General features: G+C 52.5%; 43 protein-coding genes (2 of these 43 cut by a window edge). 36 read left to right on the forward strand and 7 right to left on the reverse strand.

The genetic code is table 11. From position 1 onward, the window contains the following. A protein-coding gene (locus tag PV433_RS07200) for a hemoblobin-interacting domain-containing protein (RefSeq protein ID WP_332071503.1) crosses the window boundary here: on the reverse strand, positions 1-1552 show its 5' portion. Its footprint begins 5009 nt before the window's first position; 1552 of the gene's 6561 nt are visible here — the first part of the coding sequence; its start codon is at positions 1550-1552; the stop codon falls past the left edge of the window. 482 nt (positions 1553-2034) lie between these two features. Here PV433_RS07200 and PV433_RS07205 point away from each other — a divergent pair, with 482 nt between their 5' ends. From PV433_RS07205 to PV433_RS07225, 5 genes are all read left to right on the forward strand, one after another. Then, entirely contained in the window at positions 2035-3387 is a 1353-nt protein-coding gene (locus PV433_RS07205; protein WP_332071504.1) for an extracellular solute-binding protein, read from the forward strand. A gap of 452 nt (positions 3388-3839) precedes the next feature. Beyond that, a complete protein-coding gene (locus PV433_RS07210; protein WP_332071505.1) occupies positions 3840-5144 on the forward strand; it encodes an ABC transporter substrate-binding protein in 1305 nt (434 codons plus the stop codon). Positions 5145-5151: 7 nt separating this feature from the next. Beyond that, positions 5152-6165, forward strand: coding sequence for a Gfo/Idh/MocA family protein (locus PV433_RS07215; protein ID WP_332071506.1), 1014 nt, complete (start codon positions 5152-5154; stop codon positions 6163-6165). A gap of 45 nt (positions 6166-6210) precedes the next feature. Next, positions 6211-9849, forward strand: coding sequence for a heparinase II/III domain-containing protein (locus tag PV433_RS07220; RefSeq protein ID WP_332071507.1), 3639 nt, complete (start codon positions 6211-6213; stop codon positions 9847-9849). Between the two features lie 491 nt (positions 9850-10340). After that, the gene (locus PV433_RS07225) at positions 10341-11486 is read left to right on the forward strand and encodes a M20 family metallopeptidase (protein ID WP_332071508.1); all 1146 of its coding nucleotides are present in this window, start codon (positions 10341-10343) and stop codon (positions 11484-11486) included. A 155-nt stretch (positions 11487-11641) separates the two neighbouring features. Here the strand turns inward: PV433_RS07225 and PV433_RS07230 are convergent, their stop codons facing one another. Beyond that, positions 11642-13879, reverse strand: coding sequence for a helix-turn-helix domain-containing protein (locus tag PV433_RS07230; protein ID WP_332071509.1), 2238 nt, complete (start codon positions 13877-13879; stop codon positions 11642-11644). A 297-nt stretch (positions 13880-14176) separates the two neighbouring features. Here PV433_RS07230 and PV433_RS07235 point away from each other — a divergent pair, with 297 nt between their 5' ends. The 13 genes from PV433_RS07235 to PV433_RS07295 all read left to right on the forward strand — a co-directional run bounded on the left by PV433_RS07235 (position 14177) and on the right by PV433_RS07295 (position 28805). After that, positions 14177-15838 (forward strand): extracellular solute-binding protein, encoded by a 1662-nt coding sequence (locus PV433_RS07235; protein ID WP_332071510.1) that lies wholly within the window; start codon positions 14177-14179, stop codon positions 15836-15838. Between the two features lie 42 nt (positions 15839-15880). Then, a complete protein-coding gene (locus tag PV433_RS07240; RefSeq protein ID WP_332071511.1) occupies positions 15881-16834 on the forward strand; it encodes a carbon-nitrogen hydrolase family protein in 954 nt (317 codons plus the stop codon). Positions 16835-16860: 26 nt separating this feature from the next. Further along, a complete protein-coding gene (locus PV433_RS07245; RefSeq protein WP_332071512.1) occupies positions 16861-18165 on the forward strand; it encodes an ABC transporter substrate-binding protein in 1305 nt (434 codons plus the stop codon). A gap of 314 nt (positions 18166-18479) precedes the next feature. Continuing rightward, positions 18480-19970, forward strand: coding sequence for a hypothetical protein (locus tag PV433_RS07250; protein ID WP_332071513.1), 1491 nt, complete (start codon positions 18480-18482; stop codon positions 19968-19970). Positions 19971-20179: 209 nt separating this feature from the next. Continuing rightward, positions 20180-21097: a GNAT family N-acetyltransferase gene (locus tag PV433_RS07255; RefSeq protein WP_332071645.1), complete on the forward strand. Its 918-nt coding sequence runs from the start codon at positions 20180-20182 to the stop codon at positions 21095-21097. Positions 21098-21393: 296 nt separating this feature from the next. After that, on the forward strand, positions 21394-22677 hold the full coding sequence (locus PV433_RS07260; protein WP_332071514.1) for an ABC transporter substrate-binding protein: 1284 nt from the start codon (positions 21394-21396) through the stop codon (positions 22675-22677). A 48-nt stretch (positions 22678-22725) separates the two neighbouring features. Beyond that, positions 22726-23946, forward strand: coding sequence for a Gfo/Idh/MocA family protein (locus tag PV433_RS07265; RefSeq protein ID WP_332071515.1), 1221 nt, complete (start codon positions 22726-22728; stop codon positions 23944-23946). Between the two features lie 55 nt (positions 23947-24001). Further along, positions 24002-24238, forward strand: a complete 237-nt coding sequence (locus tag PV433_RS07270) for a hypothetical protein (RefSeq protein ID WP_332071516.1) — start codon at positions 24002-24004, stop codon at positions 24236-24238. Positions 24239-24557: 319 nt separating this feature from the next. After that, positions 24558-25997: a leucyl aminopeptidase gene (locus tag PV433_RS07275; RefSeq protein WP_332071517.1), complete on the forward strand. Its 1440-nt coding sequence runs from the start codon at positions 24558-24560 to the stop codon at positions 25995-25997. A gap of 189 nt (positions 25998-26186) precedes the next feature. After that, positions 26187-26549 carry a bleomycin resistance protein gene (locus PV433_RS07280; protein WP_332071518.1) on the forward strand — a complete coding sequence of 121 codons (363 nt, stop codon included), beginning with the start codon at positions 26187-26189 and terminating at the stop codon, positions 26547-26549. A gap of 223 nt (positions 26550-26772) precedes the next feature. Further along, positions 26773-27303: a DinB family protein gene (locus tag PV433_RS07285; RefSeq protein WP_332071519.1), complete on the forward strand. Its 531-nt coding sequence runs from the start codon at positions 26773-26775 to the stop codon at positions 27301-27303. A 24-nt stretch (positions 27304-27327) separates the two neighbouring features. Beyond that, on the forward strand, positions 27328-28218 hold the full coding sequence (locus PV433_RS07290; protein WP_332071520.1) for a GNAT family N-acetyltransferase: 891 nt from the start codon (positions 27328-27330) through the stop codon (positions 28216-28218). Positions 28219-28346: 128 nt separating this feature from the next. After that, positions 28347-28805, forward strand: a complete 459-nt coding sequence (locus PV433_RS07295; RefSeq protein WP_332071521.1) for a VOC family protein — start codon at positions 28347-28349, stop codon at positions 28803-28805. A gap of 236 nt (positions 28806-29041) precedes the next feature. Here the strand turns inward: PV433_RS07295 and PV433_RS07300 are convergent, their stop codons facing one another. Further along, entirely contained in the window at positions 29042-29911 is an 870-nt protein-coding gene (locus PV433_RS07300; RefSeq protein ID WP_332071522.1) for an AraC family transcriptional regulator, read from the reverse strand. Between the two features lie 78 nt (positions 29912-29989). On the opposite strand from PV433_RS07300, the gene PV433_RS34040 reads away from it, so the two are divergent. Next, positions 29990-30190: a hypothetical protein gene (locus PV433_RS34040; RefSeq protein ID WP_442951485.1), complete on the forward strand. Its 201-nt coding sequence runs from the start codon at positions 29990-29992 to the stop codon at positions 30188-30190. A 48-nt stretch (positions 30191-30238) separates the two neighbouring features. Here PV433_RS34040 and PV433_RS07310 read toward each other — a convergent pair whose 3' ends face one another. Continuing rightward, on the reverse strand, positions 30239-30982 hold the full coding sequence (locus PV433_RS07310; RefSeq protein WP_332071523.1) for a phytanoyl-CoA dioxygenase family protein: 744 nt from the start codon (positions 30980-30982) through the stop codon (positions 30239-30241). A gap of 220 nt (positions 30983-31202) precedes the next feature. Between PV433_RS07310 and PV433_RS07315 the strand changes: the two genes are divergently transcribed. Further along, positions 31203-31703 (forward strand): VOC family protein, encoded by a 501-nt coding sequence (locus PV433_RS07315; RefSeq protein WP_332071524.1) that lies wholly within the window; start codon positions 31203-31205, stop codon positions 31701-31703. Positions 31704-32229: 526 nt separating this feature from the next. Here the strand turns inward: PV433_RS07315 and PV433_RS07320 are convergent. Beyond that, the gene (locus tag PV433_RS07320; protein WP_332071525.1) at positions 32230-33138 is read right to left on the reverse strand and encodes an AraC family transcriptional regulator; all 909 of its coding nucleotides are present in this window, start codon (positions 33136-33138) and stop codon (positions 32230-32232) included. 174 nt (positions 33139-33312) lie between these two features. On the opposite strand from PV433_RS07320, the gene PV433_RS07325 reads away from it, so the two are divergent. From PV433_RS07325 to PV433_RS07335, 3 genes are all read left to right on the forward strand, one after another. Then, entirely contained in the window at positions 33313-34644 is a 1332-nt protein-coding gene (locus PV433_RS07325) for an ABC transporter substrate-binding protein (RefSeq protein WP_332071526.1), read from the forward strand. A 648-nt stretch (positions 34645-35292) separates the two neighbouring features. Then, positions 35293-36492 (forward strand): winged helix-turn-helix domain-containing protein, encoded by a 1200-nt coding sequence (locus PV433_RS07330; protein ID WP_332071527.1) that lies wholly within the window; start codon positions 35293-35295, stop codon positions 36490-36492. A 147-nt stretch (positions 36493-36639) separates the two neighbouring features. Beyond that, positions 36640-37929, forward strand: a complete 1290-nt coding sequence (locus PV433_RS07335; protein WP_332071528.1) for a hypothetical protein — start codon at positions 36640-36642, stop codon at positions 37927-37929. A gap of 201 nt (positions 37930-38130) precedes the next feature. On the opposite strand, the gene PV433_RS07340 is transcribed toward PV433_RS07335, so the two are convergent. Further along, the gene (locus PV433_RS07340; RefSeq protein ID WP_332071529.1) at positions 38131-39483 is read right to left on the reverse strand and encodes an ABC transporter substrate-binding protein; all 1353 of its coding nucleotides are present in this window, start codon (positions 39481-39483) and stop codon (positions 38131-38133) included. A 470-nt stretch (positions 39484-39953) separates the two neighbouring features. Between PV433_RS07340 and PV433_RS07345 the strand changes: the two genes are divergently transcribed. The 11 genes from PV433_RS07345 to PV433_RS07395 all read left to right on the forward strand — a co-directional run bounded on the left by PV433_RS07345 (position 39954) and on the right by PV433_RS07395 (position 54676). Then, positions 39954-40757 carry a sugar phosphate isomerase/epimerase family protein gene (locus tag PV433_RS07345; protein ID WP_332071530.1) on the forward strand — a complete coding sequence of 268 codons (804 nt, stop codon included), beginning with the start codon at positions 39954-39956 and terminating at the stop codon, positions 40755-40757. 233 nt (positions 40758-40990) lie between these two features. Next, positions 40991-41149: a hypothetical protein gene (locus tag PV433_RS07350; protein ID WP_332071531.1), complete on the forward strand. Its 159-nt coding sequence runs from the start codon at positions 40991-40993 to the stop codon at positions 41147-41149. A gap of 10 nt (positions 41150-41159) precedes the next feature. After that, positions 41160-42947 carry a cache domain-containing sensor histidine kinase gene (locus tag PV433_RS07355; protein WP_332071532.1) on the forward strand — a complete coding sequence of 596 codons (1788 nt, stop codon included), beginning with the start codon at positions 41160-41162 and terminating at the stop codon, positions 42945-42947. Beyond that, complete coding sequence (locus PV433_RS07360) at positions 42940-44556, forward strand: response regulator (protein ID WP_332071533.1); 1617 nt, start codon at positions 42940-42942, stop codon at positions 44554-44556. The genes PV433_RS07355 and PV433_RS07360 overlap by 8 nt, the downstream gene beginning before the upstream one ends. 157 nt (positions 44557-44713) lie before the next feature. Continuing rightward, positions 44714-46102 (forward strand): ABC transporter substrate-binding protein, encoded by a 1389-nt coding sequence (locus PV433_RS07365; RefSeq protein ID WP_332071534.1) that lies wholly within the window; start codon positions 44714-44716, stop codon positions 46100-46102. Between the two features lie 78 nt (positions 46103-46180). Continuing rightward, positions 46181-47080, forward strand: a complete 900-nt coding sequence (locus PV433_RS07370) for a carbohydrate ABC transporter permease (RefSeq protein ID WP_332071535.1) — start codon at positions 46181-46183, stop codon at positions 47078-47080. 144 nt (positions 47081-47224) lie between these two features. Next, on the forward strand, positions 47225-48007 hold the full coding sequence (locus PV433_RS07375; RefSeq protein WP_332071647.1) for a carbohydrate ABC transporter permease: 783 nt from the start codon (positions 47225-47227) through the stop codon (positions 48005-48007). A gap of 300 nt (positions 48008-48307) precedes the next feature. Beyond that, positions 48308-50212 carry a heparinase II/III domain-containing protein gene (locus PV433_RS07380; RefSeq protein ID WP_332071536.1) on the forward strand — a complete coding sequence of 635 codons (1905 nt, stop codon included), beginning with the start codon at positions 48308-48310 and terminating at the stop codon, positions 50210-50212. A 364-nt stretch (positions 50213-50576) separates the two neighbouring features. Next, positions 50577-51806, forward strand: a complete 1230-nt coding sequence (locus PV433_RS07385; protein ID WP_332071537.1) for an NAD(P)/FAD-dependent oxidoreductase — start codon at positions 50577-50579, stop codon at positions 51804-51806. Between the two features lie 201 nt (positions 51807-52007). Beyond that, positions 52008-52670: a response regulator transcription factor gene (locus tag PV433_RS07390; RefSeq protein WP_332071538.1), complete on the forward strand. Its 663-nt coding sequence runs from the start codon at positions 52008-52010 to the stop codon at positions 52668-52670. Continuing rightward, complete coding sequence (locus PV433_RS07395) at positions 52667-54676, forward strand: sensor histidine kinase (RefSeq protein WP_332071539.1); 2010 nt, start codon at positions 52667-52669, stop codon at positions 54674-54676. Before PV433_RS07390 ends, PV433_RS07395 begins: the two co-directional genes overlap by 4 nt. 236 nt (positions 54677-54912) lie before the next feature. Here PV433_RS07395 and PV433_RS07400 read toward each other — a convergent pair whose 3' ends face one another. Next, positions 54913-55725, reverse strand: a complete 813-nt coding sequence (locus PV433_RS07400; RefSeq protein WP_332071540.1) for a helix-turn-helix domain-containing protein — start codon at positions 55723-55725, stop codon at positions 54913-54915. Positions 55726-56061: 336 nt separating this feature from the next. On the opposite strand from PV433_RS07400, the gene PV433_RS07405 reads away from it, so the two are divergent. Then, complete coding sequence (locus PV433_RS07405; protein WP_332071541.1) at positions 56062-57534, forward strand: glycoside hydrolase family 88 protein; 1473 nt, start codon at positions 56062-56064, stop codon at positions 57532-57534. Positions 57535-57627: 93 nt separating this feature from the next. Then, positions 57628-57671, forward strand: partial view of an extracellular solute-binding protein gene (locus tag PV433_RS07410; RefSeq protein WP_332071542.1) — the start only. The gene runs 1303 nt beyond the window's last position; 44 of the gene's 1347 nt are visible here — the first part of the coding sequence; the start codon lies at positions 57628-57630; the stop codon falls past the right edge of the window.

Below are 57671 nucleotides of genomic sequence, written 5' to 3' on the forward strand. Positions count from 1 at the left end.
TCGGGTAGTTTTCCCATATATAGTCGGTCGTCGGCACATATTGATCGAACGCTTGCAGGAGCGCGTTCAGCACGTGCGCGGCGCCCATCGGGTCGGTTTTGGACAGCTGCTGGAGCTGGCCGAGGACGTACGCTTTCTGCAAATACCAGAGGTGAGCCGTTAAGAAGTACCGTTTGCCGCTGCTGTCCTCATAATACGGGTAGGTAACGGTACCGCCGCTGCGGGTGGACACGGTAATCGAACCGGTTTCCGGATAGGAGGGGTTCGGATAGACGGTCGACGTTTTGGTCGAGATCAAGCTTTTTTTATCGGCAGACAAGGTGTATAACGCGTCAGGGTGCAGTTCGGGCATTTCCGGCAATCCGGTAAAGCGGAAGCCGTTGCTCGGCGGGATGAGGTCGATCAAATCGAGCACATGTTGGGAAGGGGGGGCATAGGTGACAGACTGCACCGTCGGTGTCGGATACAAGTCCAGCTGGGCTTGGATGCCGGCGCGAATGATGCTTTCCCGGTCGGTGACGATGTGGGAGAGCTTGCCGCCGCCCGGCTGGCCCGGTTCGTAACGGTGCAGGCGCAACTGGTACTGGCCGAAAGCGTCGGTGTCGGGATGGTCGAATACGAGTGTATCGCGTCCGCCGGCGTAGCTGTGCGAGTCGATCGCCAGCGGCTTCCAGCTTCCGGCCGGGCCCTTCCATTCGAGCTGCAGCTCGCTGAGCGACGAGTCGATGCGGTCGAAAGAAAGACGTTTGCGCGTCGGCGATACATAATCCAGTTGGACGCCGCTTCCTTGCTCCGCTATGCCGGCCGGCACTTGACCGAAGTACAGCGAGCCGAAGCGTCCTTCGTCGACGAGGTTGGCTTTGACTGTTTTCGTGCCGCCCTGGTCGATGAAATTGGACGTCTCGAGCGGCGCCCATGCGGCTAACGGCGACGTTCCGAGGTGGTAGATATGGACGATGTTCAAGCGCCACTCCTCACCGCCGGCCGGCATGGAGGAGGCAAGCGAGCTCCAGGGCACAGCAATCTCGACTACGGTGCGCGTAGCCGTATCGTTAACCGAGGATGTGGCATTGCCAACCGTAAAACGCTGAGGAGTCGTCTTTGACAGCTGGCGTCCCATGTTCCAGTCGGTTACCGTGATGGGGGTGGTCGGTGTAATCGGCACAGGCAGCACATAGTGCGCTTCACCGTCCGAGCCTTTGGCAAGGACAATTTCGAGCCTTTCTGTAATCGCTTTCACAACTTTGTCGAACGATCCCCCGATGTACAGATAGTTAGCGTCATAGGAGACGGCAAACGAGCTGTCCGAGGCCGACGGCTTCTGTTCGAATACGGTGGAAAAATCGTTAATCGGAAACGAGTCCCATTCTCCCGGCGATAATGATCCGTCTATCGCGGGAGCGCCGCCGTACGGCACGACGAGCCATTTGTGCGAATAAGACGAGATGGGCGCAGAGCCGCTGCCGTCTGCGGATGCCGGCGACGGGCTGTACAGGGCAAGCGGCCAGAGCATAAGGAAAGCCAGAGCGATCAAACTGCCTTTGCGTGTCACATGCGTTCCTCCTTCATAAGAGTCTCAGATAAAGCTGCTGTCGATACATCCGGCTGGATCGGCTGCTTCATTTGCGGATTTGCTGTGCGATCACCTCACTTTATACACTCATTTATATAAACTACTAATAAATTACAAAATGTATGCGCTTTTACAAAAAACCGGAACAAGTTCAAACGGTCCGGTTCAAGCGGCATAACATCCGGCCGAAGGCGGCAGCAATTTATTAGGAGCCCATATACCAAGCCGAAGACGGGCGGCAGGGCGGCTTCGCCGGAAGTCCGGCGCGCTGTGGAAAAACGGGTCGATACTGAGAAAGCAGGTTGGGGCGTTAACTAATGTTTAAGTAATTTTTATTTACTTAAAAATAGCAGAAAAAACTAGAGCTGTATAGGTACTAGTTTAGTATTTGATGATATTCCGATGCCGTTATGCTACAATGATGCCCATAGCTAGTGTCATTCGTAATGAGGTGTGGGACGATGCGAGGCAGAACATCCAACGAACAATTCCGCATACAGCTGGAAAATATGGTTCAGACGTTACGAAGCGAAATTACCGGAGGGCACTACCAGGTCGGCGATTTTTTGCCCTCCGAGAAAATGCTCGCTTCGCGGTTTCAGTTTGGCAATATCTCGGTGCGCAAAGGGCTGGAGCTGCTCGTCGAGGAAGGGCTCATCGATAAGATTCCGAAGGTCGGCAATCGCGTAAAGTCGGTTCATTCCCGGCGGGTAACGCTTCGGCTCGCGTGCATTCACGTCACCTGGCGAAATTGCGACCTGCAGCGGCTTCTCGACATGTTCCAGCAGAAATATCCCTGGATCACCGTTGAGGTGACGGAGTATCCCGCAGGCAATGCTCTGCCCAAGACCGATATCTTCGTGATCGGCGAGCTGCATTTCAGACAAATCGTGGAGAGAGAGCTTCTCCGTTATTTGAAGCCGCTGACTCCTAACGAAGACGTGCATCCGCTGCTGACGAAACAATTTGTGCATGAGGATCAGCTCTTTTTCAAGCCGGTCGTTTACTCGCCGATCGTTCTTATGTACAACAAAGCTCATTTTCGCGAATCCGGATTGGCGGAGCCGGATGGAAGCTGGACGTGGGACGATCTTATCCGCGCAGGCGAGAAATTATCCGAGGTGGAAGGCCGATACGGATTTTGCTTTCATGTACCGGACATTAACCGCTGGCCCATGTTTTTGCTGCAAAGCGGAGAACGGTTCGAGTGGGAAGGTACACGGCTCAAATCGATTAAAGGAACCGGGCTGCTTGAAAGCATCAAGCTGATGAAACGGCTTATGCAAAACAAGAAGCTGTTCCCGTCCTTTTTATCCGAAAGCAACCAGGATTTCGTCAAGCCGTTTTTGGAAGGCCGCTTGTCTATGACTTTGGTCAGTTATATGGGCCTGAATTTGTTCGTTCAATCGGATGTTGATCTGGACATCGCTCCCGTTCCTTACATCCATGAGCCGTGTTCACTGATCATCTCGTCGGCGGTCGGCATCAACGCCGCTTCCCCTCATATGGAGGAAGCCGAGCTGTTCGTTGATTTTCTGACGGGGGAGCAGGGGCAGAAGACGATTCAGCAGCACACGACGAGCATACCGGGGCTGCGTTCGCTGTCGCCGACCGATGCGGGCAGCGCGGTGCGGCGTCCGGCCCGGTACGGGTTATACCGGGAGATGATGTTCTCCCTCCGAACGCATATGGATTTGAATTTGACCAGCCGGGAGCTGGCGCTCGTGTTCCGGCAGTTAAAGCAGTACTTCGCCAACATGATCAACGAGGACGAATTATGCGAGGAGATCGCCCGCGTATTGCAGAGAGAATGACGTTTTCTTTTCCCGGACGAGGCTCAATAGAAAGGTGCGGTCAGATTCCGGTATTATACGGATCAAAAGGCTCAACTCCACATAACCGAGTGGGGTTGGGCTTTTTTTTGCTGCGAATTCGTCTTCCATAGCAGGTGCGCATACCATTAGAATCAGATTTTGAAAGAAGCCCTGACCATGCCGGTTTGCCGGGAGCGGCTTTGCGTGGTCTGGTTTTTATTTAAACAAAATAATCGGGTCTGTAGTTTTTTTATAATCGTTGACACAGTCTTAAATCCAGTGATATAACGATCTTGTGTAGTTTTTAAATTAGTGATTATAAAAATTACAACAAAAAAATGATTGCGATTATGGAAACCAGAACGGGGGCGGAGGTTGGAGGTGCAGTTTTGAAAGCGTTTCAATTGGCGGGTATTTTCGAATTGAAAACAAAAAGCGGAGGTCGTGTTCTCATGAACAGGAAATTGCATTTGGCAGTTGCGTCACTTTCGATTGCGGCTATGCTGGCCGGTTGCTCGTCTTCGAATAACCCGGAGCCGAGCGAAGCGGCAAAACCGGTGGAACCGGAACCGAGCGGTCCGGCAGAAATCAACTTGGTCACGCCTGACGCTACGATAACCGCCGAATATTTGGAGGGATTGCGGAAGAAGTTTCCGAACTATACGATCAACCACATCGATCAATCGCAAAAAGGCAAGACGATTGAAGATCTCATCACGACAGGCGTGCCGATCGATATCGTCGGCCGGGCTGGCACCGGTTTCTACAGCGATGTCGTGAATATGAAGCTTGAAGTGGACATGAGCCCTTATATTAAAGAGTACAACATCAACTTGAACGAATTCGAGCCGCAACTGATCCAGTACATCCGGACTATATCGAACGGAGGCATGTACGGAATTCCCGGCGGATCGGCGATCAATCACTTGCTGTTTTACAACAAATCGATATTCGACAAGTTCGGGGTGCCTTACTTGAAGGACGGCATGACATGGACCGAAGTGATGGATGTAGCCGCCAAGCTGACAAGAAGCGAGAGCGGTGTGAACTATTACGGCTTCACCGGCCATCTCGGCGTTATGACGTCATGGAATCAGCTCGGCATCTCGCTCGTCGATCCGAAAACGAATAAACCGACGATCAATACGGATGAACGCTGGAAATCGTACTTCCAGATCGTCTATGGAAACCCGGCGCTGAACGAAGCGTACCGCAGAGACAACCGGGCGTTTTCCGGCAGCACGACCAGACTGACCGAAGGCAAAACGGGGATTTTGCTGTTTAATGCCGGTATCGCCCTCGTCACGAAGGAAATGCAGGAGGAGACGATCAACTGGGATATGGTGTCGCTGCCGTCGTTCAAAGAAGCTCAGAATACAGGGAGCCCGATGAATTCGACGATCTGGGGATTGACGAAGCAGACGCGCAACAAAAAAGCGGCGATGGAAGTGCTCTCCTATCTGGTATCGGACGAAAACTTGCTGCCGCTCGCGAAGAAAGGGTACCTCGTCCCGAAAATCACCGAGCCGTTCATCAAAAACTTCGCGTCCGAAGCAAAACCGGCGGGGAAAAACTGGAAAGCGGTCATCTACAACAAATACGCACCGTTCCCGATTACAAATAAGAGCGATGCCGCCATCTCGGCGATTCATACCAAATATATCGAGTCGATCATCAAGGGCACTACCGATATGAATACCGCGCTTCGCATGGCGGAGGAAGAAGCTCAGAAAGTGATCGATGCGAACTCAAGGTGAGGCAAACATGACAACAACGTATTCAATAGCTGTAATCGGAGCCGGTCAAATCGCGCATACCCATCTGAGGGCGCTGCAAAGCTCGGAAAGAGCCCGCCCTGTCGCGATAGCCGATGTGCTCGAAGAACGGGCGCAGCAGCTCGGTTCGGAGTATGGCTTGTTACCTTATACGGACTACAAACAGATGGTGCTGGAACAAAAGCCGGATCTGGTGATCATCACGCTGCCGCATTTTTTACACAAAGAAGCCGCGGTCTGGTGCGCCGAACAAGGGTGTCACATGTTGCTCGAAAAACCGATGGCGTTAAACGTCGCCGAATGTATGGAGATCAACGATGCCGCTGAGCGCAACCGGGTGGTTGTGGCCGTCGGTCATATGCAGCAATTTTTCGCCGAGCATATCGCAGCGAAGTCGATTATCGCATCGGGGCAGCTCGGCGAGCTGGTGATGGTGAACGATAAACGGTGGGGGAACTATTTCCAGGCGAGCCGTCCGGCATGGTTTCTGGAAAAGGCGAAGTCGGGCGGCGGCGTGGTCATCAATCTGGGCAGTCATTCGATCGACCGGATTCAATGGCTGACCGATAGTCGGATCGCCGCAGTTAGAGCGAGCATGACTTATCGGAGCTCAACCGACGTGGAGGGAAGCGCCGCCTTGTTCATGGAGACGACGTCCGGCGTTCCGGTTACGGTCTCGCTGTCCGGCTACAAAGGCGTTCCCGCCAACGAGACGGAGCTGCTGTTCACCGACGGCGCTTTGCGGATCGGCATCCGGAGAGGATTGTCGATCGGAACCGACGGCACCTATACGCCGGTTACTGTTCCGCCGTCGGCCGATGCGTTCGTCGCCCAGTTGGAGAGCGTGCTGGATACGGTGGAATACGGAAAGCCGCTTTCCACCTCCGGCGCTTACGGCCAGTCCGTCGTCGCCGTCGTCGAGGCGGCGTACCGTTCTCACGAGACCGGGACGGAGCAGCAGGTCAGCCAGATCCAGGAGCTGCTTCGGGCTAACCGGAAATGACGGTATAGGTTTAGAACGCCAAACAGAAACGAGGGCGTGAGGACGATGAATACGAACAAATGGGCGGTATTGGCGGAAATACCGTCAACTCCCGCCGCCGATGGCGGGCTCGCAGAGAAGGAATGGAGCGAAGCTGCCATATTGGACGACTTCCGGACGGCTTACTTCAACGAACGGGTAGCAGACGGTCCCCGCTACAAGCTGGCCTATGATTCAACCCATTTGTATATAGCGGGCACGTTTGCGTCGGAGGATCGGCCGGTTTTGGACAAAATCGAGCTGATCGTAAGTACGATGAAGCCCGGAGAACCGCATTATATCGTCTCCATCCCGGTTACGCCTGCTGCAAAAACGATCAAGACGGGTTGGGGGGAGACGGATTTACAGCCAATCACCGTGCAAGTAAATGATTGCTCGCTGATGGATGCCGGAGACCGGACGGTTGTGGAGGCCAAGGTTTCCTGGTCTTCGCTCGGCTCCGCGCCGCCGTCACCCGGAACGCGCTGGCGTATGAATGTCGTACACGTCCATCATCTGGGCTCGAAACCGTTGATCAGCTGGGTTCCGGTGCGAACGTCCAGGTTTTGGGACACGGGCAGCAGCATCGTTATGGTGAATGGCAATGTAATCGATGAAGGCCGGCTGGGGAGTCTGTTTTTCGCCAGGACGCCGACCGGTCGGAGATGGGTCCCGCAAGACGCGGGACTCCGTTACGTCGATTTCACGCATAAGGAGGTATCGTTTAAGGAGGACGGGATCACAGGTCCGCAGCAATCGGAGCTTGCGCTGAAATGGAAAGCTCCTTCAGGCGATTGGATGCCGCTGCCCCGGGTAAGCAGCGGTACGGACGGAACGCGCCGCGTGTTAACGTTCGAGCATCCTCCCGTTTCCGCTCGCGGTCTGATCGAGCTTCAGATGTGTGTGTATCGCGGGGATTGTCCTGATGACGGATTATTTGCGATCCTTTCGTTCGACCGGGACGAATGGATCGAAGCGGGGCTTGCCGTGTCGGCCAAGGTTGTTTCGACTGGAAATCCGGTACGTGTGCAACCTGAGCCCGCGTCTCGCCATGTGCAGCATACGCTGGAGCTGATTCCGGACAAAACCGGATTTATTTTTACCGGTCTGCCGGAAATGCCCGAGCTGCATCCGGACCAGCTGTTCAAGCTGTCGGACGACCGTAGAAGCCTCGTCTCGATCAAAACGGGAACCGTATACCCGAACGCCCGGTATCCGGAAACGAAGGTCGTAACGGCGATCAACCGGAAGGGCGAAGCCGTGGACTATCCGTATTATGAGGATGAAGCAGGCAAACGTTACTTTTTGTCCGCCCGACTCTGGTATTTGCAAAGGCACTACACCGTTGCGGAGACGGAAACGATCGCCGGGACGGATGCGCTTGGCGCGGCGAGGCTGCTGTACCGGTTCGCCGAAGTATACGAAGGCTATGTGCCGACGACCGATTACATCTGGCACAACTATCCGATCAGCATAACGTCCGGCCCGCCGTTTAATTATTGGGGCGGCATGTGGTGCCGCTGGTCGGTCGCCGAGCTGAACAGCCTGCGTCCGCTGCTGCGCGCTTACGATCGGGTCAAGCAGACGAACGCCTTCGACGTGTTAAGCGAGGAAGTCGGGGAAGATGTGGACCGGAAGATTGTCCGGGATATGTTCATTCCGTCGATCCAATATGCGCTCGCTTATCCGTACGTGCTCGGGAATATGAATTATACGCAATGGCTCGGATTGATCGAAGCCGGCAAAGCGCTGAACGAACCGGATTATATCCACAACGCCTTCCAGTGGATGGAGGATTATGTGGAGACTCAGTTTCTGTCCGACGGTTACTGGAGGGAAGCGGCGCCGTCGTATCACGTGCAGTCGACGAACGGTCTGGCCCAGGCTGCGGACGCGTTGTCCGGCTACAGCGACCCGGACGGTTACGTATCGCCGCGTACCGGCAGACGGTTTGATAATCTGGATATGAGGACCGTGTACCCGGCGATCGGAATGTCGGTCCGCAACAACAATCTGCTTGTATACCCCGACGGGAAGCTGCTGCCGCTTCAGGATGCTTGGGCATCCGACATGGCCGGATCACCGCTCCTGGATGCCGGCCCGCTGCTGATGCCTGCGGCGGGAATCGCACGGCTCGCGGGGGGGACCGGAGCCGATCAGACGCAAGTATGGCTGCAGTTCGAGCCGAAATACGGCCATAACCACTACGGGCCGCTGCAGCTGAATCTGTATGCGGCAGGGCAGGAGCTGCTTCCCGATCTCGGTTACACGTATACGAAGGACCGGGCGTTCACGTTGTCGGCGATCGGGCACAACACGGTTGTCGTAGACAGCAAAGATATGAAAATCGACGATGTCTCGAAACACGGCGGCCGCATCAGTCTGTTCGCGCCGATGGGAGACGTTCAAGCGATGCGGGCGGATCAGAAGGAAGCTTACGAAGGCGTGGACCAGTACGGCCGTGAGCCCTGGCTTATTTTGTTTCCGGGCGCGGCGGAGGGCGAAGGCTACGTGGTCGATCTGTTCCGCGTATCGGGCGGCAGCCGCCACGAGTATACGCTGCAGGGAGACGCGAACCGTGACGCCTGGTTCGAAACCGCCCTGGAGCAGGGCGAGTTCGGTCCGCATCTGCTGCCTCCGGGTACGAAGGTGAAGGAGGCGGAACAGTTTAATGAACGGGGGAGTGCCGAAGGCCATTATTACGGCTACATCTCCATCCGGAACGTTAAGCGGGCGCATCTGCCGGGCGACCGCTACGAGGTTACGCTGGTAACGAGCGAGGACGGGGCGGAGAAAGCGAAAATGAACATAACCGGCTTGCTCGAGCCGGGCGGCAATGAGCTATACTTGGCGCGCTCGCCGTCGATCCGTTCTACGCGGCTGTCGGGCAAGAGCGCAGATACGAACGACGAAGCGGCGAAGTACGATATGCCGAAGCTGGTGCTCAGACGCGACGGCACCCGGCTGAATAGCACGTTTGTTACCGTGATGGAGCCTTATGCGGGAGCGGCGGGGCCGCGCATCGAGACGATCGAGCGGCTGCAGCTTAGCGAAGGGCCGGAGGGGGCTTTGGCGATCCGGGTAACCTACGGCCGCATTACGGATCTCCTGATCAGCTCGACCGGACATCCGGATCAGACGATTGTCGCGGACGGGGTGACGATGCGCGGGAAGATGGGGTTTGTCCGGACCGAAGACGGGGTCGTCCGGTCGATGTATTTGATCGGCGGCACGCTGCTGGCGACAGGCGGCGTTGCATTAACGGGTATGGGCACGATTCGGGGCGAGATTACGTCGACGAAACGGAAGGCGAACGGCGACCCGTACAACGGTATCGTTACCCGCACGCCAATCGGCGCTGCCGCAGCGGACGCAATGCGTGGAGCCTACGTCGTCGTAACCCACCCGGACGAATCGGCGAGAGGATTCCGGATCAAGGAGACGATCGGCGATTCGGGCTCTACCGTTATCGTATTTGACGAATATGATCCGGGCTTCGAGATTCGCCCGGACGGTACGTCGATCATGAGCTATTACCCGGCCAAGCGCTGGAACGGTACGCATACGTTTACGTTTGACGGCATCAGCGTTTATGGCAGCCGCTCGCCGGAGTCGGAGCCGGTCCATCATCAAGCCGGTGCAGCCCCGCACTCCGTGCAGTATTAATAACACTTTCAAAATGGGGGGCCTGGCGGGAGAAGGAGCAGGTTCATAAATAAGTGTTTGACCGGCGGGGGAGTTGTGCAGGGGAGTCAGCCTGCATAGCTCCCCTTTTTGCGCTTTACCGGCCAGCTCTGGGGGCGGCTGACCGTCTTGATCTTCAGGATACCGGCTTCGGCCGGCAGGAGGGGGGAACCGCATCAGTGGTATGTGCGACCGGGACGGCAGGAAATCCGGCCGGTGAACGCGAATACATGTGGATGGAAGATCCTGTATTTGCTTTTCTAAAAGTGCGAGTTCAAAAAGTCCGGTTTTCAGCACCGAGAAGATGGGATGAAGCAAGGAAATGAGGAGCGGAGCGTAGTGAAAGCTACGTGAGCACCGGAAGTTCCGGCTGAATTCCATATTCGATGTCGAGTAGGCTTCCTGATCTGCTTCGTGATCAAAAGTGGACTTTTTGAACAACCTCTAAAAATGAATGAATCAGGAGTTCAATTATGGAGCGGATCTATGAGTACTTAAAAGCCTGCCAAGGAGAAATCGCAGAGGATCTCGAACGGCTCGTAAAAGCGGAATCCCCCTCGCTGGACAAAACGTTGACAGACCGGTGCGGGGAACAACTCCGGACGATGTTCGTGCATCATCTTGGCATCGATGCGGAGCTGTTCCCTCAGACGGCTGTCGGCGATCATATGCGGTTTACTTACGGTGAAGGCGAATCGCAAATTTTGATTTTACTGCATTTCGATACTGTGTGGGAGGCCGGGCGCCTGTCGTACCGGGTAGAGGGCGGCAAAGCGTACGGTCCGGGTATTCTGGATATGAAGGGCGGGATCGTGCAGTCGCTATGGGCCGTGAAAGCGCTTAAGGAAACCGGATGGAAGCCCCGGCACAAAATCGTGTTCCTGTGCACAAGCGACGAGGAGATCGGCAGCGGCACTTCGCGTGCCCTCATCGAGGAAGAGGCCGGTAAAAGCGGAGCCGTTCTCGTACTCGAGCCACCGGTCGCCCGTACGGGAGCACTCAAAACGTCGCGCAAAAGCGTCGGCAAATACCGGATACAAATCCGGGGCAAAGCCGCTCATGCGGGCAATCATCATGAGGATGGAATCAGCGCGGTGGAGGAGATGGCGCGCCAGATCATCGAACTGCACGCCTTAACCGACTATGCCAAAGGAACGACGGTGAATGTCGGCGCTGCGGGTGGCGGAAACCGGGCCAATGTGGTGGCCGAATACGCGGAGCTCCAGGTTGACGTCCGTACCGTCAATCTGGAAGAATCCGAGCGCGTCCATCAACGGATCACCGGACTGCAGCCGTTCCTGCCCGGGATTACCCTGACGGTCGAGGGGGGCGTCTCCCGCCCGCCGATGGTGCGAAGCGATCAGACGCAAAGGCTGTTCCGTCTCGCTTCCGAGTGCGGTACGGAGCTCGGGCTCGCGTTGCAGGAGAGCGCGGCCGGAGGCGGCAGCGACGGAAACTTTGCCGCGGCTCTCGGGATTCCGACTCTGGACGGTCTGGGCGCAGTCGGCGAAGGCCCTCATGCCGAATACGAGCATGTGGAGCTGGATCACCTGCCCGTCCGCGCCGCGTTGCTGGCCAAGCTGTTGGTCCGTCTGCAGACGTCCGGGGAGTGGGCCTGACCTTGCACGAAGGCCATACCGGATGATTATGCGAACAACGGAGAAATGATCCCCGTGATCCGCAGCCCCCGGTCGTATCCGCAGAGTTTCCCGGCAGTAAGGCGGCGGCCGGGAACCGGGACATTTCCGGTTCTTATGCAGAAGAAAGCCCGGTTTCAGCCGGGCTTTTCCGCGTTAAGGCCGTTTTCCGAACGCCGATAGTCGCTGGGTGTCATGCCGGTCACTTTTTTGAACATGCGGATAAACGACGTGACGTTCACGTAGCCGACCCGGGCCGAGACGTCGCGGATCGGGGTGCTCGACTTGGCGAGCAGCTCCTTCGCTTTGCCGATGCGCACTTCGTTCAAATAGTCGGAAAAATTGCTGCCTGTCTTTTCCTTCACGTACCGCGACACGTAGCTCGGCGTCAGTCCGAGGCCGCCCGCAACGCGCTCCAGCGACAAATCTTCGTGGTATTTGCTGTGAATGCTGTCAAGAACGAATTCGACGACAGGGTCTTTTTTCTCTTTCCGTTCGGCGATCCGGCTTGACGCCTGCGAGAGAAACCGTTCGAACAGCTGCCGGTATTCGTCCACGGAGGCGCAAAGCTTCATTTCCTGGTACGGGGACTGCCGGTCCAGCACGGAATCGATGTCCACATTGGCAGCGACCATCGCTTTGATTGTTTTGGCGACGATTTCTTTGGCGAACGCGCGGAACTGCTCCTCGGTCGCACGGTCCTTTACCATACGGCGCAGGGCCCGGTCGATGAGCAGCATGACATTCTCCGCTTGACCGGTCTGCAGGTTGGCATACAGTTCCTGCTCCTGCGCGGGGGAGAATCCGACATAAAGCGGCTCCGGCTCGAGCGAGCTCAATAGTTGCGTTTCCGTCAGCAGCTTGCGCCGCCCGACCATTTCGAGCGTATCCTCATACGATTCCGTTATGCTTCCCGGCTGTACGAGCTCGGGCTTAAACGCCACGGTCAAATAGCCGTACTGCTTATCGCGGTCGAACACCGACTTGAATCGTTCCAGCGTTTCGAATACGCCTTTCGCCTCGCCGTCCGTGAAGAGCAGCGACAGCACCTGATTTTTCTCCGTCTGCAGCGTTACCGATTCCGGATATTTCTCGGATAGCGAAATGCCGATGAATTCTTTGATGAAAAACATCGCGCGCTCCTGTTCCGCCGCCGGAAGCTCGCGGAACCGTCCGGTCATCGACAGCTGGAACACGATGAGATAAAACGGCTTTTCCGCGATCGGCAGCTCGTTCGGCCGGGTGTAGATGTTTTTCAGCTTGCGGATGTAGCCCAGGTGCGTCAAGTGCGATTGCTGGTTGCGCAAGTCGCGGCTGATGTCTGTATTCGTCTGCAAAAATTGCTTCACGTTCGCGTCGATAAACCCCAGTTCGTCGATTCGCTTCGAGGAGGGGGACTGCACTTGCGGACCGTATCGCTGAATCGTCTCGATAATGTTCTGAATCGGCGTGTAGAAACGGATGCTGACGAAGACGGACAACGCCCCGCTGATAACGAGCGCCAGAACGAGCAGAAGGAGCAGCACGACATTGATGCGCGACATCTGATTAGCGATTTTCTCGTTTGGGATGACGAGCGTGTACGTCAGTCCGGTGACGTCGCCTTTCCGGAAAAAAAAGTAGTTGTTATCCGCCTTCACATAGTCCTTCGTCAGGTCGAGCCGATCGAAGGAAAGCTCAAAAGGACGGCTGCGGTCGGAGCTGAACAAAGTGCGGCCGCTCTCGTCCAGGATGTAGAAATAGCCGGCGGTCCGGCTGTCGAACGTGCGGAACAAACTTTCGGCGTCGAGCAGAGCGGTGATATACATATTTGGATCGGTCGTCGATTTCAGCACGAGCGGGAATAAGTCGCCGTGACTCATCTGCTGCGAATTCGTAAATTCCGCCTGCGGGTATAGACGCAGCTTGAACCCGGCGTCGAACTGGCGCTTCCAGAAGTCGACTCCGTACGGGGCGCTTCGGTACGTGCTCGCGTACAGCGATTCGAGCCGGTCGGGACCGCCTTGATGCACGACGAATGAGTTCATCTTGAATTGGACGATAACGTCCTGCAAAAAGAGCATGTCGTTTTCGCGGATATCGCGGATTCGCTTGACGAGCTGATTGACGGCGTCGTTCGCGGCAGAACGGTCGGCGTCGAACAAGTAGGACAGCTGGTTGTTGAAGAACAGCCCGACGAGCGAAAGCTGTACGGACTGGATATGATTCTCGTACCGGTCGGCCATATGGGACAAATTTTGTTGGCTGCTCGTAGTAATCTCGTCACGGATGTTCCGGTGAAAAAACGTGTACGAGACGAGATTAAACGTCAGCAGGAGAACGATGACCGCGATGAACCCGGAAAGGATTTTGACGAATAACGAGTTCGTTTTCAAAGCCGTCCCCTCCATATGGAAACGCTTTCTATTCACGACGATGCCACAATCGGAAGTAGGAATGCCGCCTTGACTAAATAAGGGTATTACGAACATCGTTCCAAGTCAATAGCCGTTCGGTTTACATATTTTATAGTAATTCGCATCATTTGATGTGCCGCAACGTACGTATACGATTGCAAAAATAGATACTGGCGGGAAGGGGGCGGCGATTGTATGGTTAATTGTGAAAGCGGTTTCCGCCGCATTCGAAACCGAAAGGAAAACGGCATGCGTGTCGATAGAAAGGGGGATCACATGCGATTCGGCTATAGGCGGGGAAGTGTGAGCATCGCGGCGGCTGCCGCTGTTATGCTGCTGGCCGGCTGCATGGAAACGCCGGGCAGCCGGGTGGCGCGGTCGGAGCCTCCCGCTGCGTATGCCGGAACGACAGGAGAAAGTATCTTTCCCTACAATCCGCCGGTCGAGCTGTCGACGGTCGGGATGACGCTGCCTGTACAGGTTTACCCGCAGGGCGACGACATGAACAACAACGCCTGGACGCGTCATTTGAGAGACAACCTCGGCATTATCGTCCAAAAATGGTGGGAGACGTCCCCCGGGCAATTGGAGCAGAAGACGAATCTGATGATTGCCTCCGGAAACATCCCGAATTTCTTCATCGCCACGCCGATGCAGCTCGTCCAGCTGGAACGGGCGGACTTGATCGAGGAGCTGTCGCACGTATACCCGCGGCACGCTTCTGCGAACGTTCGCAGCGTCATCGAGGAAGCAGGTCCCGAAGTGCTGGAGGCTGCGAAAATCGAAGGCAAACTGATGGGCATTCCGTTCACAGGCGTAGCCAAAGAGTCGGTGCCGGTCCTTTGGATCAGGGAAGATTGGCGGACCCAGCTGAACTTGCCGCAGCCGGCAACGATGGATGAGGTGATCACCATCGCCGAAGCGTTTGCGAATCGGGACCCCGACGGCAACGGCCTCCACGATACATACGGGCTGGCGCTGGACAAATCGCTGTCGATGGCAATCGGACTGCTGAACGGCTATCACGCGTACAAAGGCATCTGGATCGAGGAGCCTGACGGTCGGCTGGCGTACGGAAGTATTCGGCCGGAGATGAAGCAGGCGCTCGGCAAGCTGCGGGAGTTGTACCGGTCCGGTCTGATCGATCCCGATTTCGGGATGAAGGAAGGGGGGAAAGTGTACGATTCGATCGGCGCAGGGAAAATCGGCATGGCGTACGGTTCGATATCGGCGAATACGCTGTATACGCAAACGCCGGACAGCCGCTGGTTCGCCTACCCGGCGCCTTCGGCGGACAGCGGGAAAACGCGGGTGCAGCACGGGCTTAATTTGCACATGGGCTTTTGGGTCGTCAAGAAAGGCACGCCACATCCTGAAGCGGTACTGCGTATGGCCGACGAATTCGTCAAAAAATTTTACTTGAACACGGACGACAACGTATACCGGCAATTCAATTACGATATCGAGCAAAAAATGTCGATCTGGCACCAGGCGCCCGTTAAGCTGTACAAGTCGTACAAAAACGCCGAAATATCCGCTCATCTCGAACCGTTACTGACCGGGGTCAAAGTGCCGACCTTCGCTGAGAAGTCCGCTCTTACACCGGAGGAGCGGGAGAAGCTCGTGCTGATTCAAGAGTACTTGACCGGCAGATCCGCGGATTGGTCCGTCATTGCGCGCAACGGTTTGCATGGCGGCGGAACCGTTATCTTGGATTATGTCAAGAACGGCCAGCTGCTGGCCGACCGATTTTACGGATTGCCGACCAAAACGATGGTGCAGAAGCTGGCCAGCTTAACGAAACTGGAGGAGGACGTGATGAAGCGGATCATCCTCGGTGCGCCGCTCGACGAGTTCGATTCATTCGCGGAAGACTGGAAGAGGCTGGGCGGCAGCGATATCACCGCGGAAGTGAACAGCTGGGCGGGCTCCAGATGAGGTAACACCGGCTCACTTACGGATAAGAGGGAGGAAAAAACTGTGGCGCGTTATGTGAAAATCAGCTGTTTATCGGCTCCGCAGCTGCGGGTGCCGCCGGAGACGGGCTTGGAGGAGACGGTGGTCCGCATGATCGCTTATTGGGAACGCCAGTTGGAGCAGGTGCTCCCGGACCGGCCCGATCTGATCGTGCTCCCGGAATGCTGTGACAGGCCGGAGAAGGCCGGATATACTCCCGAACGGATGAAGGAATATTACCGGTACCGCGGCAACCGGATTCGCGATTTTTTCGCCCGCGTCGCCGCGGAACGGAACTGCTGGATCGCTTATTCCGCAGTACGCGAGCTGGAGGACGGCACATTCCGCAACTCGACGCAGCTCCTCGACCGGACAGGTGCCGTCGCCGGTACCTACAACAAAAACCATCTCGTTGAAGGCGAGCGGACGAACGGCGGCATGCTGTACGGCAAAGACGCCCCTGTGTTCGAAACCGAATTCGGACGAGTCGCCTGCGCGATATGCTTCGATTTGAATTTTGACGAGCTGCGCTTGAAGTACGTGCACAATAAGCCCGATCTGATCCTGTTCTCGTCCGCATACCACGGCGGTCTGATGCAGCAATACTGGGCGTACAGCTGCCGCGCCCATTTCGCGGGATCGGTTTATACGCACGCGACTAGCTCGATCATTTCGCCGGTCGGCGAGATCATCGCCACGAGTACGAACTACTATCATTATGTGACGCGGACGGTCAACCTCGACTGTGAAGTGATTCATATCGATTATAATGAAGCCCATTTCCGCAAAATCAAAAACAAATACGGTACGAAAGTGAACATTCACGATCCGGGGCTGCTCGGCTCCGTGCTCCTTTCGAGCGAAACCGATGAGTGTACCGTGCAGGACATTATCCGCGAATTCGGCCTGACTCCGCTCGACGATTACTGGAAGCGGGCGACGGCGCACCGGTGCGCTCCAGGCAATCTGGAATCGTAACCGGTCTAACGAAAAGGGGTGTCGAGATGCGAAAACGTTGGTTGAAGGGATTCATCATGCTGTGTTCGGCGGGGCTCGCGCTAACCGGCTGCTCAGGCGGCAATGGGACTTCTCCTCCGGAGGCGAAGCCGGATGCTGCGAAACCGGAAGTCGCCAAACCGGAGCCGGTCACGATCAAGATGGCTGCGCACAACTCGGTGATGACCCAGGACGAAATCAAAAAATATATCACCGATCCTGTTGCCAAACAGTATCCGCATATTACGGTGCAGCTCGTCGACATTGCGGAAAAAGGGAAAACGCTCCCGGAGCTTGTTGCGGCGAAAGACATCCCGGACATCTATGCCAATTTTCCGCTTAATCTGAACGATTACGTCCAGCTCGGACTCGCCTACAATATGGATGAAATGATCAAGAAATACAAGCTCGATCTGAACCGGATTCAGCCCGAATTCGTCGAATCGATCAAAATTGGCAGCAGCCTCGACTATTTGACAGGTTTGCCGATGTTCAACCAGTCGTTTGCGTTGTTTTACAATAAGGATCTGTTCGGACGAATGGCAACGCCGTTTCCGAAGGACGGCATGACCTGGGAGCAGGTGCGCGATATCGCCGTCAAAATGACGAGAAGCGAAGGCGGTGTCCAATATTGGGGGCTGTGGCCGGACGGCGTATATCGCGGAGCGTATCAGGTGAGCTTGCCGTGGGCTGACTTTAACGCCAATAAGCCCGTGTTCCAGACACAGGGATGGAAAGATTTGTTCGCGATGTGGTACGACTTATACAAAATTCCGGGTTACGCGCCGAAAGGCACGAACTATACGAAGGAATTCAATGAAGGCCGGCTTGCGATAATGAGCGGTTCGACGTCGACGCTGAAAAACATGCTAACCGTGAAAGATCTGAACTGGGACGTCGTCACGTATCCGCAAAATCCGAAAGCTCCGGGCGTCGGGCAGCGGGTCGATTCGTTCACGCTGGCGATAACCGCCCAAAGCAAACAAAAGGATGCCGCATTCCAGGTCATCTCCGTCATCTTGTCGGATGAAGTGCAGCGGCTTATGTCGCGGGACGGCCGGTTGTCGGTGTTGAAGAATACCTCGATCCAGAACGATTTCGGCGGCAACGTGCCCGGTTACCAGTCGAAAAACGTCGTGGCGTTTACGAAGCCGAAGCTGGCCATTTTGCAAACCTTCAAAAATTTGCCGGCCGCGACGATTATTAACCAATCGTTCGATTCGATGCTATACGAAGGGAAAGACGTAAATACGGCTCTGCGCGAAGCCGACGAGAAGATGAGTCAGGCGATCCAGCAGCAGTTGAGCAAGTAAGCGGGGCGGGATACGCCAAGGTTAGAGACGGAGGCTGCCGGTAAAGATCGGCGGCCTTTAGAGTTTATTGGCATATATGTCGGCATTAGGGAATACAATTGGCGTTTTACTGGCAAAAGTGCTGGATGTCTCACATTCCGCAACTTTGACTATGTGTAGCGAATGGACTTTTTGGGGCAACCGCCATTCAATGCGTTTTGATGAAATAGCCGTTTATGGGAATAAATGAGACGATTCCGCCATTGTTTCCGCTGCAGAATGTATTAAGATGGAGTCAGGATCAGCGATTGGTTGGAAAAAAAGGAGGAGACGTTTTGAATCCGAGCAAAAGCGATCGAGAACATGTGACATTAAAGCAAGGATGGGCACAGACCGATATTACCCCTCTGCAGCCGGTTTTCATTGCCGGGCAGTTTCATGCGAGGCTGTCCGAAGGCGTCATGGACCCGCTGACCGCGACCGTCTGGGCGGTGCAAACCGGCGAAGAGCATGTAGTCTTCGCGAGCTGCGATCTGATCGCGATTCCCGACGACATGCGAGATGCGGTAAGACGCTCGCTTGAGCTGCGCCGGCCGGCCGGTCTCAACCCTCGCAACGTTATTCTGAATGCCACGCATACGCATACCGGGCCGGAGGTGAGGGTTCCGGCACCATCGCCTGGCGGTCATGCTTCAAGCGAAGTAGCCGGAATGCCGATTCTTGAAGCGATGCCGGTTCAGGCCTATATGGATTTTGCCGTCGAACGGATTGCCGATGCCGTTTGCAAGGCTTGGTCGAACCTCGAGCCTGGTGCTGTCGCCTATGGATGGGGGAATGCGGTTATAAGTCATAACCGGCGCTGGGTGAACGATTCGGGTCAGGCGACGATGTACGACTTGCCGCTTTCTCCGGAAAGTCGTTTTCGCCATATGGAGGGCAGCGAAGATCACAGCTTGAACGTGATCGCGGCGTACGGCCCGGAAGGGGATTTGCGCGGCTTAGTTGTAAACGTGCCATGCCCGTCCCAAAAAAGCGAGCATTTATTTGTCATCAGCGCGGATTGGTGGCATGAAACACGGCAGTTGCTGCGGCAAAAATATGGACTAGGGCTGTTCGTTCTACCCCAGTGCAGCGCCGCGGGCGACTTATCACCGCATCCGTTGCTTGACCGTGAACCATACGAACGGATGCTGCGACTCAAAAATCGGACGGCACGTGAAGAGATCGCCTCCCGGCTCGTCAGCGCGATTGACGATATCGTACCGTGTATACGCGACACTCGCCGGAGCGATATGGCCGTGAAGCTGCGATCGCTGCAGTTGGAACTGCCGGTCAATCGACTGACTGAACGGGATGCGCAACACGCCGAGCAAGAGGCGAACCGATGGTTGGATGTACTCGGGGATGAACGGCGCAAGCTGGAGGAGCGGCCTGAGCTGCGTACCAAGGAGCGCTGGTATGTAGCGGTGAGCAAAGCGTACCGGATTGCCGAATGGCACATGAACGTGTTGCGGCGTTACGAACGCCAAAAGAGAAGCCCAACGCTGTCCGCAGAAATCAACGTAGTACAGTTGGGAGAAGTTGCTCTTATCACCGTTCCCTATGAGCTATATATGGATTTTGGTAGTCAGATGAAAGTTCGCAGCAAGGCTAAGCAGACATTAATCGTCCAATTGGCGGGAGCAGGTACATATTTGCCTAGCCCGAGGTCTCTTGCCGGCGGCGGATACGGTTCTGTTCCGGCGAGCAACCCGATCGGTTCGGAAGGAGGTCAAGCTATCGCAGATCTCGTTACAGAACAACTTGTACGGCTTATGGGAGATTGAAGCATAGGTCAGGGATTCTTTTTCCATCCTGTTTTCCCTCAGTTGGACGGTGGGGCCGTTGAACCTGTCGGCTTGAGGATAGGCAGCAAGAAACCGGCTGTACGAGCCTGATCCGGGAAATCCAAACCATGCGGGCCAAACCAAAACCGTTAATGGCAGCGGTTACGGAAGGCGCAAGCATACGGAGGAAGTGTATATTGGTGGAGGATATGCTGAATAAATTGGAAATACGCTCACTTGGCGATTGTACAATTCGCGAGATTACCGAACAATGGAATACCGGCTTCCGACAATATTTGGGGAGCGACTCTATCGGCATGTCGATCGTCCAGACAACCGGGAGACTTGGACGATTGAATATACATCCCGAATTGTCGGTTGCCGCCTTTGTCGAAGGAGTGCCGGCCGGATTCGTCATGATCGGCCTGGTCGAGGCGAACGGCCGGAAGCTCGCCTGGAACGGCGGCACGGGAGTAAATCCGTCCTTCCGCGGACATTCGCTGAGCAAGCTGCTGCTGCGGGAGGCGATTCGCAGAACACAATCGGCGGGCGCACGTTCGCTGTCGTTGGAGACGCGCATCGAGAATGAGCGTGCTATCCGCTCCTATATGAGCTGTGGCTTCGAGATTCGAGATCAGGTACATGTTATGCGGAAGGAGGGGGGATTCGCAGACATTCCCTTCGCGCGATCCCGCAGTTCCGATTACCGGACCGTTCCGGTTGCGCCGTGCCGGCTGGGCCTGCTTCCCTTTTATCCGCTTGCGAAAAATTCTTGGACGGTCGAATGGTTTATGACGGAGGACAGCGAAGCGATCATCGCCCTGGACCATTACGGGGAGGCGGCAGGATATGCTATATTCAAAAGGAGTCTGGACAGTACCGGCAGGCTGGACAGCATTCAGTTGACGCAATGCGAGGCGGATCCGCAGCGCGGCGACGGACGCGATGTTATTCGTTTCATGCTTGCCGATATTTTCTCGCCGCTTACGGAACTGTCTTTTCGCAGCTTTCACTATTTGCGGGAGAGCAATGGGGAAGCGCTGGCGGCTTTGCATGAAGCGGGATTTATAACTGTATACAGCGAGCATTTGATGACGCTGGATTTTGAGCGGCATCCGGATGCTTAAACCAAGTTCTGCGAATGCATTATTCATGCATTCGTATATTTACAATAATTATTATATATAATAAATTATATATTACATAATACAATTTATTGGAATTTAAATCGAGAAATACAGCACGGATCAGATCCAATCCAGGATTTTTCAGAGCAAGCCAGACAATAACGTAGGGGGGATTTTCACTTCAGTGTCGAGCTGGGAATACCTGACGAAATGCTGTTCAGCTGTACAATGCAAGCGAAAGCAGCTTTGAAGCACAGATGAGTTTCTTAACCTATTATTAACTTGGGGGTTATCTCATGAATCGGGCATTGGCTTCGTTGCTTCTCGGAACAACTGTAATCGCTTTCGCAGGCTGCGCCAAAGGCGGAGAGACGGAAATCCTTGCAATTGAAGAAAAACCTCTAACTCCTGTAACCATTCGATTTCACCAGCATGGAGGCTACTTCACGGAACAAGATTTCGATGAGCTGATCGTACAGCCGGTTAAGAAAAAATACCCGCATATTACCGCTGAAATGGACAAATCGACTGTAGATTTGACGGAGCATCTGGCCAAGGGAGATACAACGATTGATTTTCTCGTTACGTATCACGGTCAGTTGACCAGTTATTTGGATATGGGCGTCTATCTCGATATCGCCCCGCTGGCTAAGCAGTACAAATTCGATTTGAGCCGTTTCGAACCGGGAGCACTAGATGCAATAACCGCAATACCCGACAATAAAGAGCTGATCGCCCTTCCGTATGCCAACAACCTTAACGCCCTTTACTACAATAAAGATTTATTCGATAAATTTGGCGTTCCTTATCCGAAAGACGGGATGTTCTGGGAGGATGCGATTGAGTTGGCCAAAAAAGTAACCAGGATGGAGGATTCGATCCAGTACCGCGGTCTCGATTCGGACGGACTCGGCCGTTATTTGTTTCCGCTCTCCCTTAACCATATCAATGCGAAAACAGATGAAGTGATCGTTAACAGCGATCCATACAAAAGGGTGATGGAGATCGGCCGGCAAATCTATACGATACCCGGAAACGAATACAACGAAGCAGGCGACACGATCACTCGTTTTTTGAAAGACCGCAACATAGCGATGCTGGCTACAATTAATCTGTTTTTGCGCTTAAGGGAAGTTCCGGATCTGAACTGGGATGTCGCGCAATATCCCAGCTACAAGGAGAGACCGAACACATACGGACAGTATGACCTCCATATTGTAGCTCCGATGGCTTATAGCAAGAAAAGGGAGGATCAGATGCGTGTTATGGAAGTGCTGTTTTCGGATGAAGTGCAAATGACAATGTCGCGGAAGTCGGCTAAACAACCGGTCATGAAAGACCCGAAGTTTAAACAAATGTTTGCGCAAGATTTGCCCGAATTAAAGGGGAAAAACATCGCCGGCGTATTCAAAAGCAACTCCGCGCCTGCACCGGTCAACTCGATTTATTATTACAAGGCGAGCAAGTTCGTTTCTGACGAATTTGTGAACGTCGTATCGAATAACAAAGATATTAATTCCTCTTTGCGGGATGCGGAGGAACAAATTAAGCTGCTCATTAAGACGGAAAAAGGCAAGTGATGGACGATTAGAATGCGCAGAAGCGAAACGGATCGGAGGGACTGCAGAGTGGTTGAAATCGGAAATCGGAGAGTGAAATTAGGTATTGTCGGTCTGGGCGTTCGGGGAAGAGGGCTTCTCGACACACTACTTGCTATGGAAGATGTTGATGTACCGGCATTATGCGATCTGAACGATGATAAGCTGCAGTTGGGGCTTAATCAGGTTGAGGCAGCCGGCAGGGCCAAAGCGGAGGGGTATACAGATTACAATGAACTGCTTGGCCGAGAAGATATTGAAGGGGTCATTATTTCGACTTCCTGGACCAGCCATCTTGAAATTGCGATAGCGTCGATGAAAGCCGGCAAATATGCCGGAAGCGAAGTTGGAGCAGTCGCATCGCTGGAAGAATGCTGGGAGTTGGTGCGCACATCGGAGCAGACCGGAGTCCCATGTATGCTGCTGGAAAACTGCAACTATGGCCGTGAGGAACTGGCTGTATTGAACATGGTGAAGAAAGGTCTGTTCGGCGAGCTCATTCACTGTCAGTGCGGCTATGAACACGATCTGCGAAAGGGACTCGCGATGGATATCAACAAGCTGCATTACCGGATTCATCACTATTTGAAGCGAAATGGAGATAATTATCCGACGCACGGGCTGGGACCGGCGGCGAAATGTTTGAACATTAACCGGGGCAATCAGTTTTTGACCCTCACCTCCATGTCGTCCAAAGCAAGGGGGCTCCGTGAATGGGTTTTGAACAATCTTGGCGGAGATCACCCGATGACTCGCGTTGATGTCGCTCAAGGAGATATCGTCAACACAATTATAAAATGCGCAGGCGGCGAAACGATATTATTGACGTTGGATACGACGCTTCCTCGCCCGTATTCAAGGGCGGGAAGAGTGCAGGGGACGAAAGGAATATGGATGGAGATCAACAATTCCATTCATATCGAAGGAAGAAGTCCTGGGCATGCCTGGGAACCGTTTGATTCATACCGGGAGGAATATGAACATCCTCTCTGGAAACAATTTCTCGATATGGGTGTGCGCGGCGGACATGGCGGTATGGATTATTTATGTCTGAGAGCTTTTATCGACAGCATTGCGAAACAAATTACGACGCCAATCGATGTCTATGATACGGCCGCGTGGTCGGCAGTTTCGATATTGTCGGAACAGTCCGTTTCAATGGGAGGGCAGCCGGTTCCTTTCCCCGATTTTACGAAGGGCAAATGGATCAGTCGTGAACCTGGGCCGGCCAGTCCGTATTCGTTGGAGTAAACCTATATGATGAAAAGTAATGGTTGATTGTTCAATTCCAGTCCGAGACTCGTCTGTGGTCCGTTCTCCTAAAGAGACGGACAGTTTTTTATCCAGCTATATTCAAGCGCGATGGCGCTGTATATCGACGCTGGCGCAAATGGTGGCGAGAGGCAGCAACCAGATCGCGCTGACGTTCTCTGCGGGGACGAACTCTTCCGTCGTACGGATAGCCGACTGGCAGGCGATTCAGTTCGACCGGCTGGAGGACGCACAGGTCTATCATAACGGCTTGCTCTGTTTAGCCGATTAAGGGACCTATGAAAGAGAGAATAGGGGCTACTGCCTTTCAGTTATTAGGGGGAGGAAGTGATCGCTCACACGATAGTTCAATAAAACAGCAGCAGTCCAGGACTTATTTTCTCGTCCATGGCTGCTGCTTCGTTTTTTGGTCAGTCTACTACTTATTTTTCGGAAGGTGATGGTTTGTTAATCGGAAAATCGCACGGATGCAATACATCCAGTCTAGTACTTTATTTTCTCTAGACAGATGGAATGAAATTTTGGACCGCAATATGGTACGATGAAAGGGAACTGATATGACTTTATTTTGACTAAAAGGAATGAGACCAATGAAATTTACGTTAACTTCAACATCGGCTGCGAAAGTGACGGTATATGTGGTAAGCAAAGGAAATTTGCCGGTTAAGCAATTGGGCGGTTACGAGCTGAAGGAGTATGCGGGTGACAAAGGCGCAGTGACGTGGCTGTATGGGCGCGAGTCCGAATCGCATAAACTGCTGGTTGGGCTAGGAGATGAAACGAAGATCGGCCTCGACCAAATCCGCGCTGCAGCAGGCTTTGCGGGTCGCGCGGTCGAGAAGGAGCAGGCGGCATCGGCGGCGATCGATTTCAGCATGCTTTCAGGTGTGATCGGCAGCAAGATCAGCGAGGCGGAAGCTGCATCCGCCTGGGTAGAGGGCTGGCTGCTGGGGACATACGCGTTCGATAAATACAAGTCGAAGAAAAAACAGAGCCGTACCGAAAACGTCGAGCTACTGCTGACGGCTTCGAGGGAGATGGAAGAGGCGCTGCGTCTTGGCGAGATACGTGCTGAAGGTACGAAGCTTGCCCGAGACCTCGGCAACGAGCCCCCAAACTTCCTTCGCCCCGGAGATGTGGTAGAACGAGTAATCGAGCGTTTTAAGGATACGCCGGTGCAAGTGGAAGTATTTATGGGAGAGCAGCTTGAAGAGCATCAAATGAACGGTTTGATCGCCGTAGGCAAAGGCAGCAAATACCCGCCTGCGCTTATCGAGATGCGTTATTGCACCGACCCTTCGAAGCCGCTTATCGCGCTCGTCGGCAAGGGCATCACGTTCGATACCGGCGGGATTAGCCTAAAATCGGGCCGCAATCTAAGCGACATGCGCATCGACATGGGTGGATCGGCTGCAGTGATCGGCGCGCTGGACATTATTGTAAGCAGCCGACTGCAGGCGAACGTCGTAGTGCTCGTAGCGACTGCGGAGAACATGCCGGATGGCGCGTCCATGCTGCCAGGAGAGGTGATCCGCTATGCTAACGGGCTGACGGTTCAAGTAGGCAATACGGACGCGGAAGGGAGGCTCGTGCTCGCGGATGCCTTGATTCGCGCATGCAAGCTCGGCGCCGAGCAAATCGTCGATATCGCTACGTTGACGGGAGCATGCGTTTCCGCACTCGGCAATAAAATGGCAGGCGTTTGGGGGACTGACGATATGGCCGAAGTTTTGCAGAAGCTCGGCTTGAGAAGCGGCGAACGCGTATGGCCGATGCCGCTGGAGGACGAATACGACGATCTACTGAAGAGCCAGTACGCGGATCTCTGCAACATTACCGGCGTCGCATATGCCGGCGCGATTACGGCTGCATTGTTCCTCCAACGGTTTGTCGAGGCCGGAACAAAATGGGCGCACATCGACATGGCCGGACCGATGGATGCCGGCTCCACTAGCGGCTACGTCGTGGAAGGTCCGACGGGCTACGGAGCGCGTCTTCTGGCCGATTTTGTCGTCGAGCGGTCGAAATAAATTCCGGGCGGATGATTGCCGCCCAATAAGCGAGGCTATCTTTCACGCGAAATCTCCGTGTGGATAGATAGGAACCGCCCGCAGAACAAACCTGGTCTCTACGCAGTGAATTGCGAGCTAAAACTCTTAAAAAGAAGTGTTGGTACAATCTAAGATAAAGTTACGATTTTGCATAAGCGAGGAAAGGGTGTGCTGGACGTTAGTATGGGGTTTCAATGCCAAGTGCCGATTTTGCCAGTATTAAGTATGGATGATTCTCTTGCATTTTACAGGGATACACTCGGTTTTGATGTGGCATGGGTATGGAATGACAATGGCTATGCAGCTGTCAAATGCGGCGGCGTTGAATTTCATTTAGATGTACAAGAATCATTTACGACATATCGGGCACACTCCTACCTATTTGTTGAGGATGTAGAAGAAATTTATGCTGTGTACAAAAGCAAGGGTGTAGACATTGTACAGGAAATCGAACAAAAGCCGTGGGGAGTAAAAGAATTTACCATTCGCGAGCTTAATGGCCATAGGTTTAGAATTGCACAACAAGTATGACGTTCACCCGATTAGCTGGGATAAGCGCACTAAAATCCAAAAGAAACCATCCAGACGGTCCTTGATGTGTTGCAAATCTCTAGTCCCCGTAATCCCGTATGGCAAAGGCAGCTCTTATTGAGGCTGCCTTTGCCTTTTTTTTGAGCAGGATAACCGGTCCTTTTGGTGGAATATGTTGGGAGGTTGAAATACACTGCTCAATCCGCAGGAGGAGGTTGTTTTATTGAAATTAAACCAAATCGTTTTAAATGAAATGAACAAACAATTAACACGAATAGAAGCCTGTTTAGACCTTTTGTCAGATGAACAAATATGGCACAGATTGAAACCGAACATGAATAGCATCGGCAACTTATGTATGCATTTGGCGGGAAACGAGTATCAACATTTTGTAAGCGGTGTGGGGAAAGAGGCATTTCATCGAACCCGATCAGCCGAGTTTACTATAAACGACGGATTATCCGGAGAAAAATTAATCAAATTGCTTAAAGATGTGAGACAACAGTCTTCCGGCATACTGGAGAACATTACGGAAAGCGATCTGGATACAAGTATCACCATACATTTTTCGATTGAGGATTGGAATAAAATGGTGGTTCGTCCCCATATCGAAACGGAATCCAATTATTCGAGGGATCTGGAGACGATGCTGGTTCAAGTATGCGAGCATTATAGTTATCATGCTGGACAAATTGTAATTCTGACCAAATTATTAATAGATGCAAAGGACAATTTAACAGGAACCTACCACTAACAAAATAGGGTAAGGAGTGTGCCAGTGGAAAATCTGATACTAGAGTTTTACCGACGGGAGAGGGATCAAGCTGCGATCAGAGCCATGTTGAGGGGAAACGAACAGTTTGACGAAATGTTTCAAAATAACGAAAAAATTTTCTCGGACGGAATTATTGTCGCTCGATACAGCGGCGTAACAGCAGGTTTCCTTTCGTTCGGTGCTTTTAAGAGAGCAACTATGACGACGATATTTGTACACGAGGAATACAGAAGAAGGGGGATTGGGACCGCATTAATTGCGAAGGCGGGTCAATTGCTTTCCCAAAACGAGGCCGTAGAACGCTCGATGGGCACATGTATGGAGGGCGACCGTTCTTCTCTGCAATTTTTGTATAAAAACGGTTATTATATCAGCTATTCCTCATACATGATGGAGCGTAAAGACGAGCCTCTTCCAGAAAGTAAGATTTCGGTCAGACCGTATGAAGATGATGATTATGTACCCTGTCATCAAATATGGGAGCTGGCCTTTTACCATATGCATGAAAAAGCGGGTATTCTTCCGTCCTATTATTATCCCCCTAATGATAGGGAGAGGAAGAGATTTATAGACGACAGAAACAATCGGTTCGTGATGCAGATCGACGGTGATATCGTGGCCGTCGGCGTTATTAACGGCAATGAATTAAGTCATGTATCCGTTCGTCCAGATCTCCAATCACGAGGATACGGCAGAGCGTTTGTTTCATTTCTAGTAAATGAAATGATGCGCCGGGGCGAAGAAAATGTGAAGCTTTGGGTTGTCGAAGGGAATTCCGCTAAAAAATTGTATGAGAGTCTTGGCTTCAAAGAAAAGTCATTATACCACTGGCTGACCAAATATTATAAGCCGGATACCCGATTGAGCAGACCGCCAAGCATGGATATATGCTAGGACGACTCGTTCGTAGTGCCAATCATCAACCTACGCCGCGCCGGGACTGTATAAATCACTCATTCATTCAAAGTATAATTTAACAGGTGAAATTGTTGTCATTTAATCTAACTGAAGGAGTTGTTTCTGTGGAACATTCCGTTCATTTAAAAAACGATCAGGAACTTAACGCGATTAAAGGAGAAGTAAAAGGCGTAGTAACTATTTATATCAAAGTAAGCGATGTTGCTCGTTCCGTTCATTTCTACAGAACTTATTTGGGCTGTGATGTCACTATCGAAAATCAAGGTTATGCTTGTTTAAGGCTACCATGGGGGCCTCAATTAGAGTTAGTTAGAACGGAGAGTAGTCCCAATACCGACGAAATTCGTTTTGCTATATATGTTCCTAATATCGAGAAGTATCGTGCTTTATTAATGGATATGGATAACGAAGTAAAGGTCGATGAAATCTTCGATCAAGGTGGATGCGGACTCCTATTTAATCTATATGATCCCGATCACAATAAAATCGAAGTTTGGAGCGGTTACAAAGGAGAGGGGGAAAATGAGGTAGATAGATGGATCAAGTCACAACAATATGAATAGTCGAGTTATGAAAACCTTTATTGAAACAGAAGTGCCGCAGCGGACTAAGCTATAACCTTAGTATCCGCTGCGGCATTTTTGCAGAGAATGAACGCTTCCCAATACTAGTAACAATCTCGATGTTTTCTTCCGAACCTCTGCCTAAATGATGTCCAACCCGCCATTGTACAACCCTCCATTGAAAATAAGTTACTGTAGTTTATGATAGCTTGGGTACGGGCGAGTCATCTATTCAGCTATTGAATCGGATTCTCAATAATTGCGCGTACGGAAAATTTGTTGCGGTAATCCAGCGGAGAAATCCCCACGGCGGATTTGAAAAGACGATAGAAGGAAGGGATGCTCTGAAAGCCGCTTTCAAAACAAACGTCTGCGGCGCTTAGGCTCGAACTGATCAGCAGTCGCTTCGCTTCGTTAATTCGCAGTTGCAGCAAGTAATCTTTAAAGCTACGGCCAAGTTCTTCTTGAAACAGATGGCTGGCTCTGGAGGGACTGATCAGGAGAGCATTCGCAATGTCCGGCAACTCGAGCGGTTCCCGGAAACGGTCTTCAAGGATGGCCAAAGCCGGCCGCAGCCGGCGGAATGTATCGTTCATCCGTTTCCATTCGAGCTTCGATACACGGGTTGAATAATGGCGCAGCAGCAGCACACATAGCTCCAGCAAGGCGCTTTTGGCCATGCTTAAATAGCCGTCCTGTTTGGCGTCGAGTTCATGCCACATTTTCTCAATTAATGCCCTGAGCGGTGCAGATAGGGGAGAAGCTGACGTAATGCGATTGTCGAAATGATCGGAGCTATAGGCGAATGGAAGCAGCAACGATTCTTCTTCATCGAATAACAAACGCGGATCGAAATTGATAAAAATAAATGTGCTGGGATTACTTTCATCCGATTGGGCAATATGAAGTTCCCTATTATTTACAATAAAAACATCGCCGACTGCGACCCGGTACCGCTTCTCGCCGAAATAAAAAATGCCGCTGCCGGAAACGCAGAGGCCGATCTCCAAGCTCGAATGATAATGAAACGGCTCCAACTTTCGGCTCGGCGTCCAGCGGAAGGCATTGATCGGAATATGGTTCTCGTAAGTAATATTCAGCCTCATTAGGAACCTCGAATAAAGTATTTTTACCTGGGGCATACAAGATGGATCAAGTGTCAGCTGTCAGGGATAGTGCGGGCCATGACCGTTCGCATCCTAACGCCCTTGCTGCTGGTATTGGCGAGGGGAGCAGCCGTACTTGTTTCTGAACACGCGCTCGAAATGGGTCAAGGTGCGGAAGCCGGAAGCGTAGCAAATATCGGTTACCGGCCGGTCCGAAGCAAGCAGCAGAACGACCGGTTAAGCTCCATATACTGCTCATTCAACAGCCGCCTTGGCTGAGTGCCGCTCTCCCGCTTCATCGGATCATTCCTTTCTTTTAACAGGCGTCTATACGTTCTCGAAATGGCTTCCTGCTACATCCCGACCTCGGGCAAGCCATACCTTGTGATTCTCATTGCGCTCCGGAATGACGCGCGTTTCCGTAGAGAAATAACGCATCGTATAGCCGCATCTGCGGTACTGGCTCGTATTGGCCTTTGCGCCGTGGATGATCCGGCTGTCGTGCAGCGAACATTCGCCCCGTTCCAGTTCAAAGTAGACCGCTTGCGAGTCGTCGATATTTTTGATCTGCGACCGAAACAAGTTTTTGCTCGAATCCACTTTCTCATATTCGGAAAACCCGTTGTTGTGAGTGCCGGGGATGACGCGCATGCAGCCGTTTTCTTGATTGCTGCGATCAATCGCCAGCCAAACCGTGACGATTTTATCGAAGCTGCTCACGCGTCCTTTCCAGTAGGCGGAGTCTTCGTGCCATGGAGTTGCGCGTCCCACCACCGGTTCTTTGCTGATGAAATGGCTCGACCACAAGCCGATGTTCGGGCCGATGATCGGTTCTACCAGATCCAGCACCTCGTCCGCCAGCAAAAACTCCAGCAGCCGTTCGTCACGGAAGTGGGGGGTATCCAGCTCATCCGACAGTTTTGCACCTTTCAGCTCCAGATGCTCTTCGAAAATGTTCGTCAACTGATTCAACTTTTGTTCAGAAAAAAGCGGCTTTTTGTAAAGAAAATAGCCGTTTTGATTATAATAGGCCGCATCCTCCGGAGTTAGCAAGCTTTCTTTTTGCTGCATGAACAACGCCTCCACCAATCGATTATAGATACAACACTACTGTAGCAAATCGGGTGAGGCAGACGCTCATCTTTCCATCCGGAAAAGTTAGCGTATCTTCAGATATGTTCGACAGGTAGCAGCTATACGTTCAGATCAGATAGAAGTTGTAAAGTTGATAAAGAAAGACATACCGGAAAATCCCTACTACGATATACTTATAGGGAATAGGAGGAGCCCCATGATGGATCCGGTTCATAAAAACCAAAACTCTGATGGATACAAACCTGCTGTTATCCCCAATGCATTTAAAGTCATTCATGGCCGCAAGGAGGCAGGATCTATGAAAAGTTTGATTAACCAAGACCGAATCGTGGACAGGCGGGCGGAAAGCAGGCTTGAAAAGCGAATAGGATCGATGTTTATCCGCGTTTCGGACATGAAAAAAGCGGTGGAATGGTACAGCCGTGTGTTTGATCTGCCCTATAACAATGATTACTTAGAGGACCGTCTGTCTACGGTATATACGCTGCATCTCGACGAAACAGAGGTTTTGCTGGATTCAAACGGTGAAGCCGCACCCAGCCCCCAACCTCTGATGTTTATTCGAACAGACGATATTCGTTCGACGCTTCAGTTTTTTAAGGACAACGACATAAAAATACATAAAGAGGTGCTTGAAAATAACATTATCATTTTCGAAGACCCTGATGGAAACCGGCTGATGGCGATTCAAATGTAGCTTATTGGAGCTCAAAAACGCAAGCAAAAAGGCCAATGATAACTCCATAGAAGGTAAAACGAGGCTGCCGGGATGAACCGGCGGCCTTGTTGAACGGAGGGAATGTACATGTCGGACGCACCAAAGGGATTCGAAGGCGAGCGGATGCGCCGACTCTCCCGAAGATGGCTTGGAGCATGACGATTGCCGACGTAGCCGCTCAGATGGTTGATGCGGAAAGCTATTGCCAAGCTCATTGAGCAATGGGGACATTTCACCTTGAAAGAGATGGGACCGCTTGTTTGGAGAAAGTGACAGGACGGGATAGATGGAAGTGTATGCGATCGATGCCAGTGGACATGTATTCGCACCTAAGACGGCTACGATCGTTAGCCGTATAAGAGTAAAGCTTAAAGAAAAACCGCCTGATTATGCACCGTACCGAGCGTTGGACTTGATCTAACCTTGGCGCTGCAGTTCAATAGGCGGTTTTTTCTATTGATCGAAGTAAGCGGTTGCATATGCGAGCGAAAGTTGGCGGTGCCGGTTATCGGATGTGAATGCTTTTCTCCAAACGGGCGACGATCGAACGGGCATATTCCGACGGTGTGATGCCCGCTATTTTTTTGAACTGTCTGGAAAATCCGTGAACGCTTGCATAGCCGAGATATTCGGCGATTTCCGTGAAATTCAGCTGATCGTCCGCTATCATGCTTTTCGCCTTCTCGATTTTCAGACGCTTCCAATACTCCATAACTCCGCTGCCCGTTTGCGCTTTGAACATCGTTTTCAGCTGCGTCCGGCCGATTGCAAACTCGCTGCATATCGCCTCCATCGATAAGTCGCTCGCTGCGATGTGGCATTGCAAATAATCGATCAGTCGCATCGTTTCACGGACTTGTTTGTTTTCCTGGATGACGGATGCGGGTTTCACGCTGTCGCGCCGAGTGGAGCCGCCCCGGATCAATTCGAGCAGAAAAATTTCCAGATAATTAATGATTAGCTGTTCGGTTCCGAATTTTGCTTCTTCCAGACGAATCGGGAATAACATACGGATGGAGTCAACCGGAGGATTAAACGCCTCCTTGCCGATTTGGACCAGCCGGGACAACAAATGCCGCTCTAGCTCCTCCAGTCGGAACGTACGATCGGCGAAGAAGCTCATGCATGGGGCTGCGCATTCGAACGCCAAAATGAGGAGCGTGGGGGTTTCGCCGCTGCGAGTCTTACCGACATGGAACAGATTCGGTTTGTAAAAAATAAGTTCTCCCTGGTTCAGCTCGTATTGTCCGACTTCTGTAAACACTTCGAAGCGCCCTTGATCGATGTAAACGAATTCCCAAAAATCATGCTTTTCTCCGACACCGCGATACCCGTTCTTCAGACGTCGATAATTGAATGTGATAATTTTGTCTATGGACAGCTCCCGTTTCAGCTCGTATCTCGGATATTCCATCGCTTCTCCCGCTTTCCAAGCGCTCCGAACCTTGCATGCGCAGGATGTTATGTATCGTCTATTATAACGCTTTCCGTCCAAATTGGTACATTTATCGACCCGGCGGGTAAATCATTTTTTGCACCCTCGCCCTATAATTTGAGACGAAACGATAAATTTGAGGGGGTAAACCGGATGAAAACAAACAAAACGGTGAACGTAATCGCAATCGCGGCGCTGGCGGCGATGACCGCGGCCTGCGGGGCAGGCAAAACGGGCGGAGACGAAGCGGGTAAGCCTATTGGACAAGCAGCTAAGGAGGAAGCGAAGCCGGTTGAATTGACCTGGTACCACGTACCGACCGACGGGCCTGTCGGCGACGCCTTCATGCAGCAATACGGGGAGCCGATTCAGCGCAAATATCCGAACTATTCGTTTCAAGTGCTCGTCAATAAAGAGCAAAATACGCTCGCGAATATGGTTATGTCGAAGACGAGTCTCGACGTGATGCTGGCGTCGTTCGCCTCGTTGCAGTCGGTCAAGGAGAATGGGCTTCTGAGCGATATGTCCGATCTGGTCAAAAAGCACAATTTTGATCTGAGCCGGATTGAAGCCGAGCCGCTGGAAATGATGCGCAAAATGGAGGAGGGCAAACTGACGTCCTTGCCGCTGTACGACCTTCGGCTCGTTTTATATTACAATAAAGACCTGTTCGATAAATTCGGCGTGCCTTATCCGAAAAACGGGATGACCTGGGGCGAACTGCTTGATGTTGCAAAGCGGATGACCCGTACGGAGGGAGGAGTGAGCTACCGCGGCTTCGTCACACCGCCGCTCACGGTCGTGAACGCCAACCAGCGCTCCTTGAACTACATCGATACCAAGACGAACCGGTCGGCGATTATGACCGAGGATTGGAAATCGCATATGGAAACCTTCATCCCGTTCTATACCGTACCCGGTTACGACGCCACTCCAGAGACGATGAACAGCGCGAATATGATGAATATGTTCTTGAAGGAGCAGACCGCTGCGATGTTCGTGGCTTACAATTCGTTCGCCGCTACGATCAAGCAAAACGTCCCGAACTGGGATGCCGTCAGCCTTCCGGAAATGAGCGACTTGCGCGGGGTGGCTTCTCAGCCTTATCCAGTCGTCCTGTCGATCCCTTCGACGAGCAAACACCGGGATGAAGCCTTTCTGGCCATCGCGCAGCTATTGAGCGACGAAGTGCAGAAGGAACGGGCGGCCAAGCTCGGTTTTCTGGCTCCTCTGAAAAATCCGGCCGTCAAATCCGCCTTCGCGAACGACGTGGTTGACTGGAAAGGGAAAAATATTAGCGCCGTCACAGCCCAAAAATCACCGAGCCCGATTTCTTACAGCAAATATAACGCTCAAGGCGCGGCCGCGATCGCGAGTGCTATGCTTGCGGTCATTACCGGACAAAAAGACGTCAACACCGCACTGCGGGAAGAGGACGAGAAGCTAAACAAAACGATCGAAACCGCTGAAGCGGCAAATAAATAGCAGATGCGATTCGGCGAGCGCTTTGGACAGAGGCTAAGAAGCTGCGGTTGGGTCGGGGCGGATTTTCATTCCACTGCTTGAGGCCGGGCTTGTTTTATGTTTCTGCCGATTGTGCTTACGGAAAGCAGCCAACTAGAGCGGGGCAAATCGTTACAGAAGCTGTGCGTAAATAGGGTAGAGCTGTCGACGTTTTATCGTCAAAATATTCACAAGCTGATGTCGGTGTCTTAAACCGGCATCAGCTTGTTTTTGGACGGCCTTCCAATAATCTATTCATTTTAGATAGTATCTGTTGACCCAGTCTCGCCACCCAACGAGCGGAAATGGGGAATTGTTGTGCGAGGAATTTTTGTGATTACTCTTTACTCAACTCGACGAAGTACGATAGCTATGGCGAGGCTGCTAACTTGGATTGGCAGCTTGGCTACGAACGGGCAGTTATTTTTCAATAGCTCTGTTTTTATACTCCAGACAATGGTAAAATTTATGGGAACATGCGTTTGTCTTTATGTATTTTCCAACGGATAGGGGAATAGGCGTGATTGAAACAGTTGAAAAAGAGCAATATTTGGTTATTGGAAGCAGCCTCGCGATCCATCATCATGTGCAAGCGGCTCCCGTTTGTTTCGTTAAGGAGCTGATGCATACATGATCCAATTGACGAACCGCCAGGCACGGCAATTTCTGTTATTGAAGCACGGGCTGTTGGGCGAATATCAATTTACCGGAAAGCAGGGCGTATTGGATTTTGTGCGGCAGGTCGGCTGTATTCAATACGATCCCATCGATGTTTGCGGAAAAAACGCCGAACTGGTGCTGCAGTCACGAATCGAAGGATTTACCAAGAGCATGCTCGACGAGTTGCTGTATAAAGATAGATTCCTGATCGATTACCCGGACAAGAATCTGGCTATTATCCCTGTCGAGGACTGGCCGTACTTTGAGCGGTACAGGCAGGCTGCAAGGCAACATGCCAAGCGCTATCCCGTAATGGAAACGTTGACAGAGCTAGTACGGGCTCACATCCAAAATCACGGTGCGCTAAGTTCGGATGATCTAAAATTGGATGGAAAATTCGATTTCGCCTGGCAATCGGTCATCCACTGGAGCAGCGGAAACAATTCATCCCGGTCGGTGCTGGAGCAGATGTACTCCACAGGAGAGTTGATTATTCATCACAAAAAAGGAACGCGTAAATATTACGATATCGCCGGGAAGTACATACAGCCCAATCTGTTGAATGCGCCGGAGCCGCTGGAGGGCGAGCTTGAGCATCATCAGTGGCGGGTACTGCGTCGAATCGGCGCTGTCGGCCTTTTATGGAATCGCGCATCCGACGCCTGGCTGAACATATGGGGATTAAAAGCGGAGCAGCGCAACGAAGTTTTTCGCAAGCTGTTGCACGAGGCTCGCATTGTTGCTGTTGCCGTGGAACAAATGAAGGATATACTGTACTGCCGCGCGGAGGATTTACCGCTTATTGAAGCCGTCCTGCAAAACCCGGCACCGAAATGGCGCTGCGAGCTAATTGCCCCACTAGATGATTTCATGTGGGACAGAAAACTGATCAACGAATTATTTGAATTCGATTACACCTGGGAGATTTACACGCCTGCAATCAAACGGAAATTCGGCTATTATGTGCTGCCTCTATTATATGGAGAAAGCTTCATCGGACGAGCCGAGATAATCGCGGAGCGAAAATCCGGGACGCTCGTTGTTAAAAACATCTGGTACGAGAACGGCATAAAGCCAACAAAGCAATTGCGAACAGCCTTAAACAATTGTTTTCAAAATTTTGCGCGATTCAACGGATGCGAGACGATTTCGACAAAGTCTATGAACTGACTTTTTCAGTTCCCTAGTACCGAACGCCTTACCTTCGTGAAATCTACTAGCTGATGGAGCGATTCTGGCTAGCCATAGCCAGCAGCGGCGATGGACTTTGGATACAATTTTGTTTTTAATCTGACGCGCGAGGAGAAGGAAAAAAGCATGAAGAATAGGACACGATTACTGCCTGTCTTCCTCATCGGCATTTCCTTGGCCCTGTTTTTTCAAAGCTGCAGCGGCGGCGATTTTGAATCACAAATTTCACCTTATGAAGACCGAAACGGAAACCACTTTTCCGAAGAGGTCTTCCCGGAAGCAGCCTTGGAAGCCCAAAACAGCGATAGCGGAGCGGTGTCAGGATCAAATTCGGGTTTGGACTCAGGTTTGGGTTCAACTTATGGATCGAGCTTTGGCTTGGATTCCGGATCGGATTCCAGTTCCGGTTCAAGTTCTGACCCCAATGCCTGCTCCGCATCCAAACTTCAGGACATTCTTGCGCCAGCAACTTCTTCAAACGCTTCTGTCAGGGTGGATTGCAATCTTGACCTGACGCCCAGTGACGTCATCACCAAGCGACTGGTTTATGAAGGAGCCGGAGCTTCCAATCTGACGTTGAACTGCAATAATGCTAAACTGAAAGGCAATGATGGAGTCAATGACGGAAAAGACATGATCACCGTCAAGTCCATCCAAGACGGTTCCACTTATTCACGACCTGAACATATAAAGATATCGAGTTGCATCGTTGAAGGTTCCATACGTGTGATGGGACTTGGACCAAATGGAGAGGCCGAAAACGTTTTACTTTCGTCGCTTTCCAGCGATCACACGGCCAGAGCCCAACAAGCGGCTCCGAGAAACATCGAATTTAACAATCTCACCATCCATTCAAAATACAGAATTCCACTTTACCTCTCTCCAGGGGTGACCTATTCCAAAATTCTCAACTCCATGTTTAAAGGAACGAGCGGCAGCGTCGTCGTTTATCTCGATGCCGAATCCGCCTATAATACCATTAAAAACAACGAGTTCAATGTCACAACAAAGAGTCGTGAAGTGATTGCCATCGACGGCTCAGCGAATAATCAGATCCTAAACAATAGATTATTTGGACTGAACAATGGCGGAATCTTCCTCTATAGAAATTGTGGGGAGGGTGGGACGATTCGCCATCAAACACCGAGCTTTAATGTCATTTCTAATAATATCTTTTACTACAACAAGTATGATGGCAAGCTTCCCTCAATCTGGCTCAGCTCTCGTGATGGAGCCAAAAACTATTGCGAGCTCGATAAGGGTTACTCTTTCGGAAGCAGCGAAAGCAATCGGGACCATGCCAGCTCGAATATCATCTCTAATAATAAGATACAAAAACTTCCTCCTTCAAAGATGATTCGCCTCGGCGGCAGTGCAACAAACAACGTCATTACAGGGAATAAGCAAGTCGAGTAAAAACGGGGCCATCAAGAGCTCACCCAAGTCCTCGAAAAAACGAAGATCATTAATGGGAATCACGATCATTTTCCCCATACTATCTATCGGACACTGAAATTAGCACAGCAGCATCCGACTGGCTTTCCGCCAAAAAATAAGTTCCCGAGCCAAACAAGCAGACCGCCCACGTTCGGCGGTCTGCTTGTTTGGCTGGCTCCATTACTTTTTCGATGCTTTTTGCTCCGCGATCCCCTTGTTGATCAATTCCTCGGCATTTCGCAGCGCTGTATTGACGTCGACTTCCATACCTTCGGTAAACATTTTTTGGACTTCCGCAATCATGATTGCTTGCGCTTTGGAGTAATAAATAAGTCCTGGCGTTCTTGCTGGCGGCTCTGAAGCCGGTTTGTTATAGAAGAACGAAGTGACGTGCTTGCCTTTGTAAAATTGGCTATCCGCATGGAACGAATTTTTCATCTCGTCGCTTATTTTGGCGAGCGGCGGCGCAAATCCCTTCTTGGTCAGCTTCAACTGCGCTTCGTCCGACGTAATAAACGCAGAAACGTTCATCGCAGCTTCTTTATTTTTACTCGTATTCGTTATAAAGAAGAAACGCGGGCTTCCCCACAAGGCGCCATTCGGTTTTTCTTTGAAGGTAGGAACGGAGACGATATCCCATTCGAACGTTTTGAACTGATCTGGTTGAGCGAATATTTGCATGCCGGAGGTACCGGTTGCGAATACTTTCAAGTCCTCCTCGGTGTAACCCGATTTGCTGTCAAACTTCAAGCCGGGCAGCTTGTAGAAGCGAACGAATCCATTGATCAGCGTCTTCCATTGATCGGTGTTGACCGCCGCTTTATCCTCCTTCGCATCGAGATAAGGCAGGGAGAACTGGTTGAATTCCATAAACATTTGGTGCCAGCGCTCGCTGTATCCGCGATATTGGACGCCGCCTTCATTTCTCGTCAGCTTTTGGGCGATTTCGTAAGTGTCATCCCATGTCATGCCGTCCTTCGGATAGGCGACGCCGAATTTATCGAACAGCGTCTTGTTGTAGTGAAGAGCGAATGACGCGGCGTTGATCGGAATACCGATTATTTTGCCGTTCGTGTAATATTTCATCGTATCCAGAAAGGCGGGCTCGATTCTGCTCAAATCGAACTTAGTCGTTTTGATCAACTCGGTCAAATCTTGCTCCAAGCCGTACTCTTGCATCATAGAAGGGATGCCTCCCTTCGTACTGATAATAATATCGGGAACGTTCCCTGTCGCGATCAAGTCGGGTATTCTATTGCTGCTTTCAACGCCAGTCAGTTTGTAGTTTGGAAATTTATCCCTGATGAGCGGAGCGTAGATTTCCTCGAACTCCAATTTGCTCATCGAGCCCAAATAAAACGAAAGCTCTGCGGGCTTCTGCGAGTCGGGCGTTTGCTGCACCGCTTTCCCATCCGTCTGGTTGTCCATGTTTGCGTTATTCGTACCGCTGCCGCCGCTTGATCCGCATGCCGTCGCAGTAATCGTCACCGCAGAGAGAAGCGCTACCATATACGTAAATCTACTTTTCATCATGCTTTTTTCTCCCCCATATAATAGTATTGTGATTAAAAAATGTGCTTGTTTTTGATGTTGCTAACCATCAGGTATAGCTACCACTATGATTAGACCCCGTCTTCTGGTTCATCAACTTTCAGCACAATACCAGTATATATTGTATTCGCTTTCAACAAATATGGAGTTTGATTGCAAAGCTTAGTACTTTCATGAGAATGTTTCCTAATATTCGCAATAATGTTCTATACCTCATCCTACCAGAATTAAACTGGATGATTCCGCTGAACCCCTGGAGCCGTCGATCCTATTTTCTTTTTTGGCGCCCAGGATCATCGCATCTGAAGATAAGCTAATAAAATCGAAAGAAAAGATGAGAATGCCCATGGACGGGCAGTTATACTATCGGAGACTTCGTTTTCGCTAGCTTGCAGGAAGGACATTGCCTGTAATCCGTTCGTCAACACATATTAGGAAGGAGATTCATAAAATTGCAATTACTCAGCTTTAAATCAATGTGGGATATGACTGGAACATTGGAAGAAAAATTGGAAAAAATCGCGGAGGCCGGGTACGGGGGAGTCGAATTCACGCTCCCATCGCAAGATAAATGGAAGCAATTCCGCGAACTCCTGGAGCGATACAACCTCGCCTTTATTGCACAGATCGTCACACGGGATGACCATATTTCATCATTCGAATCGCTTGCTAGACAAGCAGCGGAATTTAATCCGGTAAAGATCGTTTCGCACAGCGCAAAGGATAGCATGTCCTACGAGGATCAACTGCACTTTTTTGAGAAAGCTCTTGCCGTCGAGGAGGCAATTTCTGTTCCGGTTGCTCATGAAACGCATAGGGGAAGAGCGATGTTTACGCCATGGGCAACCTCGAAGCTGCTGCGCCAATTTCCCGAGCTGAAAATTACGGCAGACTTTAGCCATTGGTGCTGCGTATGCGAATCGCTGCTCCAGGATCAATCAGAGAATATGTCGATTGCGCTTGATCGTGCTATTCACATTCACGGGCGTGTTGGATACGCGGAAGGGCCACAAGTCGCTGATCCGCGGGCGCCGGAATACTCCAGAGAAGTCAGAGCATTCGTCAATTGGTGGTTGGAAATATGCAAACGACGCGCGTCGGATGGCTATGCTACCATGACGTTTACACCGGAATTCGGCCCACCGGGTTATATGCATACACTGCCGTTTACAAAACAGCCCGTTACGGATGTTTGGGATGTAAATAAGTGGATGAACCAGTACTTTATCGAGAAATATAGAGACGTGTTCGAATGAAGCACTCTCAGAGATCATCCGTGCATCTAATCTTCATGTCCAGTAACAATAAATACAAACTTTACTATCATTGGCTTTCAACCTTTTTCCGACAAAAATTCGGAGAAGATGAGGCTCTTTTTTTAACCAAGAATCGCTCCAGCAACACACGTACAGCTGGAGCTTCATTCATATCGATAGCGGTGCCTTAAGCGTATACGTGCAGATCAATCTTACGGGGGGGCGGTAGTACGATGATGAGAATTGCGTTTGCGGAGCCATGTAACATACAACTTTTGATTGAACTGATAAAGGTCGCTTTCAATGGCTGCGCCAAGCAAGTCCTTGTGCCTGATCTTGTCGGCGACGACCGCAATCCAATCAAGGCGGTGCTGAGTGCCGCGGTGGGGTAGGTCACCAGCGATGCGAATGAAAACATGGTTCTACGGATTGTCGTTTCGGAGCCGGATCTGGCTTGCGATTGTTCTGCTCATCACACTGGCAGTAAGCGCGAATGGGACGATCTCGTACTTCATCGCCGCCAAGGTCGTTCAAAAAAACGCCTTCCGGCTAAGCGAAGATACGATCAACAAGACGGCCCAGGTCGTCGATCAGCGCCTGCGTAATATTACCGTCTCGATGATGTCGCTGACTATGAGCGATCCGTTCAAAGAGATGATGGATGATGTTGCTTCGGCGAATACGAGCCGGTATTACCAGCATTTAACCTTGTTGCAGAAGGTGTTCTCGCAATTCAGTTTCTACGACAGCTACATCCAATCGATTCTGATCGCCACTCCGATCGGCGACTTTTATCCGACGACTTCGATTCGCCTCACGAATCATTCGTTCTACGACAGCGACTTGTACCGGCAGGCCAAAATCGAGAAACGGCCTTTCTGGGTGCCGCGCCATGAAGACGCTTTCTTCTCGAATCGGGAGCAGGTCATATCGCTCGTGCTGAGCCCGATCGGGGAAATACCGAATCAGGATTATAACGTCTACATCATTGTTAATGTCAAGGAAAACGATTTGTTACGCTTGATTGCGGACAACCAGGATACGACCGAGACCGGACTGAACTATATGTTCATCAACGAAAAAGGACAGGAAATCGTTCGTTTGCCTTTTTATGCGGCTACCGATGCCAAGTGGCGGTCTTCCTTCCTCGAACGGCTGTACAGAGATACAACCGGCTATTTTTTTTATCCGCTGAATGGCAACGAATCGCTCATCAACTACGCGCGAATGGAAGTGGGCGAGGAATGGATTTTACTTGGCGTCCAGTCCAAGGAGCGTCTGCTCGCTCAAGTCAACGGCATCAAACGATCGACGTTGTACGCGCTGTTCGGCTGCCTGCTGCTCTCCCTGTTCATATCGAACGGGCTGACGAGGCTGCTGCTCAAGCCGCTATACAAGCTGCAGGAGTTGATGAAGCGGGTGGAGTATAACGACTTGAACGTGCGTTATGCCAGCCATTACCGGGATGAGGTTGCCCAGGTCGGATTTCGCTTCAATCGCATGCTGGACGAAATCAAACGATTGATCCAGGACGTTACGGACGGGGAAAGGGAAAAGCGGAAGGCGGAAATCAAAGCGCTCACAGCCCAGATGGACCCGCACTTCCTCTATAACACGCTGAACACGATTTATTGCAAATCGGAGCTCGGGGCGAACGACGACGTGAACGACATGATTCTTTCGCTCTCCCACATGTTCCAGCTCGGCCTTAGCAGCGGCCGCGATTGGGTTACGCTGGAAGATGAAATTACTCACATGAAGATGTATTTGGCGATCCAGCAAAAATGCTACGACACGTTATTCGATTACCGCCTCGAGATCGGCAGCGGGGTGAATCTGTCGTCGAGCGTACTGAAAATTTTGCTGCAGCCACTTGTCGAAAACGCGATTGTCCATGGCTTTCAAAACATCGAATACGGCGGGCATATCGACATCGCCATCCATGCGGAGGCGGCGCAGCTCGTCCTTTCGGTCAAGGACAACGGCTGCGGCATGAACATCGAGGAGGTGTATCGCAACATGCACCATGCCGCCACAAGCAAAAAAGGCTATGCTCTGCGCAACATAGCTCATCGGCTGCAATTGTATTATGGCGAACAAGCGCGGATGGATCTATACAGCGAGCCGGGCCGCGGCGCGGAAGTCGTACTGCGGCTGCCGGTAACGGAAGGAGGAGGCGAAAGTGATTGAACGGCCCATTCGACTATGCGTAATCGATGATATCAGCAGCGTCGTCGAGATGATTACGAGCAGGATCGATTGGACGTCATACGGGATCGAGATTGCAGGTACGGCCGGAAGCGGTGTCGACGGCCTGCGGCTCGTCGAGGAGACGCGCCCGGATATCGTGTTGACGGACATTCGGATGCCGAGAATGGACGGTCTGGAGATGACCGCTCACATCTTGAAGCTGGACCCGCACTGCAAAGTCGTTATTCTGAGCGGCTTTACCGATTTTGCCTATGCGCAACAAGCCATTCGGCTTGGTGCGTTCGATTTTTTGAAGAAGCCGTTCTCGCGCGCGGAAATCGTCAAAGTGGTGCTGAAAGCGAAGGAGGCGTGGGAAGAAGAGCGACGCAGCCTGATCGAGGTCCACGAAATGGAGAAAAGGCTGAAGAAAAGCATGCCGCTCCTGCGTCAGGAATATTTAAACACGCTCGTTCATCACCGGACAAACGCCGAGCAGGCTGAGAATCGTTGGCGGTATTTTCAAATTCCGCTGGAACCCGTGCAGCTCGTGGCGATGATTGTGGAAATCGATCGTTTCGATGGCAGCTTCGCGGCGCTGCCGACCCACGAGGTGGAACTGATCCGGTTTGCCCTGCAAAACATTCTCGAGGAAACGATCGGCACGTTTACGAAAGGCGTCGTATTCCGGGAGAGTGCGAGCCGCCACGCCTGTATCCTCAATTGTGACGATCCGGAGCTGGCCAGCCGCATCGCCGACCGCTGCTGCGCTCATATCGCGTTGTATACCCGCTTCACCATCTCGATCGGCATCGGCTTGATTGCGGACGATCTAAGCCAGCTTCCGGATTCGTACGAGCAAGCGTTGCACGCCTTTTCCTACCATTTCTACACCGGAGGCAACGGGGCATTCAGCTTCGCTCATATCGCCGGCGCCGACAAAGAGCCGCCGCGCTTCGCGCCCGCAGCCGCTCAGGAGCTGCTGTTCGCTTTGCGTGCGGGGAACCTCGAAAAAAGCTCGGTGCTGCTTACGCAGCTGCTAAACGATTTATTCACCGGGACGCCAAAGCCCGATTATATGATCAGCGTTTGTTACGAGCTGGCGTTTATGATGCTGCGGGTGCTGCTGGAGAAGCTCCCTTATGAGCAAGTTCGGGGATTGGAGCGGCGCATTCGCGAGAACAAGGCGGCGGAGCCAACGATGCAAGAGCTGCGGCAACTGCTGGGCGACATTTGCCGCAAGGGCTGCAAGTGGATCGAGATGCAGCGCACGAGCGAGTCGGAACAAATCGTCCGGCAGTCGATGCAGTACATTCGGGACAATCTCAAGCAGCCGCTTACCGTAGAACAGTGCGCCAAACAGGCTAATCTCAGCGCCGGATACTTCTCCAACGTGTTCAAGAAAATCGTCGGCATGACCGTACAACAGTTCATCACGCAAGAGCGGATCGAACGGGCCAAGCAGATGCTGATCGAAGACTATCAGGTGCAGGAAATATCCGATGCGCTCAGCTACGAGCACCGGCGATACTTTAGTGAAGTGTTCAAGAAGGTGACCGGCATGACGCCGTCGGAGTTCAGACAGGCATACTTGGGCAAGGCCGAGCCGTAAGCGAAACTTCGTCGTTTTGTTACCCTGGATGTTGGTCATGCCGCATGTACGGTCGGTGTCCCAAGCTTCATACTGGAAGAGTAAGCAGCAAATGCTTCAGGGGGCCCGCACGATATTACCGCAGCGCGGGTAACGAACGAAAGGGAGGATTTTCGGCATGAGGAAAAAGAAGATCGGGTATATGGGACTCAGCATTCTGACGACGTTGGCGCTGGCCGCTTGCAACAGCAGTGGCGGCACCGACGGCGCAAGCCCGGGCGAGACCGCGTCCGCAACTAAAAAGGGTTCGGAAGATAAGGTGAAGCTGGAATTCTGGTCGGTTGATCGTACCGACGCCGATTACACGCGAGAAAAAATCGCCAAGTTTCAAGCCGATAACCCCGGGATTGAAATCAATTATGTTATTAAGACGGAAGAGTACAATCAGGCGATCGATCTCGCTTTTGCATCTTCGCAGTCGCCGGACATTTTCCGCGTCAAGGAGAACACGATCCAGACGTTCTACAAAAAGGGCTATCTGGAGCCGCTCGACGATTATTTTAACGCCGAGTTTAAAAACAAGTTCACCCCGCTGAAAGACCTGAACCTGTTTGACGGCAAAATGTACAGTTTCCCGAACTACGGCTACACGATGCGACTTGTATATAACGTGGATCTGTTCGAGAAGGCCGGCATCAAAAATCCGCCGAGCACGCTGCAGGAAATGGTTGAAACGGCGAAGAAGCTTACGGCCGTCGGCAAAGCGGATGGAGCTTACGGCTTCGCCCTCAACTTCAAGAGCCCGGCCAGCGCCTTCGACCGTTCGGCGCGCGCGATCGCAGAGCTGAACGGCTATGGTGGCTACGGCTTCGATTTCAAAACAGGCCGGTTTGATGTAAGCGGATTCAAACCTATTGTCGAAGCGTTCCGACAGATGCAAGTCGACGGCAGCACCCTGCCGGGCATGGAATCGCTCGACATCGACCCGCTCCGCGCCCAGTTTGCCGAAGGCAAAATTGGCATGTACATCTCATTCTCTTCCGAGCCTGGCGTCTACCAGAACCAGTTTCCGGCCAAAATCCGCTGGGCGGCGGCGCAGGTTCCTACGTTCGACGGAACCGTGCGCGGCGCATCCGGCTTCCTAGGCGGCCAGTGGCTCAGCATCAGCAAAAACTCCAAGCATAAGAAAGAAGCCGCCAAGTTTCTGAATTTCATGTACGGCGAGCAAATCATGCTCGATTATCACGAAAAAGGATTCGGGATCTCGATGGTGCCATCGGTGCTGAGCAAAGCGAAAAAAGCGGATATCAAAGGCTTCGAATTTTTTGTTCCGACAAAGTACGACGGCGCATGGCCGATTCAGCCAACCGTTGCCGTACAAGGCGAAAAATATCAAGACGCGTTCTTCAAGTACATGCTGCAAGGCGGCGATCTGAACAAAATCATCGCCGATCTGAACAAGCGCTACAACGAGGCGCTCGACAAAGCGATTGCCGCCAAGGAAGTGGATGTGAAGCCTGATCCAAGCTTCGATCCGAAAAATTTGCAAAATATGTTAGTGAAGTGAGATTAGCTCGTCAAGGCGTAGGGTCAGAAGTGGCTTCTGACCCTTTGTCGTAATTTCGGGGAAAGGTTCGTGGGACCCATGAAACAATGGAGAACGAATGCGGCGGGTGCTTTCTTCACCTTGCCCAGTCTTCTCTTGACGCTCGTGTTTACGGTATATCCAATCTTCTGGGTGTTCCGGTACATGTTTTATGATTACAAAGGGTACGGAACGCCCCGTTTCATCGGGCTGGACAACTTCCGCACCTTATGGTCGGATCATTTGCTGTGGAATTCCGTCGTCCAAACATTCGTCTATGCGGGCGGGAAGCTGATTCTGACGCTGCCGCTGGCGCTCCTATTGGCAGTCATCCTCAATCGTGCGATCAAAGGGCGGCAGCTTTTGCGGGCGATTTATTTCTTGCCGACGATTATCAGCTCTGCGGTGATTTCCGTTGTGTTTTTCATCATTTTCAACTCGTACAACGGCATTTTAAACCAGTTTTTAATCAAGCTAGGTATCACCGACAAAGGCGTTGAATGGCTGGGGCCGAAATACGCCATGCTGACGGTCATTCTCATCGCGGTATGGGGAGCGATCGGCAACTATATGATTTTATTCATCGCCGGTTTGCAGAACATTCCGCATGAGATTCATGAGAGCTCGGAGTTGGATGGCGCGGGCGTTTTGCAAAAGTTTTGGTACATCACGGTGCCGATGCTCGGTCCGGTGCTGCAGATGGTCATCATGCTGGCGATCATCAACTCGCTCAAAAGCTATGAAAGCATCATGGTGCTGACGGACGGCGGGCCGATCGGCAAAACCGAAGTGATGTTTCTGTACCTGTATCGTCTCCTGTTCCCGACGCCATCGGCCAGCAGCGTACTGGAGCAGCAGATCGGCTACGGCAGCGCGGTCGGTTTCGTGACGGCGGTAATCGTCGGCGGCGTGACAGCCCTGTACTTTTATATGTCCAGAAAGTTAAATCAAAACGTTTAATCCCGTCTATCTACCGTTTTTTTCTTGGAGGAATGGATCATGCAGCAAGCAACTGCGGGAAAGCCCAAGCCGAGCGCTTCAAGCGGCGTGGTTCCCGTCTTTCTACGTCCCGGAACGATCTTTCTATGGATCTTTTTGTTGGTTATGGCGTTTCTCATGCTATTTCCGGTGCTTGTGGCCATCCTCGGTTCGTTCAAAACGAACGCCGAGTTGACCGCCGGCGCTACCATACTGCCGAAGACTTGGCACTTCTCCAACTACGTGGAGGCATGGAAGACGGCCAATTTTTCCCGCTATACGTGGAACAGTTTGTTTATCAGTATAACCACGACAGCGGGAACGCTGCTCGTCGCGTCGATGGCTGCCTACGGCGTGGAGCGGCTGCGATTCGCGGGCAGACGGATGTATGTCTTCATTCAAGCGGCCACGATGTTCATCTCTGTCGGTCCGCTGGTGCTGCATCCGCAATTCCGACTCATGGTCACGCTGCACTTGCAAACTTCGCTGTGGGGTGTCGTTATTTTGCTGGTCAGCGCCCACGCGGCCACTTACTTCATCCTGTACAGCTTCGTCAGAGCAATCCCGCGGGAGCTGGACGAGGCCGCCAAAATCGACGGCAGCTCGATGCTTGGCACGTATTGGCGGATCATCCTGCCTTTGCTAGGGCCGGGACTGGGGGTATCGGCGCTGTTTACGTTCCGTGCGGCCTGGAATGAATACATTATGCCGCTTGTGTTCACGATGAGCCAGCCGAATTTGCAGCCGCTCACGGTAGGCTTGTCCAACTTGCGCTACGGCGCGTCTGCGGCTGCGCAAACGCACTATATGATGGCCGGCGCCTGTTTGTCGATCTTGCCCATACTCCTCGTTTACGTGTTTGCCAACAAATCGTTTATGCAGATGACGGCAGGTTCGATCAAAGGATAATCCCGGCATTTTTACAAGCCAGCCCTCGCTCTCGCGGGGGCTGTTTTTATTTACAGGGGCTAAAGATTAAAATATGATGGGTGGTAAGGATTTGTAAGGAGTCGATGGCTGAGTCGGCCGTGATTCCGTAGTCAATTCGTAATTAATCACGATGGCACCGTAATAGTTCGAAAAAGTGTTCTTCGAAAGGAACGGAAGAAGATATACGCAAGCTTGAAACCAGCTACCGGTTTTGCGGCATGGACCGCTATCGTTATCGATCTTCCGTTACGCTTCTATATAGCGAAAGGGATGATAGTGTTGTTTAATCAAAGATTGGATCAAAGGACCGTTACAGAGCTGTTGCTGCCGGCATCCAGCTTTCATCCGTTCCCGAAATTCGCCGATAGTGAGGCATGGAGCTCGCTTCCCGAGCAGGTTACAAGCAAATGGCTGGCTTGGGCTGAGGAAAGCATCGACTATGAATGGCCTGCCTTGCCTGCTGTCAGGTATATGGACTACGTGCGTAACGGCAACCGTTCCCGTTATGAGCAGCTGTATTTCAAACGCAGAAGAGTGATTACCGAGCTCCTGATCGGCGAATGCATAGAAGGCAAAGGCCGGTTTATCGAGCCTCTGATCAACGGGCTCTGGTGCCTATGCGAGGAATCGTATTGGGTAATACCGGCTCACATGTCCTTATCTCGCAGCAGTGCCGGTTCCGAGCTGCCGGACGTGGCGGATCCGGTCATCGATTTATTTGCCGCCGAAACAGGCGGCTTGCTGGCATGGACCGTCTATTTGCTGAAGGAGCGGCTTGACGAGGAAAGCGCCATGGTCGTTAAACGGATTCGATATGAAATGAAACGGCGCATTTTGGAGCCGTTCCTGCAGCGCGACGATTTCTGGTGGATGGGATTCTCGGGCAGGAAGGTGAACAATTGGAACCCTTGGATTTTATCCAATTGCCTGTCTGCGTTCATCCTGCTCGAGGAGGATGAGGCGGATCGCAGTCGTGCGGTAGCCAAGACGGCGAAAAGTCTCGATTTTTTCATGGACGTGTATCATCCGGACGGCTGCTGCGACGAAGGCCCCGGTTATTGGGGCCGAGCGGGCGCCTCACTCTTCGATTGTCTGGAGCTGCTTTATTTGGCGTCGGACGGCAAGCTCAGCTTTTTCGAAGAACCGCTCGTTCAGCAGATCGGCAAATATATTTATCGGGCGCATATTGACGGCAATTATTATGTGAATTTTGCTGATGGCAACGCCAGATTGAAAATTTCGGCGGATGTCGTATATCGGTACGGAAGGCGGATCGGCGACAGCAGAATGTCCGCATTAGGGGTATGTGCCTTTCAAATGAACGGGATTACGCGCGAATCGTTCGCGTCGCCCTTCCGGATACTGGGCGAGCTGTTCGACGCCGAAACGCTGCTTGAAACGACTGCCGCCGCACCGTACGAGAGGGACGTTTGGATGGCGGACACGCAGGTGTTCGCGGCCAGAGAGCATGCGGGAAGCCCATCCGGCCTATACGTCGCGGCAAAAGGCGGACACAACAACGAGAGCCATAATCATAACGATATCGGTCATTATATCGTCTACTACAACGGCCATCCGTTTCTGATCGATGCGGGAGTGGAGAACTATACGAGCAAAACGTTCAGCCCCAGACGATACGAAATCTGGACGATGCAGTCCGATTACCATAGCGTTCCTACCGTGAACGGGGTGCAGCAGATGGCGGGGGCGTCATTTCGGGCGACGGAGGCATCGTACGAAGCAAATGACGATATGGCTGCCGTGACGATGAATATAGCCCCGGCTTATCCGGCAGAAGCCGGCATTGTCTCATGGAGGCGCACGATCAGCTTGCAGCGCGGAAGTCACGAGAACGCAGCGGTGGAAGTGAACGACACGTTCCGGTTGTCGGCCGCCACGTCTAATCTTGTACTGAACTGCCTAACGCTGCAGGAGCCGATTGTGCGGCAAGGAGGGCGTATCGAGCTTATTAATAAAATCGGTGAGACACTGCGCCTTCAATACGACAGTAACCGGCTGACGGCTGAGGTGGAGCACGTACATGTCACGGACTCCCAATTGTTGTCGGTGTGGGGAGATTCGGTATATAGATTAAAGCTGAAGGCGCGCGAACCGGCAGCGGAAGGAACTTTTCGGCTACGGTTTGCGGCGGTAGCGGGCAGCGAGATTAAGGATTCAAAATAGACATGAATCTAGACAGTCTGGAGGCCGTAAGTAGCGGTTCCGGACTGTCTTTTTGAAGTAGTTCGAATTCGGTACAAATCAAATGTTGAATTGTGACATTATAAATTTCTTCTGCTTCATTGCTTCGTCATCCTCTTCATATCGCTCTGGTATACACATTGTATAAGAGCGCCACTTCCGCATATAGTTACTCGCTGTCATCCGTTTTGTCATCCGGGCCCGGAGTCGCAGAATCAGGCTGTGCGTGACAAAAACAATGACAGCCCGTAACTATCGGCTTTCCCCTCTCCCGGCTACAATGAAAATGTCAAATGGAGATGAGCAAACGAACGCTGAGCCTGGAGAGAGAGAGGATGTATCGTTTATGAATACCAGCTTTGATGTAATTGTCGTTGGGGCGAGAGTAGCAGGCGCTTCGCTGGCCTATGAATTGGCGAAGGCCGGATGGAAGGTGCTGCTGCTGGATAAAGCCCAGTTTCCGAGCGACACGTTGTCCACGCATAATTTTCTTAGCAATTCATTGGTCATGCTGCGGGAGATGGGAGTGCTGGACCGCCTCTTGGAGACGAACACGCCGCTTTACAGCCGTGCCGTTATCCAATTCGACGATACGGTGATCGACGGCCGGTTTCCGGAAGTCGACGGGGAAAGGCAAGGCCTGTGCATACGCCGTAAGCATCTCGATATCCTTCTGCAGCAGCATGCTTTGGCACAAAACGGCGTGACGCTGATCGACGGGTTCCGCGTCACCGACGTCATCCGGGAAGGGGAAACGGTAACGGGGGTAAAGGGGGTGTACCGCAGCGGCGAAACGGCGAGCTTCCAAGCCAGGCTGGTGGTCGGTGCGGACGGCCGCTTGTCTGCGCTGCGCGGCCTTGTAAACAGTCCATGTCTCCATTCCGTACCGACGGATTTCGCTTCTTATGTCGGTTATTATGAAGGTTATCGGCAGGACGGCGATATCCATGTGGAATTGTACAAAATCGGAGATAAGATGGGGATTGTGTTCCCGACGAGCGACGACCGGTATGTCGTAGGCATCATGTTTCCCTTGAACGACGCGTACTGGATGGACCGATTTCAAAGTTCGCCGGATACCGCCATGCTGGAAATTGCGGAAAGCGGATTTGCCGGTTCGCCTCTCCCCGGGCGCTTGAGAAAGGCACAGCAATCCGAGAAGATCAAAGGGCTGCACGGTTACAACAATGACTGGTTCCAGGGGATGGGCAAGGGGTGGGCGCTTGTAGGCGATGCTTTATCCTTCAAGGACCCGGTCGTCGGTCAAGGGATGCCGGACGCGCTTTACGGCGCACGCACTCTGACCGGCATTTTGAGCCGGTACCGCGATTGGGACGACAACTGGGAAAGGATGGCCGCGGACTATCAGCAGCAGATGGAGCATACGATGATGGCGCGCTTTCAAATGGCTTGTCAATTTACTAAAAACGTTCCGTTTACACAGGAGCAGCACATGGTCAACCGGCTGATCGCCGCAAGCCCCGAGGCGACCCGCGCGTTTTTGGGCGTGTATAACCGTGCCGTGGAGCCGCAGGAGCTCGAATCGATCCTGATGGGGATGCTTTCCGGACAATAAGGAGAGCGAACCGTGCGTGGCTGCGCACGGAGACGACTTACAACGACATCGCAAGCTGGAAGTAACCCCCGCGTAATCCGCGATCGGGTTTAGCTTCTGGCTTGCTTCTTTCCCCTATACGATTCAGCCGGTGTCTGCTACACTTTTTACCAATAGGGTAAGGATGCGTCGAACAAAGGAAGGGTAGAAGGTGAATACGGCATGATATCGATCCTTATAGCGGATGACCAGCGGCTGCTGCGGGAAGGACTGCAGACGATTCTTCAGGCGGAGGACGGGCTGAATATCGCAGGCCTGTGCGAAAATGGGCTGGAAGCTGTGCGAATGGCAAAGGAATGCCGGCCGGATGTAGTATTGATGGATATCAAGATGCCGCTGATGGACGGCATTGAGGCGATGAAGCAGATCAAACGCGAGCTGCCGGACACGATCGTGCTTATGTTAACTACCTTTGCGGAGGACCGGTTTATTGTCGACGCGATGGCGGGCGGAGCGGATGGCTTTCTGCTGAAAGACATGCCCTCCAGAATTATCGTGCAAACGATTCATGAAGCGATAAACGGGAACGTCATCCTGCCCGCCCAAGTGGCGTCGAGGCTGGCCGCCAAGCTGTCGGTATTGTCGGAAGAACGGGCGGACACGCTGGACGAGGCCAAGATCAAGGAGCGCGGATATGCGTTCACGGAGCGCGAGCGGAGAATTATCGTTCTGATGATTGAGGGATATACGAATCGCCAAATTTCCTCCATGTTGTTTATGAGCGAAGGAACCGTGCGGAATTACGTCAGCGTCATCTACAATAAACTCGGGACAAGCGACCGGCAGAACGCGATTTCGATTCTGAAAGGTTTGCTGATAGAATGATCAGAGAGCGCATTTCCCTTCTCCTGTGGTGTCTCGTCTGCCTGATCGTCTTCTGCACCTTCTTGCCCGCAGTGATGCTGGAGCGGAACAGCCGGGTCGGCGAACATCGCGAGCCTTATGCCGCGCTTGTCGGGCAGTGGGAAATCGGCTTTGGTCCGGAACGTCCGGAGGACACTGTCTGGAAGCCCTTTAACGCCGATACGAGGCTTCTGTTGAAGGGGTACAAAGGAACGGTATGGCTGCAGCGCACCTTGCCCGAGCTGAACTGGCGGAATCCGTATTTATTTTTAGCCCGTTTTACCCATTTTGAGGTTATGCTGAATCAGGATTCGATCTACCGGTTTCATAAGGACAACGCGAGCGACCATATCAACGGCACGAAATTGATACATCCGGTCCAGATCAATCCGCAGGACGCAGGAAAACAGCTGCTGATCCGGACGGAGTGGGAAGGCGACGCCTTGTTCGGCAACGATTGGGTATTGGCCGGCGAACCGGATCAAATATTGTATGCGCTGATCCGTTCGGAGCTGACCTTTGTGATATACGGCACTTTAAGCGTGGCTGCGGGGTTTGTCGGGCTGGCCATGTTTATTCGGCGCAAGGTGACGTTGTACGGATGGTTTGCACTGTTCAATCTCTCCATGGGGTTATCGTTTCTGTTCTCTTGCCGGCTGATGCAATGGTTTATCGACATGGAGCATGGGTACTACTGGAATGAGCTGTTAACCCCGCTGGCGATCTGGGGCTGTATCGGGTTTTATACCAGCGCGCTTAATGCCGGCCGCCGGCCGCTGATCCTGATCGTGCATGCGATGATGGGGGTGTACGGGCTGGCGTCTGTAGCTGCTGCGATTACGCTGCCGCGGCTGTATATGGAGTACCGGATCTATGGCAACGCGACTGCAGCGGTGGCCGGCTTTATTATCGTTGCGTATGCGCTTACGCACTACAAATTATGGGCGCCGCAAGCGGCGACCGGCGACCGTGCAGCCGTCGGACGTCAGGAGCAGCTATGGCTAATGCGGGGAAACTCCACCTTTACACTATGTGCGACCAGCAGTCTGGTCCTGTATACGATGCCCGGGCTGTTAACCGAATGGCTGAGTTCGCAAACGTATTGGTACAGGATCAGTGAAGGTTTGCTGCCCAATGCTTTGTTTTTATTTATCATTTGCATGTCCATGGTTATCGTCAGCAGGGTGCGCCGGGTTCATCAGGAGGCGGAGCGCAGCGCCGCGGAACTGCTCGTGAAAAACAAGGAGCTGGAGCAGTTTCACCGCAATCTGGAGCAACTGGTCCATACGCGTACAGGCGAGCTGGAGCAGGCCAACCGCAACCTGGCGCTCACGCTTCGCGAGAAAGCCGAAACGCTCGCCGAAAAATCCGTCTTGGAAGAGCGGAATCGGATCGCTTACGAGATGCATGACGTGGTGGGACATACGCTCACGGCGGCGATCGTGCAGATCGAAGCGACGAAAACGCTGGCTGAGCGGAATGGCGGACTTCCCATGGAAAAGATGGATTTGTTAAGTGAGCTTGTCCGCAAAGGGCTGAATGATATTCGCCAGGCGGTCCGAATCATGAAAGCGGATGACGACCATCCGCCGATGTCACTGGAGTCGTCTCTGCGGGAGCTGATCCAATATACCGAGGATACGATGGACATTCAGATTGAGACGGACATCTCGCTTCCCCCCGCTCCGGCTCTCGGCGCATTGACGGAACGAGTGCTGTATCATGCGCTTCAGGAGGGATTGACCAACGGCATTCGCCATGGCAAATGCGCTTGTGTCCGCTTTTCGATTCGAACAGCGGCGGATACGCTGCATTTTCAGCTTATTAGCGACGGGGAGCCGTTCGGGTCCGCCGTTCCCGGGTTCGGGTTATCGGCCATGATGGAACGGGTGGAATTGCTCGGAGGGGAAGTTTATATCCGTTCATCCGCCGATGCGGATGGAACCCCGATGGGATGCGAGCTGTCCATCCGCTTGCCGCTGCATTGACCCGTCGTGGAGGGGCTTGCCGCCGGATCATTCGACGGGCTTAGTTCATCATGCACATGCTGCTGCCTGGGGAGCCGCTATTCAACAGCCGCAGCATATGCGATAATCGCGGGGGATAGGAGCGATTAGCACCCGTTATTTGGTACGTTCAGCCGAGCCGGTTCGGGCTTTCCAGAGCTCAAGCCGGCTTTTTTTTGCGTTTTCGGAGCCGCTCCCTTTACGCAAGACGTATCCTCCTAACGGTTCCGGACGACGCTTTCAGCTTCCGCTTCTTTTCGCTCTTTGCGCAGCTGGGAGGGCGGATAGCCGGTTATTTTCCGGAATACGCGATTGAAGTACGTCGGATCGCAGAAACCCAAGTAATTCGATATTTCGTGGATCGTCATATCCGATTGGAGCAGCATGTCCCGTGCGACGGAAACCCGCAGCTGGTGAATGTAGCCAAGCGGCGTCTGGTTAAACACTTCCTTGAAGATGCGGATCACGTAGTTGGGCGACAGCTGGACAAGCTCGCACAGCTGTTCGAGCCGGATTTCTTCTTTGAAGTGCTGCTGGATATGTTTTTCGATTTGGCGGGCAAGTTTTAATTTGGAAGATGCGATGTTTTTTCGGTCCAATTCCTGGAGCATAGAGCCGAATATTTCCGAGATGAGCCCGTGGCAGACGAATTCATGATAGGCGCTTTTGTCTATCCACGCCTGATGCAGAGCATGGAACCGCTGGCGAAAATATTCGGCCCGGTTTGTTTTGTAGATGACGTACCCTTTCTCGGAACCGTGAGGGGCCGATAGCTGCCTGGAAGCCTCGTCAAGCTGGAAATGAGCTACATATTTCTGATGCGGAGGGAAGGGGCCGTTAGTGCCGGACCGATAGGGCCCCGGGCGAACGAACAGGATGTCCCCCTTGGTAAGCTCGGTGTGGAAGTCGTCCAGTTCAAACTGAAACGTTCCCTGCACGACAAAAATGATCACATGCCGCATCGACTTGATTCTGGATCTTCGCCAGTTCGGGATATGGTCATCGAATATTACATTTTCCAGTCGAAGCATGAGCATGTCCTCCCGGTCGGCCGATTGAAAATCTTCCTGCTATAAATGAGCTTACAGGCGCAGTCAGTAAAAAGCAATCGGTTTTACCTATTTTTAATAGTGATATCGTTAAGTTATTGACATATTTTTAATGGAGTTTCGAATGGAAATCTCTACAATGGAAAGAAAGCCGGGATGGTGGGATACGTTGTCTTACCGCATATATTCCAATTCATCGGCTCACTTATTAGAGGGGGGACGCTTTTCAGAGGGGATCGGGGTTATTCATAAGAGGAAAAAGTATTTACAAATTGTTAAGTTATTTCCTTGCGGTTTTATACCATTGGAGGGCATGCAGTGTTCAATTATGAAACTCCTGTGTACTATTCGGCGAATCTGATCGGCAATCATGCGGGCGGAGCCTGGCCAGAGGGCAAAAGGCTGCCTCGCGGCTGGAGCGGTGTCAAGCTCGGCGCCGGATCCGAGCTTTATCTGGAATGGAAGAAGCAGGGGCCGATCATCAATCCGCTTTTCCCGGGCGAGGGCCGGCTGCGGATTACGGCTGCGCTGGATTACCGGTCGGCGTGCAAGGTAGACGTCCTGCTCGGAGAGTCGGGCGAGAAGCTCGGCAGTCTCGATATTCGATATGCGTACACGTTCCAGCCGTTCGAGCTTATCCTGGACGGGGAGCGGACGGCGGAGGCATTTCGGGAAGGCGTCGTTCTGAGAATGGAAGGCGATGGCCAGCCTTTATGGATATTCGATGAGCTGCAGGGCGATAACACGCGCCGGTTATTTGTCCCCCATCTGCTCGTTGGGGGCGGGAAGCGGCGGACCGGGGCATTTGTGAACAGCTTCGCCTCGTTGTCCTCCTTGCAGCCTTTCGGCTGGCTGGAAGGCTGCGTGCTGGACGGACTATATGCGCTGCGTCCGTCTGTCGGAGCGGAACGGATCGATCCGGCTATCGGGATGCATCTTCGGCAATATGTAAGCGAGGACGGAAGTCTCCGGTATGAAGACTTGCACGGTCAGGCGGCGGACGACAAACTGACCACGATCGAGGCGACTTTGCCGCTTGCGGTTATCGCCAAGCTTCACCCCGATCACCCGCTGATTTCGCGGACCCTCTCGTTCTGGGAAGCCCGGCTTCAGGTTGGAGGCGGTGCGATTGTCGACGGAGATACGATTACGGCGGAAGGCGTGTATACGGTCGCATACCCGATGGCCGTAGTTGCGGCGAAGCTGGAGCGTGCGGCTTTGGCGGAACGGGCGATCGGCGAGGTGATGATACGCCGCGACGCGCTGGCCCGGGGCACTCATCTATTTCTGAGGTACAATCGGAAGACGGGCGCTTACGTGTTCCGCAACTGGTCGCGGGCGTATGCCTGGTATATGCTCGGCATGACGCGAACGTGGCACGAGTTGAAATCTTCCGCTTTCGGCCAGCTGCCTGCCCTGAACGAACTGGAGCGGGAGATTCGCAGGATTGCGGATGTCGCCCTGCAATGGGTGCAGCTGGAAGGCGTTTGGACTTCGTTTCTCGACGATCCGGATACCGGCATCGAAACGTCGGGCTCGGCCGGGATTGCCGCCGCACTTGCGCTCGGTGCGAGGGAAGGACTGCTGGAACAGCGGCATTACGAAGCGGCGGAGAAAGCGCTCGCAGAGATCCAGTCGTACCTGACGCCGGACGGCATTTTATCGGGCGTTACCCAGCATAATGCGGGCGGGATCGAGCTGCAAACTTGCGGATACCGAGTCTTGTCGCAGATGGGGATGGGGCTGTTGGCACAGCTGTATGCGTCTTTAGATGTAAGGAAGCCCGAATAAAAGTTAAGGGGTAAGTCGGAATCCGCCAAACGTGTGTTTAAGCAGGAAAGCGCTTCACTTTAGCTTTGCCATTATCGTAACGGAGGGATCGTCTTGAGGAAATATCGGGCAGGTATAAGTATGGTATGTGCAGCGAT

The sequence above is a fragment of the Paenibacillus sp. GYB004 genome (assembly GCF_036577605.1).
Taxonomy (GTDB): Bacteria; Bacillota; Bacilli; order Paenibacillales; family NBRC-103111; genus Paenibacillus_AB; species Paenibacillus_AB oceani.

Coding starts and splice junctions, on each gene's coding strand:
- PV433_RS07330 (WP_332071527.1), top strand. CDS start 35,293: ATGATCCAATTGACGAACCGCCAGGCACGGCAATTTCTGTTATTGAAG.
- PV433_RS07355 (WP_332071532.1), top strand. CDS start 41,160: ATGCGAATGAAAACATGGTTCTACGGATTGTCGTTTCGGAGCCGGATC.
- PV433_RS07365 (WP_332071534.1), top strand. CDS start 44,714: ATGAGGAAAAAGAAGATCGGGTATATGGGACTCAGCATTCTGACGACG.
- PV433_RS34040 (WP_442951485.1), top strand. CDS start 29,990: ATGACCGTTCGCATCCTAACGCCCTTGCTGCTGGTATTGGCGAGGGGA.
- PV433_RS07375 (WP_332071647.1), top strand. CDS start 47,225: ATGGCGTTTCTCATGCTATTTCCGGTGCTTGTGGCCATCCTCGGTTCG.
- PV433_RS07260 (WP_332071514.1), top strand. CDS start 21,394: ATGAATCGGGCATTGGCTTCGTTGCTTCTCGGAACAACTGTAATCGCT.
- PV433_RS07300 (WP_332071522.1), bottom strand. CDS start 29,911: ATGAGGCTGAATATTACTTACGAGAACCATATTCCGATCAATGCCTTC.
- PV433_RS07235 (WP_332071510.1), top strand. CDS start 14,177: ATGCGATTCGGCTATAGGCGGGGAAGTGTGAGCATCGCGGCGGCTGCC.
- PV433_RS07315 (WP_332071524.1), top strand. CDS start 31,203: ATGATGGATCCGGTTCATAAAAACCAAAACTCTGATGGATACAAACCT.
- PV433_RS07390 (WP_332071538.1), top strand. CDS start 52,008: ATGATATCGATCCTTATAGCGGATGACCAGCGGCTGCTGCGGGAAGGA.
- PV433_RS07385 (WP_332071537.1), top strand. CDS start 50,577: ATGAATACCAGCTTTGATGTAATTGTCGTTGGGGCGAGAGTAGCAGGC.
- PV433_RS07225 (WP_332071508.1), top strand. CDS start 10,341: ATGGAGCGGATCTATGAGTACTTAAAAGCCTGCCAAGGAGAAATCGCA.
- PV433_RS07245 (WP_332071512.1), top strand. CDS start 16,861: ATGCGAAAACGTTGGTTGAAGGGATTCATCATGCTGTGTTCGGCGGGG.
- PV433_RS07400 (WP_332071540.1), bottom strand. CDS start 55,725: ATGCTTCGACTGGAAAATGTAATATTCGATGACCATATCCCGAACTGG.
- PV433_RS07340 (WP_332071529.1), bottom strand. CDS start 39,483: ATGATGAAAAGTAGATTTACGTATATGGTAGCGCTTCTCTCTGCGGTG.
- PV433_RS07335 (WP_332071528.1), top strand. CDS start 36,640: ATGAAGAATAGGACACGATTACTGCCTGTCTTCCTCATCGGCATTTCC.
- PV433_RS07275 (WP_332071517.1), top strand. CDS start 24,558: ATGAAATTTACGTTAACTTCAACATCGGCTGCGAAAGTGACGGTATAT.
- PV433_RS07215 (WP_332071506.1), top strand. CDS start 5,152: ATGACAACAACGTATTCAATAGCTGTAATCGGAGCCGGTCAAATCGCG.
- PV433_RS07320 (WP_332071525.1), bottom strand. CDS start 33,138: ATGGAATATCCGAGATACGAGCTGAAACGGGAGCTGTCCATAGACAAA.
- PV433_RS07255 (WP_332071645.1), top strand. CDS start 20,180: ATGCTGAATAAATTGGAAATACGCTCACTTGGCGATTGTACAATTCGC.
- PV433_RS07370 (WP_332071535.1), top strand. CDS start 46,181: ATGAAACAATGGAGAACGAATGCGGCGGGTGCTTTCTTCACCTTGCCC.
- PV433_RS07325 (WP_332071526.1), top strand. CDS start 33,313: ATGAAAACAAACAAAACGGTGAACGTAATCGCAATCGCGGCGCTGGCG.
- PV433_RS07395 (WP_332071539.1), top strand. CDS start 52,667: ATGATCAGAGAGCGCATTTCCCTTCTCCTGTGGTGTCTCGTCTGCCTG.
- PV433_RS07210 (WP_332071505.1), top strand. CDS start 3,840: ATGAACAGGAAATTGCATTTGGCAGTTGCGTCACTTTCGATTGCGGCT.
- PV433_RS07350 (WP_332071531.1), top strand. CDS start 40,991: ATGATGAGAATTGCGTTTGCGGAGCCATGTAACATACAACTTTTGATT.
- PV433_RS07310 (WP_332071523.1), bottom strand. CDS start 30,982: ATGCAGCAAAAAGAAAGCTTGCTAACTCCGGAGGATGCGGCCTATTAT.
- PV433_RS07205 (WP_332071504.1), top strand. CDS start 2,035: ATGCGAGGCAGAACATCCAACGAACAATTCCGCATACAGCTGGAAAAT.
- PV433_RS07220 (WP_332071507.1), top strand. CDS start 6,211: ATGAATACGAACAAATGGGCGGTATTGGCGGAAATACCGTCAACTCCC.